The sequence below is a fragment of the Aliifodinibius sp. S!AR15-10 genome, from assembly GCF_031569985.1.
Taxonomy (GTDB): Bacteria; Bacteroidota; Rhodothermia; order Balneolales; family Balneolaceae; genus JAMQKA01.
In genome coordinates, this window is the sequence record NZ_JAMQKA010000004.1 from 1 (window position 1) to 57,671 (window position 57,671).

Here is a 57,671-nt window from a genome sequence, read left to right on the forward strand (position 1 = left end):
CACTCCCGGCAGCAGCTGGTCGATCAACTCATGAGCTACATCAAAGACTATAACCAGAAGAACGCAAAACCATTCAACTGGACCTATGGAAAAGAGTACCTCACGAATTAAGTGGTAATGACACTAGTGATAATCTTAGGTCCTGGAAAGGTAGTCTCCCATATTTACTGGCAACTTTTCACACCTTCTTCAACATATTGGCGGAGCTTATCTTGTTTTCTCAGATCAGTCATCCTTTCCATAAAGTCATCTCTTACAGGCTCACCCTCTATTTCTTTAAAAATATTATATGTATTTAAAGCCCCGATTATTCCATTCTCTGCAATTGCCGTTTTATTGTCCCTCTGTTTGGGATTCTCTATTGCGTAGGCAGCACCGGAGAGCAAAAATTGCATTAAAAGTTCCCCTTGATATTTACTTTCTGATTCAAGCAGTGGACCTATTATACCAGAACAGATTTGCACATGGATATCCGGAGAACCTGAAATCCATTTAAATAAATGTGCTCTTGCTTGCTTTGCGTCATGAGCCAAGGGATGCGATTCCAAGCGTCGTATATCGTTCGCTATCACTGTTAATTGCCCCTCCGAAAGCTCTCCCGTCGGTGGTTTTGAAATATCTAAAGATGAGGTGCTCGATTGAGCATTGATGTCAGTAAAAAGAACGAGGAACAAAATTGGGATAATAAATATGGATTTGCCTTTCATAGCACTCATGATGGTTAATTGTTGGGTTTAAGTTTTTTGAAATAATATTTCGTCGTTTCTCCTGAAAACTCAATCAAGACACTTTTTTTGATTTTATCAACCCAACATTTATTTTATGTACAAAATTACATAAAATATGGCACTCACTAAAAAGCGTCAGCAATTTTACGACAATCTCCTCTCCTTTTTCCGGCGGCACCTGCGGATGCCTACTCACCGCGAGGCGGCCAAGCTTAACGGACTCAAATCCGCCAACAGCTCGGTACAGTATCACCAGGCACTGGTTGCAGAGGGTTTTTTAAAAAAAGATGAAAGCGGCAATTACATCTTTTCTTCTCCTGTGGACGTTTGGCCCGGGGGCAATGACAACAATGCTGTAATCCCGGTATTGGGAGAAATTACGGCTGGAGCTATGCAGGAGGCGGTGGAATCGGACCTCGGCGAGCTCACCTTTGACCACCTATTTCCCAACGTGGACAATGTGTTTGCCCTACGCGTTAAGGGAATGAGCATGAAAGAACTCGATATCACCGACGGTGACTACGTGCTGCTTTCCAAAACGGAACTGCGCAGTGGCGAGGTAGGTGCGGTGCTCTACAATGGCGAGACTACACTAAAGAAAGTGTATAAGGAACAGAACAGGTTACGCCTGAAGCCTGCCAACCCGGAATACGACGATATCATTCTGGAACCAGGTGAATCCGAGGAGGTCCGGATTTTGGGAAAATATGTGGGTCATTTGAATGAACACGGATTGTTTAAGTCGCCATTTTAAATCTATGGCTGGTTCTGACACTCAATAATGTTATGACTTCTATTTGTCAACCAAGTGCAGGGCTTTTCTTGGTTCCCGGGTAAATTTCGTGCATTTGGAGTAATTTTTTGGTGATCTGGTAGCCTGGAACACAGGCTAAAGCTTTTCTCCCAAGTCAGTATGTTCATTTTTTTAGTGAAGAAAAAACGAACCAAAAAATCCCAGATATTCTCACTGGTTGCCACTAATCAGAGCTTTGCTTTTCCTCTTTATTCGCTTATGTGAGATCTGAGTGCAGGGATTTTCTGGACTTGGAAGGCCGAGCTAATACTTTGAATCCTTTCTTTTATAAAGATAGGATTCAGCTGTTTGAGGTAGGCTTAATTATAACGGGTGTAAAATGCTGCGAAATTTCCTTACTGAGAGAAAAATTTCTTGGTGAGAAATCCGAGCTAATGATAAAGAAATATATCTTAATTTTCTATTGAGCAATATACAATTCCCCTCTTGGGAGGGGACCAATCTGATTCGTCCAGAAGCAGAATGCGGGGTGGGTTCCCCGGGCAATTAAATTTGGAGCTGAACACCCTTTATCCCTTTGAATTCTCCACTATGTTAAAAATCTTAATCCAAAACCATCCCCGATTCTTCGTAAACCAGAAACCAGCCGATCTTTCGAGTGTCAAATACGATATCCAGGTAGCGGTCATCTTCAGTGACGAGCGTGACATGCACATGCTTGTGACCGTGCCCTACAGGCTCATCGTGCCATTTACGAACCTCCCGCACACGGTGACGCTGCCCGTTTTTCCGCAAAATCCGGATCGGCTGCAGCCGATGATTGATGCCGCGCTTCTTATCTGCAAACGAAGCTACCGTTGTGATGACAATCAGCGGTTCCGGTTCCTTTTTCTGCTCATTCGATTGCCCCTGTCCATTCTCACTCATTTTTACCCTCCTTTACCTTTAAAACCGATTATTCAATAAATCCACAAAATTTTTGGGAACCAGTTTGATTATTCCCGTTGGCTTCATACATTTATGTACAAATGTACATGTGTTAAATTATAGCAAACCCAGATGACTGTCAAGATGAATTCTACTCCACTATCCCCACTTCCCGAACTGCCAGCACCGGGTCGTTACCAGCTCCGCAAAAACGTGCATAATATCACGCGCTACCAGACCATTGCGGCCGATATGCAGCATGCCAGTTCCAAACCCAGGCTATACGTGCATGTAGATATGAATGCCTTCTATGCGCAGGTGGAACAGTTGTGTTACAATCTTCACTGTATGCCGGTGGTGGTGGGCGGATGGCGCAAAACAGATGGGACGGTAAAAGGGATTGTAGCCACCAGTTCTTATGAAGCCCGGAAGTGGGGAGTAAAAACTGGTATGAGTGCCCTTGAGGCGTATAAGCTGTGCCCTTACGTGGTGTTTAAGCAGGTAGATTATGAAAAATATCGCGCCTACAGCAAGCGTATAAAGGTAGTGCTGGACAACTTTTCATCAGATGTGGAAGCCTATAGCCTGGACGAATTTTTTATGGATATCACCTGGAAGAAAGATGCCAGCTATGAGGAGCTTGTCGAGCTGGGCTGGGATATTAAAGAAGCGGTCCGCGAGGAAACGCAACTTATAGGTAGTCTGGGTATATCAATATCCAAAACGTACGCCAAAATAGCCTCAGAAATGCATAAACCGGATGGTCTTACAGTTCTAACTGAAGAGGCTGATATCCAAGAAAAAATATGGCCTCTTAATCTCGACAATGTTTGGGGGATCGGTCGACGACGCTATACCAAACTAAAGCTTCAGGGACTGCGGACAATCAAAGATGCTATTGAGGGAGGATATCCCAAATTCCAGAAAATTTTTGGGGATTATTTTGGTAAAATGTTGTGGATGACGGCCGCCGGAAAGGATAAGGCCATTGTGATGGATGAAACGGAATATGTACCTGAACGCGTGGGCTATGGGCATACTTTTTCTACATGGACCGACGATCCCTGGAAAGTGGCGGGAGAATTTGCCAAGGCAGCCAAACAGGTATGCTATCGACTGCGAGGCTACGGAAAAAAATCAGATAAATTCGTGGGAACGGTTGGCTTCCAGGGGGCTAAAAAAGAAGGCTTCTCATTTACATTCCGTGCGCCGGGCCAAACGAACCTGGACAGCTACGTGATCCACCACTGCCTGGAAAAAGCCGTACCGATGCTTTTCCACTATAAAAAGTTCGGGCGTACATTCCGGTCCATTATGCTTAGCACTTCGGATCTGAATATGACCACCCAAACAGAACTTTTCTTCCAGGAAGATTCCAAAATGAAGCGGATGTACCAGGCGATAGACTACCTCAACAACCGCTTCGGACTGGATACGGTTAATCACGGCATCGCCAAGTTTGATGTAAAAGGGCATACCCATTTCAAGGAGCGGTCGATGTGATTTTCAGTAGGAGCAGTCAGAGATCCACCGGAAGCTATTGCACAAAGTGTCACAAAAGATACACAAAGCTACCCAAAGGGAATAACTCTGTGACTCCATTGTGTTCTCCAGTGTTTAACGCTTGATTAATTCGAGCGGATCGAGACCACTACGTTAAACCGGATGTCGTGATCGGTGCGGGCGTAGACGCCGGTGGATTTGGGAATCAGGCGGCTGTAGGTGTATTCGAAATTGGCTTTGATGGTTTGAGAGAACTGGTATCCCACAATAGCTGATCCGTTTACGCGCGACTGTCCTGTGATAGGTCCGGGTTGAAAATCGTAGCTGTCGACGTCTTTCACGATCGTATTGTGATCGGCTTGCAGGGCATTGGCCAGATCGGAGTTCAGAACCAGTTTTTGCTCGGTATCTTCCAGGTAGCTGGTATTCAGGGTAAAATCAACGGCATTTTCAATACGCGGGAAAAAGGGAATTTTAAAGTCCCGCACCGTATAGCTGAATGAAAATTTAAACCCTCGTGAAAATCGCTCGGTCACGGTGGTGTTGGAGAGGGCAAGGCTCGTGATCTTGCTCCAATCATATTGCAGGTTGGTTCTCAGGTTGGAATCCCACGTTATGTTGAGCCCCACCAACGGGCTGAATTTTTTCTCTATAGTAATCGAAGTCGGCTCGTATTCCGGCAGATAATCCCGGATGGTATAGGCGCCCAGGGATAATGGCTGCAGCTCTCCACTCCCGGAGTTCAAAACCCAACCCAGGCGATACTGGCCACTATAGCTGTGATTTATGGACGCTCTCGACATCCATTCCCCCACAAACGGGAAAATATTCTCAAATCCGGACCAGACGACCCGCCAGCCCGGCTGTGGGAACGGCGTAAATTCGCGCTTGCCAATGGCCCCGGTCCCCATCCCCAGGTATGCTTTCCGGAAGTCCTCCTGCAGTGACAGTTTGCCCAATACGGTACTGCCATCTCCATTACCGGTACTGTCAGCAATAATGTCATTTTGATCGTTGATATCGTCAAACGCTCTCCCCAGCTGAGCGTGGAAAAGATCTGCATAACCACCGCCGAAAGCCCACACACTGGAATTGATATTCCCGTTTCGCGTTCGCACAGAGGTTCTCATCTGGTCGGGCTGCAAGGTGAGCGTCCGTGTACTGGTAACATCCCACTTGCTACTCCAGGTCAAATCAATAGAAAAGTTTTCAAATGGCGTCAGCCGAGTCCCGACGGTGATATCGTCTGTGTAATTTTTATTCGATGGTATCTGGATCGATTGGTCTCCACTGGGATTACCTACAAGTTGTCCGGCCCCGATGCGGTCGCTCCACCCTGTACGATATGAGAACGGCGGTGAAAAGTCATCTCCCCCGGTGTTAAACATGTAAAATATCTGGGAATCGCCGCTGTACCCAGCCTGTTGTGATCGTTTGGTGTTGTTGAAGGAGATATCAATGGATTGAAAACTCAGCAATGCCTGGGCGCCCTCTTTCAGGATAACTCCTATCCCATCACCAGATCCATTTTCGGCCTCTCCGTCTTCAGCTCCCACCTGCTGAGGTGGACCGGTGTTGCTGTTCTCTTCATGTAGCCGCTGGTACCATCCCATCCGGTTTAGCAGGTCGCGGATATCCAGTTCCAGGTTCTGGGTAACATTGAGATTGTTGGTTAGCGTGGCTCCCAGGTTCGATCCCTGTGGGCTGTTTCGCCACTGGTACCCCCCGTTGTAGTTTGCCGAATAACTGGTCCAGCTCAATGCTTCGACAGAGCTGAGCCGGGGCTGCCATGCCGCAGAATACGCCTCCTCATAATTGCTTCGGCGGGATCTGAGCGTATCAAAAATCAGGTCCTCAAAAACATCAAACGTGGGGCGAACATCAAACGCGCTGCTGTCGGCCGGGTTGTCGCTTATTGCGGGCCTCGTCCCTGCAGAAGAGAGGTCAAACACCGTACGAGACTGGAAGGAGGTGCGAATGGAAGGCGTCAGATTATAACCCAGGCCAAAGTTGGTGTTGTAGGAAAAATTATGACTCTGCTGGAGCGGTACATTCTGTTGGCCGTCAAGCACGCGACGCCTCCGCTCATCATAGTTCCGGTCTACGCCTGCTGAAGCATTGAGGGATGAGGGCGTGTAGCCGAGTTGCAACCCGGACAGTGAACTGAGCAACGGTACACTTCCCAGGAAACCAAATGGCCTAAACAGCTTCGTCTGCCTGAAGTTAATGTTATACCGGATCGAGCCGTTGTAATTCCAGTTATTTTGAAATCGGTATTCCGGGTTTCGCTGGTCGGTGGTATTGTAAACAAAGTTCAGGTTGGTATTATCGAGCGTATATTGGGCGATCCTGGATTGTGATTCCCGCTTGGTCACATTCGATAGGTTGATGGAGTAGCTCTCAGAAACGGTCTGGCTCTCCCTGATTTTTTGGTTGATAATCGACTCCTGCTCCTGCTCATTTATATCATCCCGGTTGCGAACAGCCTGCTCAAATTCAGAAAGACGCACGTCACCCTGGTTGGGCAGGAAACGCGGGGTGCTGGTAGAACGACGGGTGGACACTGTAACTGGGATATTCCATCCAAAACGATCGGGAATAAACTTGTGCAGATTAAAGGTGGAATTGAGATCATACGCCAACACATCCGATACGCGCCGCTGTCCCAACCGGGAGTTCAACGACCCAAAGCCATCCGTTTCCCGGTTCACATTCGCGTTGACAGTCGCCAGGTCAGCCAGTTGAAGCTCTGCTTTGGCATTGGCCGCCCATCCCTTGCGGTTATCAAAGCCCGAAACACGAAGTTCATTCAACCAAAACTCCGCATCCAGCGATGAGGTCCCCACATCCGGGTTCTCGGGATCAAATGGATTGCGTATCCCCATCCCGATCTCCCCGATCCGGTCGAGCGACGGATTTCCCTTGATCGCCACTTCCGCGCCGGGTGGTGCATTTTGCAGCAGGTCGGGACGCGAAAATACCTCTGAGGGATCCATACCCTGCTGGTCCCGGATCTGTTTCAGCTCATTGAACGCCCGCAATACAATATTCACGCTATTCTGATTACTCAGCCAGACCTCCTCCGACTCCTGCTCGCGCTCGGCGTCGGTGAGCTCCGAAAGTGGTTTGGATGAAAAAGGAAATGTATCATCGGTGGGGGTTATCGGCTGGCGGTACTCGTAGTAGTTGTTCACCAAATCAGTCCCAAAACGCATCACAAGCTGGGCATCTTCCCGGTTTTCGTATCCCTCTCCATGCACAAACATACGCAGGTTGGAATAATTAACCATGTTGAGTCCGCCGGGGTAGACCCGCTTCACCATCTTCACCTCCTGGGGACCCAGGTTCTGTGTTTCCAGCACAATGGACTGCTCATTGGCTACCGTCTGGCGCTGTTGACTACGATTTTTTGAACGAATTGCTCCTTCGGGAATACGATACGGAACCGGGCGGCGACGGCTGTTCTCCTCGATGTTGACGGATGAAATCCGAAGATCGGCCTGTGAAGTCTGGTTTTGATCCACATTTTCCGCTGGCCGCCATTGACTACCCACCAGCTCGAAAGTGGCAAAACGCATAGTAAACGGCTTTTCATACCCCGAAAACCAAACCCTGATGTAGGAGATATTCTGGAAATTATTGATCCCTCCTACTTTGCGAATATAGTCCTTAAGCGGGATACGCACCTGGTACCAGCGGTTCTCCTGGCTGGAGCCCGGCACTTTGTCCACAATGTAATTGTCGGGATTTCCCACCTCCAACTCATCAAAGTCCGCCGGGTTCCAATGCACCTCATATTGAAAATAGGCGTTGTTCTGCTCTACGATGGAGGGCGTAATTAATCCCTCTGCATCCGGGCGGTTGGTGACGGCCCGTTTGTCATCCTGGCTGTTGAGGGGCGTATTACCTTCATGATATCCATACATCCGGTGGAAACGCACGTGCAGCGGCTCATCTGAGACCTCGTCCTGCCCGTAGTACACATAATCATCATTTGAGGGGTCATTTCTTATTTGCTGAAATTCCTGGGAATCGGCACCATAGATGGCACGCATCTCATTCAGGTAGCTGTTGAATAGCTGCAGCTCATTTTTCCGATCAATTCCCTCCGTGTTGGGAGCACCATCAAGCCCTACGTCCTCCAGGCTTCGGTTTTCATTCGAAAACTGGCCCTCCGGCGCCGGTGGTGGTATCGGGATATAGGAACGAGCATTGCCGCCCAGGATATCTTCCTGCAGGTCATCCGGGCGTTTGGCAAGTCCATCCTCGCTGTTCGACTTAAAGTTCGGAACCACATCCTCTGAAACGATACCAACATCAATGTAAATGGTCCCTTCATAATCCTCCAGGTCCGGGGCATTGGGGTCGCGCCCGCCAGGCAGCACCGATTGCACCCAAAACTCCAGGAATTCGATGTTATTCTGTGTCAAATCCTCCTGTCCAGAAGGCAGCGTGGTCGTCATCCCGCCCCACATACGGTTGGGCTCATTCTCTGTGATATTCTGGATATCGGTGTTATAATTATATGGACCCCGTGTTGTGGGATCATAAAAGACATCCAGGGTGCTGATGTAGTTTTCCTCGGAAAGCACATCCCGGTTCGGAAACACGTCGGTAACCTGTACCTGCCGCGATTCCGGCGTCCGCTCTACCGAACCCAGAATATCTTCAATATTTTGGGGGATGGTGTACCAGGCAAATTGCCCCCGCAGGTCGGAACGCGCAATCTTGTCATTCAACGTGACGTTGGGGGTTTGTGGAGGTGTTTCCCCAAAGTAAGGCTCATCGGGAGCATAGCCGGGTATAGCTGCCGGTGCCGCAGCAAGGCTCCATCGCGAGGGTCTCAGGAAGCTTAAGCTGATGTCGGTGCCCTCGAAATCATCTACAAATACCAACCCGTTCTCCTCATCCTGGAACAGCTCGTTATCCTCGATCGCGTCACTTACGGCATTGGTTTGCACGACGTCGGGCCGGAGCTGTGCAAACTCGCCACTCAGGGAAAAGCTGGACTCTGTCTTGGTCTGCAACAGGGGTACCCGATCGATGGCACGTGTCATCCAGGGCATATCAAACCGAGCGTTGGCGTCAAAACCGATCACAGAGTTGTTGATGGGGGCATCCCCGATCCGGATTTTATCCTGCAGTGGGCGTTCCTTGAGCTTGAAATAGGTACTTCCCAGCGTGATGTCGCTGTTTATATGATATTCCGCGCGAACGCCGGTGAATGTTTTGCGCTCAATCTGGGTAAACTGATTGTTCTCGTATTCAATTTTGATCTCCTGTCCCTTGGCCAGGTAGCGCTCATTCAGAATGGTGATATTCCCGATCGAATAATCGACCGTGTAGTCGGTACCCTCCTGCAGCTCTTGGCCGTTGGCATACACTTTCACTGACCCTTCCACAAGTGAAAATCCGAGGGAGTAGCTGTCGGACACGCTTCCCTTCGAGGTCCCGTCGATCAGGTAGAAATTGTTCTTCGAGCTCTGGCTGGCGTTCACCTTCTTCTCGGAATAGAGCTCATTAAATGCCAGACGATCAATCTCTGGCTGAGAAATAGAGGACTGGGAAAGCACTGACGCTATTCGTCCTCCAAAAGGTTCCAGGTAGGGAAAAATAATCGTCCCGGAAACAGGATTCAGCGTACCGGAGCTGAAGTCGATCTGGTTATCCGGATTGGTGGCGCCCTGGGCATCCACGCGATCGAGGCCGAGATCCCGCAACATAATGGTATTGCGCCCCGGCAAGGTGTTTTGCGGGAGGTTCTGCTCGGTATAACTGATGTCTACTTCCAGTCCATCCTGGCTGACATTACTGACGCCCAGCGAATAGATATTCTTCATCATCAGGTCCCATGCGCTGTTGGTGGTGGTGACATTTTGCGGGCGGATTAATTTCAGAAAAATGCGGTTTCCACCACCCTGGCTTACATCCCCCACCGTTACGGTCTCTCCTGTTTGGGGATTAAGATATTTAAAAGAGATAGCCAGTGCCTGCCTGGAACCCAGGTTCCGTTTCAATGAGAGGTAACCCAATGGACGGTTGAGCTCATAATCGGCTCCCTCCTGCAGCGGGATAAAATAACCCTCGACAAACTCTGAAGGCTCAACACCAAAATCGGCTGCTGAAACACCCACGGCCGGATCGCGGTACTGGTCCAGGGTGTCTTCGGGAAAACTGTCGAGATCATCGTTGGGTGGAGCATAGCTGCTGTCCGGGTTTTGCACCACGCCCAGGTCTACCATCGCAATAGCCTGCCGTTCACCATCAAACGACTGCGTCGACTCACGCAAAATCCAGACTTTCACCTCCGAAAGCTGCAGTGCCTGCCCCAGCTGTTGCGGATTCGACATATTCTGTTCAAACTGCTGGCGAGTGAAAAAATCGAGGAAAAAGTGCGTATCATTTTCGTAGTCGGCGGGTCGTATGGAAATATCCTGCTCCTGCGCTCCGCCGGTAATGGTTTGGGTGTTACCTTCTCCCTCCTGCTGCGAAAGAACAGAGGTGACTTCAAGCGCCCCCAACTGTGCCACCGATTTGACGCCAAAAAGAGAGCTTCCACCCCGGATCAGCGTGTTGCCTGTCTCCATGGAAACGTTCCCCATCTCGAGTCGTTGTATAATCTCATCCTCATATCCCTGGTAGACGATATTAAGCCGGTTCATAAAGTCGAATTCTCGCTCGGTATCCCAGTCGGTCTGGATCGACAGCTTGTCGCCGATAGTACCCTGGATATTCAGCTTAAGACTCTGCTCAAATGTGGGGTCAATCTGTGTTTGCTGATCCTCGGGGATGTGCGGATTCTCTGTTTTCTGGATCGTCGCTCCCAGGTTCATATTCGCCGTACCGTTGACCTTCAGATTTACCTCAGGCTTCCCGAAAATCGTTGTAAATGTGGACTCTTGGCCACCGGGAATATCTACTTTAAAATCCAGGAGTCCCCGTTGCGAGGTCTGCTGCGACTCGAACTCCTGGACCAGGGTCTTCCAATTCTCTCGTTTGCTGTTCTCTATGGTACGGGCAGCATATTCTTCCTGGTCCATCACATACGGCAGGGCGATTTCAATGTCGCCAATCCTGCGCTGGCTGACGTAATTGCCCAAGGAATCACGCGCTACCCTGGTTTGCTCTTCTGACAATCTTATATAATAAATGTTGGGAATCTCATCGGGATAGGGATACGAAACGACTGGTGGCGTACGTAATATACCCAGGGAGTCCTGTTGAAGTGTATCAGCCGACGCTGACGAGGTGCTATCAGTCTGAACTTGCGAAAAAGCTGTAACAAAAGAGGAGCCCCACAAAATCAGTAAAACTATAGCTGATACTAAATTTTTAATAAAAACATTGTGCTGCACGTAACCGCCTCAATTTTTTCTGCCTTAAACAATGCAAAACCTATTATTTTCAATGCAGTAAAAATGAGATATAAACGGCTCCTTTCTGGTAATTGGGTTACTGATCTAGCCAACGGGTTTAGAGATAATAATATTTAAATGTCTTTCTTTAAAATACTCACGTACGATGATGTATACCTATTCGCATTTGGCAAAACGGTATTATAGGCCTAATTTTAGATCATTCAAAAATGTAAGGTATGAAGCTCATATTTAACAAATTACAACGAGATGTTCTGCGGCGTCATATAGGACCTTTCGTGTTCTGTTTTCTCACCGTGATGTTCCTTCTGCTCATGCAGTTCCTGATGCTGCATATCGACAAGCTTGTGGGAAAGGGACTGCCATTGGGAATTATCATTGAGCTTATTATCACTAACCTGGCCTACATGGTTGTGCTGGCCGCTCCAATGGCTACGTTGGTAGCCTGCCTGATGGCATTCGGCAAGTTTTCAGAACTTAACGAACTGACGGCAATGCGCGCCGCGGGAGTTAACCCGTTTCATGTGATCAAACCGGTGCTGATTTCCGCCTTCTTCCTTTGCATTTTCCTGGGGTGGTTTTCCAATTACGTGCTGCCAGATGCCAACCAGCGCGCCCGCTCTCTTTTTATTGATATTCGTACAAAAAAGCCTGGTTTTGACCTAAAACCAAATGAATTCTATGATGGAATTGAGGGCTACATTTTTTTGGTCAAGAATATTAATAATGAAACCGACTCCCTTTACAACGTAACGCTGATACAAAAGCCCGACTCCGACAAAAACCGGAAAGAAGCTGTGATTAAGGCAGATCGCGGATACCTTGAAAGTAGTGCGGACGGTCAGCTTCTTACGCTCTACTTGTTTGATGGCTCCACCCTGCGCAACCTCACCCGCACCAGCTCATATGATCCGGTGACGGAGGAGACTCATTTTGACCGGTACAGAATCAGTTTTGACCTGTCGGATCTTTCATTTTCGCGTTCCAACCCCGACCAGCGGACCCGGAACGATCGTACGATGAGCGCCGAGGCCATGCTTGCCGTGGTCGATTCCCTGCGTATAGAGCGAGAATCGCATATTGAAGAGTCCTTTAACCAGGACAACAGTTTCACCCCCCCGGCCGATACCACAGAGATAACCCGGCAAACCTACCAGTTGCAAGTAAGCTCCAACAGAACGGGAGTTGCTGATACCGTGGACAAAGTAAAAAGTGAATACCTGGCGGTAAACCTGATGAAAAACAGGAAAAACCAGCTTGGACTGGCGGAAATGGCGATCTCTGACCTGCGGAAATACAAATCAAATGTCGAGAACCTTAAAACAAACGTCAGCTGGAGAGATTCTCGCATTTCCCGGTACCTGGTGGAAGTGCACAAGAAGTTCTCCATTCCGTTTGCGTGCCTCATTTTTGTATTGATTGGTGCTCCTATCGGTATGTTTACCAAGAAGGGAAATATCGGGTATGCCGCGCTGTTTGGCACTGGGTTTTTGACGTTTTACTGGATTAGCCTAATCCAGGGAGAAAAAATGGCCGACCGGCTCTTCATTACTCCTTTTTGGGCAATGTGGTTTTCAAACATCATTCTTGGCATAATAGGCACCTATCTTGTCGTACGACTCTGCACATCTTTCAAAATCTCAAACCTGTGGAAAAAGAGTGACTCATAAACTAGACCGATATCTTTTTCTGAGACTACTCACAATCACTGTTTTCGTACTTGCAGTGTTGATCTTCATATTCATTGTGATCGACTTCTCCGAAAACAGTGACGATTTTACTGACAAAGGGGCTACTTTTGCGGAAATTTTCGGACAATATTATCTTAACTATATTCCGGAAATGACGCGCCTTGTCATACCGGTAGCCATTTTTGTGGCCTGCCTCTACCTCACCGGACAGATGGCCGACCGCCTGGAAATTGTGGCACTGAAAGCCGCGGGCATAAGTTTGTACCGACTACTCATACCCTACCTCGCATTTGGCCTTTTAATGGCGGGCATTATCAGCTATCTTGATGGTTTTGTTATTCCCAATTCCAATGCCCAGCGTATAGAGTTCGAAAAAAAATATCTGCAGTCGAAGAATCAGAATGTCGATAGTGATCAGATATACCGGCAGGACAGTGAAAATAATATCTATAAGTTCCAGTACTATAGCCCCAAAGACTCGCTGGCGCGCCGTATCCAAACCACGAAATTCGAGGGTGACAGCGTTGTAGAAACAGCGGATATTGCGCGCATGAAATGGATGCCTGAGACGAAGCAGTGGAGAATGCTGAATGTAAGGAGGCGCCAATACGTGCCTAATGGCTATGTGGATGAACACGTAGATACTATGATCGTTTCACTGAGCATCTATCCCCAAGACCTGGCCCGCACATCATCAGATATTTACCAGCTCACCTATCCCGAGGCTCAAGATTATATAGAATCGCTCCAGCGTAGTGGGGCTACCGGCATCAGTCTCCCAAAAATCCAGTTCTATGGGCGTTTGGCGTACCCGATATCTATAATTGTCGTATCTATTATTGGGTTTTCGATTGCATCCGTTCGCAGGAAAGGGGGCAAAGGATTTTATATCGCTGCCGGTTTGACGATCAGCTTTCTATATCTCGCTTTTATGAAAGTAATTGAACCTTTTGGTGCGGAAGGGGCTATAGAACCGATTATAGCAGCCCTGCTGCCCCATACCTTTTTCTTTATCGTGGGATTGGGCCTGCTTTTCTCGGCGCGTAAATAGTGTGATTAGTGGAATACAGGATCCCAAAAGTTACACTCCGAACAAGTTTTATTCCTGCTGTAAATTCCGCATAGGTGGAATCTCTTTTGAGAACCACACCCCGGTCATCCGATCGGTATGATCGGCTCGGGTGCGAACATATGGGGGAAAGTCGCCCGTATTCTTGATCCATTCATCAAGCTGCTGGGCCAACTCACGCGCTTTCTGCCAATAGTCTGAATCCGCAGCTACGTTGCGTATCTCCCAGGGATCTTCCTGCAGATCATAGAGCTCAATACGCGGTCTGGGCACCTCGAACAATCGCGACTGGGCGTGAGTCAAGGTCCCCTCTTTTTTGAGTCGGATCAAACTGCGAAATGAGGCACTGCCACCGATATCGGCAGGCGTGCCATGAGGCAGATCGATATACGCATTTTTAATCAGCTTATAACGGTCAGTGCGCAAACTCCGGATATGCTCATCACAGTCATGCCAGTTTCGTTCACTGAACACATATTTTCTCCCCGGCAAGGTTTGATCAAAAAGGACCGGCAAGATGCTCTCTCCCTGCATGTGATCGGGCACTGCATGTCCTGAAAGCTCTAACAGCGTTGGGGCCAGATCAATAACACTTGTCAGCTCTTTGTAGCGGCTGCCCGGTTCAATCCGTTTCGGCCAGTTGAATATCAGTGGCGTTCGAATTCCTGCATCGTATACGGTCCCCTTCGCTCTCGGAAATGGAGCCCCGTTATCGCTCAGGAAAATGATCAGGGTGTTCTGCCGTTCACCGCGCTGCTCCAGTTCCTCGATAAAATGACCGATCTGATCGTCCATCCGGCTTATCTCGTCATAATATCGGGCAATATCTTCCCTCGTTTCTAAATCATCGACCAAATATGGTGGTACAAGGACATCTTCTGGGTCATGACGAGACGGGGCATCGTCATAGGGACGATGGGGATCACTAAATCCCACCCACAGGAAAAAGGGGCTTTGATCCGCATTATCCAAAAACGAGGGAAACGCTTTCGAGAGCTCCTCGCTGTACCAGTCGAACTGGGCATCAGCGTGGGGGCCGTAATGTGTTTTTTTCATATGACCGGTGAAATATCCCTGATCAGCCAGGTAGCCAGGTACAATCCGCGTACCCTCGGGCAGGGGCATGTGTAAATCTTCCGCTCCCGTAGCGTGGGGATACAATCCCGAAAGCATCGAAATACGCGATGGACTGCACTGTGCCGTGGTTAGAAATGCTTTCTCAAATAGTAGACCGTTACTGGCCAGCCGGTCAATATTGGGCGTTTTTATCGTTTGGTTTCCATAGGCCCCGGAGTCTCTCCAGCCTGCGTCATCAGCCACAAATACTATGATATTTGAGGGCTCCTCAACATGTAGAGACTGGCCTTGTCCCATGACCGATGCGGTATACATCAATAAGAAAATTGCAGAGAGGATACTGGCCTTCATAAAATTGGAAGGAACTGTACTCTTTAGGCCGTAACACAATTTCATATCTCGTTGTTTTTGATTAGCGAAGAGTGAAGGTCATTCTATGCGATCTGACCAACTATTTAATCTTCTTAAAATTTACAAACAATCGGCCCTTCATCAGCTGGACTTACTGAATCAAACTCTTGCCACTCGTCTGTATCCGGTTCTCCAATTCGCAGGCGGTGACTTTCCACCTCAAATACTTTTGGCCGGAACGTGCGTCCCTTGATACGCAGTGCATACTCCAGCTCACCGGTAGCTTGATTATAAACTTCCACAACCGGGTTCTCGATGCCTTCCACAATAATTTCCGGCAGGTAAGCCACCGCCTCCCTACCGTAATTGTCTTCCTGGCGAATGACCACCGGCCATCCATCAAACTGTCCCCCCGGATTTGCCTCCGGATCGACATACCGCGGCCAGCATTCCACGGTGATGGTCCGCTCCGATTTGTCAAACGTAACGATGCCATAACCCGTGGCACGATCATAAATGATAGCCGGCTCACGGTTGGTCTGCACGGGGTTCCCGACTGCATACACTGTCATTTTGTTGCCAAAACCATCTTCGAAATTGCCGGTATTTTTGGGACGCCCGGGCAGAGGTCTGTGCCCTTTTCCAACCGGGGGCCACCAGCGCCGCGGCCATACATTGTTAAGTGCCGGTCCCGCAAAGCCAAACCCGGCATCGCCAAACTCCTCAATCCCGTAATGTACCGTGCTTGCCAAGTGCTGGTCCCCGGCGATGTGGAAAGCGAATCCTTTGCGGATAGTTTTGAGAGCTTCATCCCGACCTTTCTGTGGCCAGCCGTTGGAGTCCATGTCGGTCGTAGGGGCATCACCCTTCACATATTTTCCGCGCTCGGGGATCTCCAGCTTGGGTACAACCTGATCGAGCACGCTTCCCTCCGGCAGGGTTGCCAGCGTGCAGAAATTGGTTTGCGATAGTACCGCCTTCATCTCGGTGCCATTACTCCAGTCGGCTGCCCAATCCCGCAGAAATGAAATCTGACGCTCCCCGAGCAGGTCCGCATCAATATCGTAGTAATCCCTGATTTCAAACTCCCGGTTCTGGATGAAGCCGTTGACAACCTTGGCTTCTTCCGGTAACACATTTTTGGGTGCTGTTTTAAACTTCCGATCCTCAATGATAGCAAAACTTATTCCGCCATATTTCCAGCCGGTGTAATAGACGCTGATGTCTTGCTTAACCGGGGTTGGATCGTAAGGTTCGGGGAGATTGCTGGTCAGGCAGCGCTGCACCATGTTTACCCACTCCGGCGGCATTTTATAGCCGCCCTCGTCCTGTGAGTCGTATCCCCAGCCTTTTTCTACCGGGGCATCCCCACCGCCTTCTCCCCAAATGTTGCCATGGTAGACGTCATGATCGTCCGGGATAAATGCGGATGGAATATGACGGAAGATATCGCGGTATGACCAGCCAAACATATACCACTTTCGAAGGAAATCGAGGCTTGCTTTCTCTACCGGCGAACGCTGAACGCCAAATCCACCGTGGCTTTCATAGATCTGATCGCCCAAAAATACGGCCATGTCGGGCTGGTACTTCCCCACATGTTCCACCACTTCATTATTCGGGAATCCATAATGACTATTACAGCTGAATACCGCCGTTTTCAACTTGTCGGAATCCGTCGGGTTAGCTGCGATCGTACCTTCGTAATGAAATTCCTCCTCTCCGGTATTTAGAGGAAGCAGAATAGTAATTCGATAAGGGATCTTTTCCCCATATTCCCAGTTTTCAACACGAAAATGAGCAGTCCGGGACATCGAATCTACTGTTGTTTCCTGGACTAAACTCCACCTGTTATTTTCCCTGATCTGCAATGCTACCCTATGCCCTTCAATCTTTTCGATGGGTGCAAGCTGGGCGGTCATCTTCAAAATTCCGCTATCAAGGGTGTACTGGGCAAAACAGATCGGCCCGTACGTTTGCTGTGGATGAACACGAACTTTATCACCTGTTATTTTCCACGCACTGAACGCGACAGAGGGGGACTCCCCATCCCGGTCCTCTGACTGAAAGTGAGATACAAGTGCTACATTTCCGGCCAGCTGGGACTGTTTCGGGCCGTCGCTTTTAAATGCACTCAGTGTTTTCCCCGATGCCGGATCAACCGCCGATATTGAAATCAACGTCCCCCCGCCTTTAGCCCGTATGCCTTCGACCACCAGCCGAATGGGATTATCGAGTGGTATCGATTTCGCGCTCAACTGATCTCCAACAAAAAGGTTGCCCTCCACGGTTATGCCTGCCTCAAGTCCTTCACCGAAAACCGCAGCCGACCGGTAGTCTTCAAAATTTCCTTTCGCCCCGATCCGGAAGCCCACATAATCTTCCGGGGATTCAGTGAGATTCAGAACCTCAATCTCCACCTGGGTAGAAAAAGTCCCATTAAGTGGCGCCAACTGGTGGGTCAGGCAGTGCAGCGTCCGGTTATTGTCGCTGACGGCGCACTCGGCCTTCCCATCCCTTATATGCCAGTCCTGCAGCCGGTTGCCCCAGAACATTGGGCCGGTCCACTCCATGTCAGGCCAGCGATCCCACTCGCTGTTCATCGGCTCAGCGGCAGTGGCGCCTTGACCTGGTTTTGAAACAGAGAGCGACTCACTCTTTTTTAGCAGGGGTAATGAAACTGTACCCAGTAACATTGTTTTTATGCTTTCTTTGCGATCCATAAATCCCTTTTACTTTGAACTTTCCTTTTACTATTCATCCCAGATACCCTATTTATCAATTCTCGTAAACATCAGCAAACGGACATCCATCACCTGGTCCCCGGGAATCTCTTTGGCTTTAAGGGTCAACGGTCCGCGGCCCTTTTCCAGCTCAATCGTCCCCAGTTGCATCGGCCTAAAATCTTTTACATAAGATTCTATCCGTTTCACCCTGTCCTGCTGCATGCCCTCCAGCGGAGGATTGTGAGCCTCAGTAATTTTGCCTTCGACTGAACGTGACCCAAAACGCAGCGACACCGTAGACCCCACATCCTCCGGCGGACACGTGTAGTAAATTGTGACATCGTATTTCCCTTCTGCCAAGACCTCCACATCCCATGTAATGCTGTCTTTCCGGGTTGTCCAGTTGGTGAAAAATGAGGCATTCGGGTAGGGATTGGAACGCTTGACCTTTCCATGTGGCACACCATCACGCGCCGGGAGTTGGGTGTATTTGAAATCGGAATGACCCAGGGGAAATGGCCGGTCTTTGGCAATGTTATGTAATCCCACTTCTCTCTCCCAGCTTTTCACCGAATCCTTCAACGCCTTGGTTAGCCTGGAATATTTTCCAGATACATCATGATATTGCCCGCGGTCATCCTCCAGGTTGTAAAGCCGGCCTTTGTGATCAAGCCGGTAAGTACCGTTACGCACGCTGGTCCGGCCGTTCCAGTGAGAATAGATCAAGCGCTCAGGCCAAGGAGAGGCTTGTTGTAACAGCAGCGGTTTCAAACTGACACCGTCCAGCGGATGATTGGTTTTGATATCTACTCCCGCCAAGTCTGCCAGGGTAGGCAAAAGGTCTATGGCAGATGCGGTCTCTGTTACCTCCAAACCAGATTTGATTATCCCGGGCCAACGAATAAAAAGCGGCGAGCGAATGCCGCCCTCGTCCGTGGAGCCTTTTCTCCCTTTCAAGCCGTCATTCCAACGCCAGCTGTTTGGTCCATTATCACTAGCATAGACCACAATTGTATTTTCAGCAATTTCTAATTCCTCGAGCTGTTCGAAAATGCGCCCCACATTCCAATCGATGTTTTCACACATCGCAAGGGCAGCACGAGTAAATTGCAGGTTCTCCTTCTTCGGGTCTCGGTGGTGCATGGCTAGTTCTTTATTTTTAAACTTGTTCCACCACCTGTCGGGTACCTGCATTGGGGAGTGAGGAATATTGAACGGAATATACAAGAAAAAAGGGTTCTCACTGTTCTGCTTCATAAAGGACAGTGCATGGTCAGTCAGATCATTGCTCAAATAGCCTTCGCCTTGCACCAGCTTGCCGTTGCGATCCAGGAATTGCGGACTGAAATAGTCGCCCCAGTGCCCCGATGCAAAGCCGTAGAACTCATCGAATCCACGCCCATTTGGGTGATAGGGATACTGCATACCGTTGTGCCATTTCCCAAATATGGCGGTTTTATAACCCGCTCTCTTAAACAGCTCAGCGATGGTAGTTTCATCAAGTGCCAATCGCTCACCTCCTGCCGAAGTACTGTATACTCCACTACGTGGAAAATAACGGCCGGTCAGCAGCTCGGCACGGGTGGGAGAACAGACCGGGCTCACGTAAAAATTACTGAACGAAGCCCCTGATTTTGCCAAGGCATCAATCGCGGGCGTGTCAAGATTTTTATTGCCATTGATGCTCAAATCGCCCCATCCCTGGTCATCGGTAAGGATCACAATTACATTTGGAGACCTGGCCTCAGGTCCGGTTTGTTGCATTGCCACGGCTTCTGATTCCGCTATACACAAAAGTGCCGTAATAATGCCGACCAGAATGCCCCATTTTCGCAACCCGTTGTTGATCCCCATCTCTTATATCGTAACAGTAATTTACATTTTGATTGCCTACAACTTATAAAAAATCGGGCCAACAGAAATACATTTGCTAATTTTTATGGATCTAAAGATTCCCACAAACATAATGCCAAAATAATCAGTGAACTCCACACCATCTGTGGGGATAATTTATTCGGACAGGCACGTAGTGCAGGCCCTAATTAAGTGATTCAATTTTTTTCGTTAGCAAGTTTTGCTATAATCCCTCCATATTAATTTTGGATGATTGGATGCCTGATTTGGGAGTAAAAAATCTACAACTGGAAATCCTATTTAGACTGCTTTCAAAGGCTGCAGGTACTACCTATGGAAAGCAACACAACTTTACAGAGATTCAGGACTATTCTCATTTTTGTGACCAATTGCCGATCTGCTTTTATGAGGATATTGAAAGCCAAATTAGCCGGATGAAAAAGGGGGAAACCGATCTGCTATGGCCAGGAGAAATTGAACAATATGCTGTGTCAGCCGGTACTACAGGTGTAGGGAAACATCTCCCGCTTTCTGCTGAACGCCTCCGGAGCGATTACCGCTTCATGAGAAGTGTGGCATTCAGTTATCTAAAAAAATGGAGGCGAATACCCAATGTTTTTGGCAAACACCTGAGCCTGCCGGGTACTGTTGAAACGAAAAATGGAATCTCGATCGGTGAAATAAGCGGCTATACAGCACTCCATTCCCCCTGGTGGCTTCGTCCCTTTCACCTTAGAAATCCCCGGGAACTAACCCATCTTTCATTCAAGGATAAATTTGAATTAGTTCTTGATTCGGCGCTTCAGTCCGATATCAGCGTCATTGTAGCTGTTCCGAGCTGGATTTTAACACTGTTTCAACAGGCGATGCAGCGAACCGGGAAAAGCAGGGTTTCTGACATCTGGCCGTCATTGAAGCTGATGATCTGTGGTGGAGTGAAGCTTGCAAATTATCGTCCCCATCTCGAAAAACTATACGGAGAACCCGGACTCGATTTCATCGAAACTTACGGTTCTTCTGAGGGCTATTTTGCCTTTACCGATCACCTGGAGAAAGAAGATCTGAAGCTGGTACACAACAACGATATTTTTTATGAATTTATCCCGGATCCACTGCCCGAGATGGAATCGCTCAGTATTCAGCCCACCGTGCCGCTTTGGGAAGTTGAGCCCCACCGACCCTATGCTATGCTGGTTACCACCAATACCGGACTCTGGCGCTATGCCGTCAAAGATATCGTGACCTTTACTTCGGTGGATCCTCCCCGCATAAAGGTAATGGGACGATTGAATGAGATGCTGGATGATTACGGCGAGGCTCTACAACTTTACGAAGCTGAAGAGGCGATGGATAAATGCTGCGATGATTTAGGGCTTGCACACTGTGCTTTTACTGTAGGCAGCTTTTTAAAATCTGAACAGGAAATACCTTGCCATTACTGGTTCATCCAGTTCACTGCCCCCGTTCATACCCAAACCCTGGAGCGACTCTCAACGGCTATTGATGAAGAATTACGACTCAACAACCGGCACTATGCCATTCGCCGGGAAAGTGGAGCATTGGGACCACCTACGATCCGTTCCTTAACACAACAGGATGTGAATAGCTGGCTGGATTTCAGGAACAAGGGTCATGCCCAAAGCAAACTCCCCAAAATGCTTACAGATAAAGAAGACCTGTATTTTTTCCTTGATATTTAAGCTGCATAGAATATGAAATCACGGAATAGTATGATCAAAAAACATTTAGGCTCGCTCACTATTTATTAATAATGGTTAAGCAGTTCTAATAATTTACCACTATTAAATAAGCATTTATTATTTATACTGTTTATAGGTAAGCTTATAAATTAATCTTGAGGGAGTAACTATGAGTCTGGAGAAAAGGAACGTGCTATCATTCGTCTTTTTTATAACTACACTTTTTGTTTCAACGACCGCTTTTGGACAAACGCCACACCAAGGCACTGAATTTCAGCCTACTATTATAAATGAAGCTCTTTATCCAGAGATATACCAATATACCTTTGCAGATAATTCCGGAATTAATCATTCTGAGTACATCCTGTCGACCTCTGCTGTTGTAAATAATGCCGAACGAAGCCGGAAGACCACTTCACTGGCGGTCGGTTATATTGATGATACGTATAATCTGCAAAGTGACGATGGTAGCTACCGGTTTAGATTCAACGGAGAAAGTCAAGGCCTGATGCTAAGTTCAAAATCCTCTTCCCTGATGTTGAGTTATGGAGTTGCTGACGCGCAAGAAAACGAAGGTGATATCCGCAGTATCACAGCCGATCTAAATGTTGGTGGGAATATTACGCTATTTCGGAATTTTTTTGGGTTACCTATCGGCAGTTACATTCCCATTCGGTTTAACCTGGGGTATCGAAATCTGGAGCTGATGGATATTGAAGATGACGCTACCGCAAATATCGGCACGGGAAGTCTTGGTGGCGGCCTGGGGGCAGAGATCAGGATTCCCACCGGTTTGCCGGTCCTAGAAGATAATATTACGGCTTTTGCTTCTCTTGTGGGCAGTGTAGGAGCAATGGGAGATTTCACCGGGATAAGTGATGGGTTTCAATCTCAAAATAATACCTTTGGAGGAGTGCGGCTGACCAGAAATACAGACTTGAATATTGATGCCAAATTTGAGCGCCTGCTTGGAGGAAAAATTGGTGTTACAGCAGGCTTTACCCTGAGAAGGCTACACTGGACCGATGGTGAAGCCGAGGATTTTAAACAAATCTTTGATGTTATCTCCGGAGAGCAAGAGGATCTAAAATTGCGGGGAACGCAGTCGTTTTTCAGAGTCGGGATTAATTGGTAGAATCACCATTAATTTGTAATGAAATAAACAACGAATAGCCCCACTGTGTACTTATTCTGACAAAAGTAACAATGAAGAGGATATATTTATTTGGGTATTGGTGCGGGCTAACCGCCTTTTTGGCAACATTAGCTTTCTACATCGTTCAGATGCTACAGATTTGGGGTATGCTCACTTATCCACTGGATGAAATTCTTATCTATGGATTTTCGCTTTGCATAACCCTGCCTTTCCTGCTTGAAATGTTGGCTCTTCATTATGTGGTGCCGGTCGATAAAAAATTTTGGAGCCATGCAGCATTAATATTTACCGCTATATATGTAGTGTTTGTAACGGCAAATTATGTCGTCCAGCTGGCAACAGTTATTCCGTTGACACTTCAGGGCGTGGGGGATAAAATCGAAGTTCTCAAGCAAACGCCACACTCTCTTTTCTGGGACTTCGATGCAATAGGATACATATTCATGGGATTGGCCACTTTAATCGCTTTGCCAGTATTTGAACGACATGGCATTCAAAAGTGGGTCAGATATTCCTTTTTAGCCCACGCTCTTACTACGCCGTTGATATCATTTGTTTATTTCTATCCTGACTTTTCTGAGCGTTTATTACTCCTTGCAACTCCCTGGGCAATTACAGCACCGTTATTCATGCTGCTACTTGCCCTAATGTTTAAAAAGGAAATAAAACGCACCAATCAGATTTAATTTAAAGACCAAAAAAGTAGTAGTTCACCTCACTGTAGTATTTGGTCGTTCGACTACTTCACCACCAGATTCACAATTTTACCGGGTACGAAAATCTCTTTCACGAGCTTTCCCTCCTCCAGGTAGCGCTTGACGTTTTTCTCTTCCTTGGCCTTGCCCAGAACCAAATCTTTATCCTTGGCTTTGTCGGTAGGGACCTCGATTTCCCCACGCACTTTGCCATTGACCTGTATCGCATAGGTTTTGGTCTCGTCGACCAGGAATTCTTCATTATGCTCCGGCCATTCGGCATGAGCTATCGATCCCTCGTGCCCCAGCCGTCTCCAGAGTTCTTCGGTAATATGGGGTGCAAATGGAGACAAAAGAACCAGAAATTGGTCCAGGCTTTCACGCGGAATTTGATCCCATTTGTTGGCTTCATTGATAAAAATCATCATTGCCGAAATCGCCGTGTTGAACGAAAGATCTTCAACATCCTCGGTAACTTTCTTGATACACTCATGGAGCACTTTGAGCTGCGCTTTTGATGGCTCTTCGTTTAGCACTGCGTCGTTCAGCTCACCGCTTTCCTCATCAATGATCAATCGCCACACACGTCCCAAGAAGCGGTATACGCCATCAACATCCTTGGTGCTCCAGGGCTTCACCTGCTCCAGCGGACCCATAAACATTTCGTACAGGCGCATCGAGTCGGCTCCATATTGCTCGACGATATCATCAGGATTTACAACGTTTCCGCGCGACTTTGACATCTTGTGAGCTTTCGCATCCACAAAAGTGTCGGTACCTTTAATCACAAAGTTGTCGCCCCGCTTTTCTACCTCCGTCTCATCGAGTTTTACACGTTCTACGTCATCAGTCTCTTCAGCCTGGTCCAGGGAAACCCATTCGCCCTCTTTCTTGAATCCGGTGTATTCCACTTCGCCGAGGATCATCCCCTGGTGCACCAGCCGCTGAAACGGCTCTTTGGTCGTTACGACGCCACAGTCATACAACACCTTGTGCCAGAAACGAGCATACAGCAGGTGAAGCACGCTGTGCTCCGCGCCTCCAACATACATATCTACTGGCATCCAGTACTTCTCTTCCTCGGGATCGACCGGGGCGCCATCAAAGTGGGGACTGCAATACCGCAGGTAATACCAACAGGATCCGGCCCACTGCGGCATCGTATTGGTCTCGCGAACAGCTGGCTTCCCCGTCTCAGGATCAGTCGTTTTCACCCAACCTTCGGCTCGGGCCAATGGCGGATTTCCATCCGGTGTAGGCTCAAAATCTTCTACCTCTGGCAACGTCACAGGCAGGTTATCTTTATCCAGTGGTTTGGGCTCTCCATCCACATGAATGATTGGGAACGGCTCGCCCCAGTACCGCTGCCGGGAAAACAACCAGTCGCGCAGTTTGTAATTAACGGCCTTCTTCCCCTGCCCCATTTCTTCAAGCCAGTCAGTAATTTTCTTCTTGGCGTCTTCCACCGACAATCCGTTCAGGGAAATCTCGTCGTTTTCAGAGTTTACGACTACGCCCTCTTCAGTATCGGTGTAAGCCTCTTTGGTGATATCGCCGCCTTCGACGACTTCAACGATATCCAGGTCAAATTTTTGGGCAAATTCCCAGTCCCGGTCGTCATGCCCCGGCACCGCCATAATCGCCCCGGAACCGTAGGTCGCCAGCACATAGTCTGCCACAAGGATCGGTATCTCTTCGCCCGTTGCCGGGTTAATGGCATTGGCACCGGTAAAAACACCGGTCTTTTCTTTGCTAAGCTCGGTACGCTCCAAGTCGGATTTCCTGGCCGCTTCCTCCTGGTAGGCTTTTACAGCTTCTTTCCGTTCATCGGTGGTAATTTTATCGACCAGCTCATGCTCTGGTGCCAACACCATATACGTGGCACCAAAAACCGTATCCGGCCGCGTCGTAAATACTCTAATCTTGTGATCATCCGTAGAATCGGTGTCATAAGCGTTACCTGCAACCGGGAAATCGATATCGGCCCCAATCGACTTTCCGATCCAGTTGCGCTGCATCTGTTTGGTGGATTCGGGCCAGTCGAGGTCGTCGAGTCCCTCGAGCAGGCGGTCGGCATATTCGGTGATCTTAAGCACCCACTGGCGCATCGGCTTTTTGATAACCGGGAAACCGCCCACTTCACTCTTGCCGTCGATCACTTCTTCATTGGCCAGCACGGTTCCCAACTCCGGGCACCAGTTCACGGGCACGTCATCCTCGTAGGCCAGTCCTTTTTCATAGAGCTTCAGGAAGATCCACTGCGTCCACTTGTAGTAATCAGGATCGGTGGTGTTCACCTCGCGGTCCCAGTCGTAACTAAAACCGAGCGACTGCAGCTGCTCGCGAAACCGGTTGATATTCTTTTCGGTTGTCTCCCGGGGGTGCGTGCCGGTCTTTACAGCATACTGCTCGGCAGGCAAGCCAAAAGCATCCCACCCAATGGGATGGAGCACATTGAATCCCTTCATGCGCTTGTATCGCGCCAGGATATCGGTAGCGGTGTAGCCTTCCGGGTGCCCTACATGCAGGCCCGACCCACTGGGATAGGGAAACATATCCAACACATAATATTTGGGCTTGTCATGGTCTTCCGGCGTTTTGAAGGTCTTGTTCTCCCGCCAATATTCCTGCCATTTGGATTCAATCTCTTCTGGCTTGTACGAACTCATTCAGTAAAATCTTTACAAAAGTTTAAAATGGATTAGTCGCCAAAGATAAGGAAAAAAAGGGGGGGATTGAAGAAGGGATTGCTTAATGATAAAAGTTGGCTGATTCCCTGCAGTATAGAATTTATGAAACGAAACCTTAATGTTTGGGCACGATGCATCGTGCCCTTTCTGTTTCTCTAAAATGCAAAGGTTTTTTTGAAATTAGCAAATACCCTTTGTTTGATAATTCCTTCTGCTAACAAAGCCTCAAGCTTCTTTCTCGAACCAGTATGTTCATTTTTCAATTTTGTAAAACTATTGGTCTTATAATCCTTATTTCCGTTGTCATCCTCCAAGAAGTGGTCAATATCATCACCCTTGCTGGTGTGGAGTCCTGTCAAACGTCCGAACATTAAGTAGTCGATTTCAGCGTCCTTACCAGTCATTGGCGGTCATAAATTTACCGAGTGGTAGAGGAGTGAGAGGAGAGTATGACTTTGGTTAGGCACCAACTCTCTTTTAGGATTGCAACAAAATAAATATTTCTATATTGCGTTTATTAGCAAAAATAATCCATTCCCTCAATTACCCATGAAAGAAAAAATAAAAACTTATGTTTGTAAATCCTGTGGAGGTGAGGGACCGGTGCAAGACGGTGTGCCTTGTTCAGTGTGTGGTCTACGCCATTATATCCTAAAGGCAGATACGGGTAAATTTGAAACCACCGGTAATCCGATCGGAACCACCGTTGAAGGTGATCCAAATAACCCACTTGGTCGACGAGTTGAAAACCGCCCTGCATCGGGTGGAGCTTCAAATGGATATAGGGATAAGTATGGCAGATTTCAATTAGAAAACTCTGGTCCACTTAAAAACGGGCGTGAGAACGAACCTCATGTCAGTAAGATTCTAGTCAAAAAGCTGCGCGAACTCGGATACAATGTTAAACTTCTTGTTGATGATGCTCATGATAATCGCGGTGAGGACGGTATATTAGTCATTGATGACGATAAATTTACTTTACAAATAGTTACTATCCCATTCAAAAATTTATGGGAAGATCTAAGCGTAAAAAACGAAGCTACGTTGTCTGGAGACAAGAAGAAAGCGGTTTCTCTTCTTCACGAGGCCATTAATATTAAAAAGGAAAGGTATTCGCCATCGGATAGAGAGAAAATGGTTTTAGCCCTCGATCTAACACATTGTGGTGCGTTAGTATACCCAAACTACGTTAAAGCGTATATCAATCACTTTGGAGACCCTGTAAAGGAATATTTATTTAAGTCAGTATGGTTGGTGGGGCCGACCACGCGCTCAACTATTCCATTAAGCCCCTTTCATGAATAATTCTGATCAATATTTCAATCAAATCTTCTTCAGGATTTGCCTTTTCTTAAACAGATTGAGCTTTTTGAGTAGCCTTAAAATCAAGCTTACCATCAGTTCAAAATCGTACTTTTCTTTTGATGAAACCATGTGCATGATTTGAGCAACTTATCGGCATCCATTACCAATCCTATGCGCATTGCCTGATCAACTTATGCGCAAAGAAAAAAAATCTATGCGGACAAAAAATATTTTAATAAGCATAAGTTTTGTGACTTATGCCTATTGTATGTCAGAGTTATGAGTAAAAGATGATTATCCTGTAATCATAAATTAGTCGCCAATCAAGTTTCTTCGTTTACTAATTGAATTCATCTCCCTGTAGGGGTACCTTTCATATAAACGGTATATAAGAACGGGATTATGCTTCAAGATCAGATTTTACCAAAAGAAGGTTATCGGAAATCTCGTATGTCAGAATCTTACAGTGAACTGCGCTACCTAAAGCTGCTGGCCAAGCAGTACCCCTCCATCCAGGCGGCATCAACCGAAATCATCAACCTGAGTGCCATCCTGGAGCTGCCCAAAGGCACTGAACACTTTATCTCGGATATTCATGGGGAGTATGAATCCTTCCTCCACGTGCTGCGCAACGGGTCCGGCTCCATCAAACGTCGCATTGGGGAGATCTTTGAAGACCGATTGACGGCTCATGAAAAGCAGAACCTGGCGACGCTCATCTATTACCCGGAAGAGAAGATGGCGATGATACTGAAAGAGATCGACGACCCGGAGGAGTGGTACCGCCAAACTCTTTTTCATCTCATCAAGCTGTGCCGGGTGTACTCTTCGAAATATACCCGGAATAAAGTACGCAAGGCGCTTCCACAAGACTTTAGCTACATTATTGAAGAGCTGCTGCACGAACAGGAAAGTATTAAAAACCGGCAGGAATACTATAGCAGTATTATCGATTCTATTATTGAGACGGACCGTGCCGGGGCATTTATTGTGGCGCTATCGCGACTGATCCAGCGTCTCACAATCGCGCGGCTGCATGTCATTGGCGATGTATATGACCGGGGGCCTGGTGCACACATCATTATGGACAAACTGATGGAATACCACGCAGTCGACTTCCAGTGGGGAAACCACGACATTGTTTGGATGGGCGCGGCCGCCGGTAGTGAGGCCTGCATCGCCAACGTGATTCGTGTTTCGCTGCGCTATGCCAATATGGAGACGCTTGAAAACGGGTACGGCATCAGCATGCTCCCACTTATCTCGCTGGCCGTGGACGTGTATGGTGATGATCCCTGCAGCCAGTTCCAACCCAAGAATGCGCAAGAAGAGTTTACCGAGAATGAGCAGATGCTAATGGCACAGATGCAGAAGGCGATCAGTATTATCCAGCTCAAACTAGAAGGACAGATCATTCAGCGCCGCCCGCAATACCAGATGGATGACCGTCTGTTGCTGGACAAGATCAATTACGAGGATGGAACCGTACAGGTTGGAGACAAGACCTATCCCATGCTTGATACCCATTTCCCCACTATTGATCCGGAAAATCCCTATGAGCTTTCGGACCAGGAAAAAGCGGTTATGGAAAAACTACGTCTCTCCTTCAAAAATAGTGAGCGGCTCCAGGAGCATGTGCGTTTCCTGTTCTCAAAAGGCAGCATGTACCTGACCTATAATGGGAACCTATTGTATCACGGATGTATCCCCATGACTCGCAATGGGCACTTACGTCACTTTACATTTGATGGAGTTGCGCACAGCCCAAAAAGTTTTATGGACCGGCTGGACCGGCTGGCTCGACAGGGTTATTTTGCCAAGGACGATCCAGAGAAAAAGCAATACGGCAAAGATACCATGTGGTACCTTTGGAGCGGGTCCCAGTCCCCCCTATTCGGCAAAGATAAAATGGCAACGTTTGAACGCTATTTTATTGAGGATCCCGCCACACACCAAGAGCAGATGAATCCTTACTATGACTTCCGAACGGATGAAGAGGTCATGGAAAAAATACTGGAAGAATTTGGTATTGATCCTGACACCGGACATGTCATCAACGGGCATGTGCCGGTGAAAGTAAAAAAGGGCGAAAGTCCTGTTAAGGGAGGCGGCAAGTTACTGGTTATTGACGGTGGATTCGCCAAAGCTTACCAGGCCAAGACGGGTATTGCTGGCTACACCCTCATTTTCAATTCCTATGGGTTGATCCTGGCAGCGCATGAGCCGTTTGAGTCGCGGCAAAAAGCGATTGAGCAGGAGGTCGATATTCATTCGGAAACAAAGATTCTCGAACAGAATACGGAGCGCATCCGCGTGGCCGACACCGATAACGGAAAGGAAATTCAGCACAAAATTGATGATCTCAAGCGGCTGCTGGAGGCCTACCGCTCCGGTTTGATCAAAGAATCATAACGTGTTTACCGGTTAAATCCTGTCCTCGGAAAATTCAGGAAATGAGTACCTCCGTCCTGTCTGTCATTTCGAGTGGAATGTTTTTTCGGTGGAGTCGAGAAATCTCCCAAATCCACGGTTGGAGATATATCCGTTACGAGTGGAAATCCGCCGCTCTCCATTATAAATGGCAGTAGTTTTTGCCAATATGCACATTTACCTTGCATTTGATCCGGCTTAACCAACAATTTTCTTCTCCTGGAGTCTTTCCTTTTGGTAGGCTGTTCATTTTTTCAATGAGGAAAATCCCGACAGTGGGACTGAAGAATTTCCACCAGAAAGCTCACCAGATAATCCCAGATGTAGTTCTAGCTTGCTCCCAAACTGTAGTCTGCTTTGGAACTTTCCTCGCTTTTCTGCACGCCGATCGCAAGGATTATCAGGACTCCGGGGCAGCATAAGGGGTTCCCCTTTCTGGCCTTTCATTTATGAGCCGTCCTGGGGAAACAAAGCGGAGGCGTAAAGAAAGAAATCTTGCTCAGTATTCATTGAGAGTTTTATATTCCGCCCTTTGAAATTTTGTTGAGTAAAGTGCCCGAAGCCGGAGCGTAAAGAAACCATTTAAACTCGATCCGCGTAGTTAAGCGGATCGAGTTTAAATGGTTTTAGCGTAGGTGGAGGAAACGCAACAAAAATTTCATCTGGCGGCGATTTTTTTCGTTCATTTTTTTATCGATAAAAAAATGAACACTACGACGGGAATAAGACACCAAAATGATAATTAGAACTCTCCTTTATCGTGAACCGTTCTTTAGCGGCCTACTGGTGGATTGTTCACACAAAAACGAATACATCGGCCACAGAAAAAGACTACCATTATTTTTTGAGCATAGCCTAACTACTACCCTATCCTTAAATTTTCAATTGGTATTTACGCTTGATGCCTGTTACTTTTGAAGCGATAAAATGGAATGATCCATGTCTTTGCTTTTTTAGATAAAGGCATAGCTCATTTCACTGAACGAAAATGAAATATCGATTAAAAAAACTTCCCGATTCCATGGCTGAGATTCGAAATGACTGGACCAAAGAGCAAATAACCGATATTTATAACACACCATTGATGGAGCTGGTGTATCGCGCGGCAACCGTGCATCGGGAACACCACGCTACCGGTGAAGTGCAGGTGTGTACCCTGCTCTCCATCAAAACCGGGGGCTGCCCGGAAGACTGCGCCTACTGCCCGCAGAGTGCCCACCACAACACCGATGTAGAGGCAGAGGATATGCTGGACCGTGATGTAATATTAGGTGCGGCTCAGAAAGCCAAGAACGCTGGGAGTACCCGGTTCTGTATGGGCGCTGCGTGGCGATGTGCTCGTGATAACAAAGATTTCGAGAAGGTGATCGATATGGTCAAGGAGATCACCGACATGGATATGGAAGTCTGCTGTACGCTGGGCATGCTGACCGAGGAACAGGCCGAAAAACTAAAAGAGGCCGGGCTCTATGCCTATAATCACAACCTGGACAGCAGCGAGGATTTCTACAATCGCATTATCTCTACCCGGTCATACCAGGACCGCCTTGACACCCTTCAAAGGGTTCGAGATAATGATATAAGTGTCTGTTGTGGGGGCATTGTAGGAATGGGAGAAACCCACGAAGACCGCATCGAACTGATCCTCAACCTTGCCACCATGCCCAAGCACCCGGAATCAGTACCCATTAATGCACTGCTTCCGGTGGAAGGTACCCCATTGGAAACCCAGGAACAGGTGCCCTGGCACGAGATGGCACGCATGATCGCTACTGCCCGCATTACCATGCCGGGCTCCATGGTTCGTCTTTCGGCGGGACGCGTTAACATGAGCATGCAGGAGCAGGCGTTCTGCTTTATGGCGGGAGCCAACTCCATCTTTACCGGTGAAAAGCTGCTCACCACGGACAACAATGATTTAGACGAAGACAAGCGGATGTTCGATATCCTGGGCCTTACGCCACGGGAAGCGTTTAAAGATGCCAGGGAAGAGCACCTGCCGGAGAGTGTCGAGGCAGCGGAATAATACCTGTGGGCAAAGTTTTTCTATAAGTGCATTCCATGTCGACCGAGAGTGTCTAAAAAGTCAGCAACTTTCTTTTTCTGGACTCGAGGTACTGCCAGAGGGATCTAATCTTATCCTCCACTCCCCGGCCTTGAATTTATGAGCCGTCCCGGGCAAGCGTAACGGAGGCGTGAAGAAAGAAATCTTGCTAAGATCTTTGTTTAAGAGCTGTAATGTGGAAAACTACTTTAAACCCAAAAGGGCAGAAGCCGTAAAAATCTAGATTTCTTTTAGCCACAGTGGAGTACAGCCAGGCGATTAAATTTCCAGCCGGTGATTTTTTGGATTCGTTTTTGTTCATACAAAAAGGAATACCTCCAACCACAAAAAAAAGATACTGTAATTTTTTGATATGGTCTATTTACGCTGATAAATGAACCATCGAGAGTTCGAAATATCACGTTTATCTTTGGGAGGGAGACTATGGTATGGCATTTCAGTCTTAATCGCCGTGTTGTTCATTTTCTTTTACCGGGCGTCTCTCACTTCTTCTTATGCTGTACCCCAGGTTGAACTGCCGGTGTGGGTTATCACCCTTGTTACCATTAACAGCATCATACTTTCCTTTTATTTAAACAGAAATCAAGAAGATTAATTTATGGATATTCCGGCTTTAGCCCGGATTTCTCACCAAGAAATTTTTCCTACAGCAAGGCGCAGGGGAAATGGCCGCGCAGACATACTCTGGTACGTTGAGCAGGCGATTTCCCCTTCAACGCAGCTAAGGGGAAAAATTCGCAGCGTTTTACACCCTGTTACATTAATTTGTCCGCTAAATATGACATAAGTTACTGCCGGCCATTAAATTATAGAAATTTAGTCCAAATACTTGTGAGAAATACGGGCTAGTCATGTTGGGTCTTTTCTTTATGCTGATTTTGATTGAATATTTTTCAGGCCAAATTTTTCTTTTTGAAAAATCTTCTTTTCCCAACCGGGATGAGGCGCCCGATAAATTCTGGACTCACCTCTCGTGGCATGTTATCGGGATAATAAGCCTGGCTTCCGGTATCTTTTTCCAAGCAGTTGAAAAAAGTCGGGATCATAAAAATGGGAAGAAATGTTTTCGTGACATGACTAAAAAATTACTGCAAGAATGTTTCTCAAGTAACTACGAACTAATTCTATTAACGGCGTTTAGGGGTTGAGTTATGAAGCCATAATTCACAATAGAACTGCTCAACGCGTTCAATTAATCATATTCATCCTTTTCTCCCTCCTACTCAATGGGGCTGTGCTCTTGTTATTTGGACTAGCAATAATGCGTTCTTTCAGGAAATGGAATCAGGCTATAAGAACCTTAACCACTCTTATACTTCCATTTTCCGATATTCGGATGGAGTCATCCCGGTCATCTTTTTGAATACGGAATTGAACGTAGATTTGGAATTGAAACCGGCATCCAGGGCGATAGCCAACAGCGTTTTGTCTTGGGATTCCCCGTTTTCCAGCTGCTTTTTTACCTCTTCCACGCGATATTCATTCACAAAATCATAAAAGTTCTTGCCCAGGTACCTGTTAATAATTTCTGTCACGTTATGGGTCTGCAGATCAAGGATACCAGCTAAATCTGCGAGATTCAGGTCACCCTTTTGATAGAGCTTCTGTTGTTCCATGGTTTCAACAAGGCGTTCAAGCTGCTGTTGCGCCTCGCGTTCATTCAACCCAGATTTCTGGTAGCTTCTCTTGGTATTCTCTTCATCAACCTGCTCTTTCCCATCTTCCAGATCGTACTCTTCAGCAGCATCAAACTCATTAAAATTCACAAAAACCTCCGGCTGATTGAGTCCCATGTATCCTATTCCGTAGACAAAACCGGTAACAGCCAATAGCGTCATTTCTGAATAGATATTTTCTCCAAAGCCTAAAATTACGGTGGTTTCAAACGAGTTCAGCAGGTGAAGTACGACCGCGGTGATGCCTAAAGCTGCTGCACCGGTAATAAAATTCTGCAGCCAGCTCAAATTCACTTTTTCAATGGATGAGTAGTTGTGCTTCAGTGTTTTGCGGTACTCAAAAAGATAGTAGACGACCAGCGCAATATAGCCCACTCCATGAAGGACTTTGCCGTGATTAATCACCGAAAACCACCAAGCACGACTGTTTTGAGGAGTATTGCCCAGGAATTCCAGTTTATCCACAGCAGTTCCAAAAAAGAACGGGATCATGTATAGCAACAGGAACAGAAATGGCAGAAAGTGCAGCCAGTCTCTCGCTGATAGTTTCTTCAGGTTTTTGCTCAGCGTTTTGACATATAGAAATAGCAGCGGACCATAAAGCAGGGTTAACGGGTAATCGATGCCAATAAAATGGGGATAGGCTTCTGGCAGTCCCGCACTGTGGAAGGCAGCCATTGCCAAGTCGGTTGAAAATACCAGCATTAAGAGCGACAGGAGCCGGTTCGGGAAGCGATTGAGTTTCTTAAAGGCAAGAACGGCCGCCAGGATAAACCCATGAAGAGCACCCAGCGCAAAAATAATGCTGATAACCATTGACCTATTGTAATTTTATCTCTCGGATAACTGTGGTTTCAATGTCCAGAATCGATCGAATAACTTACAACTTTTTTGGGGCTTTTTTCACAAAAATTTACAGGGAACGTTCTACTTACTGCAAGCTGTTTGCATTGCTCAAATATAAATTCAGACAATTGCTAATGTACCAGCTATATCAACGGCAAACGTTACACGCTCCACTTGAAAAGATTTGGGATTTTATCTCTCATCCCGCCAATCTCAATGACATCACGCCCCCAGAACTTGACTTCGAAATCACATCGCCGGTGCCGGACAAAATGCATAATGGGCTGCTGATACAGTACAAAGTTACCCTTCCGTTGTTGGGCGTCTCCGACTGGGTGACGGAAATCAAGCACATCATTCCCAACAAACAGTTTATCGATGAGCAACGCATTGGCCCCTACCGGTTTTGGTACCATTTCCACGGGCTTGAGGAAACGGAAAATGGCGTTGTAATGACCGACCAAGTTTCGTATCAACCACCGTATGGGATCCTGGGCAAACTGGTCAATACTGTCCTGATCCGCCGGCAGCTAGATACCATTTTTGATTATCGATACAACATTCTTGAAGAGCGATTTAACGGGAACAGATGATTATTATCACTCATCAGAAACCGACGTTTTTTTGATGAAACGACGGGCCGCCCACAGACTTCCAAGATATCCCATAAAAATAGAGAGAAACAGCATGGCTCCGCAGAGGTAGTACCAGCGTCCAAATGGCCATTCCAGCACCCCGAATTGCGGGATATATTCCGGCAGCAGAAACAGGAAAAACAGGTACATTACAAGTATAGCAGCCAACCCGGCAACAAATCCCTGGATAATGCCCTCTACAACAAACGGTCGTCGAATAAAGCCATTGGTGGCTCCCACCAGTTTCATCGCTTTAATCAGACCACGCTTGGCATAGATCGTCAGCCGTATGGTGTTAAACACCAGGATTACAGCAGCCAGCAGAATCAAAAGCCCGATACCCCCGCCGGCCATGGCAACGGTCTCGAAGCGGGACTGAAGCATCTCCAGGAGCTGCTGGTTGAATCGCACCTCTTCCACTCCCCGATAATCCTCCAGTCGGGTCACGAGTGAATCTATCTGTGAAACCGAAGCTTCTGAATTGATCTTGAGGCGAAATGATGCGGGCAGAAATTTGAGATCGGCCAATGATTCCCCGCCTGCTCCAAACTCTTCTCGAAAGATGGCGGCTGCACTGTCTTTTGATATATATGAGAGGGACTGTACCAGTTTTTCCTCTTCCAGCTTGCCACGGATCTCCCGCGTGGTGCGTTCATCCAGATCTACAAGGAAAACCTCTACATCAATAGACTGCTTCAGCGCATTGGCCACCTGGTAGACATTGAATGAAACCCGGGCAAGCACCCCCAGTAAAAGCACAGCAATAAACAGGGAAAAAATGGAGGTAAAAGATGCCAGACGTGCGCGCTTGAAACCCGCTACACCTTCTTTAATAACGTAACCTAAACTCATGGACTACTTTTTTATAATCTTGAATAATAATATCTCAACGAGCAAACAAACTCGAGATTTTTGACCTACAGTGAATTTCTAATTGTTAAATCGTGCCCGTACTCCAAACAGAAATCGACGAGGAGGCATCGGGTAATTTGCTGTCTCAAAGTAGCCGAGTTGGCTAACTTCGTCAAGCACATTTTCATACCTCAGCACAACCATGATAGAGCGTATTCGGGCGGAGACATCCAGATCCAACCGGCTGTACCATGGCAGCTCCTGGTCAGTGCTGGCCGGCTGCCAGTAATCGAGTGCTGTATCGTAATGCTCGGCCTGGTATTGAAACGGAGAAAACATGCCTGCCAGCCCCGCTTTTACATAGGTGGCACGGTTAAAAAGATACCCTTTCCAATAGGCCGAACCTTTGAGCCAAACCCGGGTCGTATTGAAAGCCGGAACGCTCGTAGCCGGATCCGGCAGTGCATTTTGGTATTGCTGAACCGTTCCGGATGCAGAAAGTTCCCAGTGGGTCTTCTCGAAATCCATATATCCTGTAGCCGAGACCGCCTGGTATTGATTAATATTTATAAACTGATTTTGGGAATTGAGGAAAACGCCATCGTTTACCTGCTTTAGCTGTGCTCTTGTTCCAAAATTCAATCCAAAAAGCATCTCGTATTCCAGGTTACCATGGGCTTCCATGATTTTTTCAGAATCCAAGCCCGGATTTCCCATATACTCAGCAGAATTCCAATAAAGCTGCTGCAAAGTCGGGATTTTAGTGCCGCGGGAAGCTCCACCGGATAGTTTCAGGCGATTGGCCAGCATGAGTTCCAGATCCGCTCCAAAAGAATAGCTGCTCTGTTCGCCCCGTTTTTTAAACCGGGCATTGCCCTCCAGTTTTGCCCACGATAGCGGCTGAAAAGAAGCCGTTCCAGAAGTGCTCAATTGCCCCCAGTTGTCTCCCTCCAGGCTCGATCGCGCCGGCTCCTTACTAGAAAGCAGTTCATACCTTAACTCTCCCTCAACCTTGAAAGGGTCCAACTCAATCCATTTATGTGCAAAAACTCCAACGCTGTTGAGCTTGTAATAGGTCGTATCTGCGCTGTAGGCAACTTCCCGCTTCTGGTTATTCATAAATAAACCGCCGCGGAACCGTTCCGGCTTGGCCGTTGAATCGGCCGGACGACGGTGATATGAAAGTGCCACCGTGGTAAATCCCGATTCAGACGTGGCACTCGATTGGATAGCTGGCGTATTAAAACGGTTAAACGCAAAATTTGACAGATCGGGGATGGTATATCCAAAAGGCTCGCCCAGGCTTCGGCTGCCATTCAGGAATCGAACCTTAAAGAACTGCTGGTTGTCATATTGATGGTATACCTTGGCAAAAATCTGGTTGCCGGTGAACGAGGAGTTGTTGTAGCCCCCGCCGCCACGTCGATCCCAGTAGCTGAGCTCGGCATTCGTTTTCTGGGTAAAATTTTGGGTAATCCAGAATTCGAGCGCCCTTCGGTTGTATTTGCTTTCGTCAAAGATTAACCGGGTTAGCGGCTGATTCACATAGTGGTTTTTCAAGAAAAAGTTGGTTTCATGCGTGAGTCCCTCCCCCTCCTCGTAGATGGATTCCAGCTTGTGGATGGGGATTACGTTCCAATTAACCGTGCCACTTACACGGTTATGAAGCGGGATGTCCTCCCAAAAAAGCTCTTGGTAGCGGGGATCATGGGCATCAATCATCAGTGAACTGCTACGCCCCACGGTACCCAGCCGAAAGCTGATCACGCCGGGATCCCTGTTCTTCTTGGATGTCCAAACCGGCCAGTTTTGCCATCGCATTAAGCTGTCATTCGTAGCCATCTGGGCACTAATCCCCTGGTTGTAGATCCACGGGATGATATCAATTATGGGTTTCGCGGCTGTATCCGCAGCGGTAGTGTCAATAAAGACCGTATCTGCCCTTGCTTCCTGGAGATTGATGCGAGTGGTATCGACGCTGATTTGTACGGTGTCAACCGGCACTGGGTCAACCTGGGCATAGCCATTGGTTATTCCAAAGGCAAAGAGGATGAGCAGAAGAGTGAGATATGTGCTCGATCGTCGACTCAAGCCCACTCAGGTTCTAAGCCGTACGGCATCGTTTCCATATCGAGTAGTACCCGGCGAACTGTTTCCATGGCCACGGCAACAGTTCTCTCTTTGTTTTGAAGGCGATCCTTGGTGAATATGGTTTTGAGCGCAAAATGCTTTTCTTCTGACCAAAACCCGATCCAAACTGTTCCCACCGGCTTGTCCTCTGTTCCCCCGCCCGGCCCGGCAATTCCGGTTGCAGACACCCCGATGTCGGTCCCAAACTTTTCAGCCACATTACGCGCCATCTGCAGGGCCACCGGTTTGCTCACCGCTCCATGTTTCTCAAGTGTGGATGCCGAAATATTGAGCTCCTGTTCTTTAATGTTATTGGAATAGGCGATTATGCCCCCCATCGTATAGTCACTACTTCCGGGGACGTCAGTTAATGTGCTTGACAGCAATCCACCGGTGCAACTCTCGGCCGTGGCTATCGTCATTTCTTTTTTCCGCAGTTCTTTTCCAAGCGCTTCACTGAGGCTCAGCTCTTTCCCCTCCCCAATCAATAATGAACCAGCCTTTTCATAAATATGATCGGCCACAGGACTTATTTTTTGCTCGATCTCCTCCACCGAACGTCCGGCGCTGGTAATCCTGATACGCACGCCGTAGGGACTGGGCAGATAGGCCACCGTCGTACCATTTTGGAGAAAGGGGGCCAGGTCACCAATAATACTGTCGCTGAGTGTGCTTTCGCCGATGCCGGCCGTCACCAGGTAGCGCGATCGCCGGTACTCCTGGTTTTGTAACTTTTCGCGGAATTTGGGGAGCACTTTTTCCCGCATCAGGTGCTTCATTTCAAACGGGACGCCCGGAAGTACGGCAAGGCTGGAGTTGAGCTCCTCGAACCAGAGTCCGGGAGCCGTACCCTGGGTGTTAAACAGAACTTCCGCGTTGTTGAGCACTTCGGCCTGGTGATAGTTGGATTTGGTGAATGGAATGTTGCGTTTCTCAAACATCTTCTTCACAAAGTTGAGCACAGATTCATCAACAACCATCTCGGCATCAAAAAGCTCCTGCAGCGCTTTTTTGGTGACATCATCATGGGTCGGGCCCAATCCGCCGGTCGAAATCACCAGGTCGCTCCGCTCCATGCTCCGCCGGATCGTCTCTTTCACAACCTCAAGATCATCGCCAATGGTGTGGACCGCGGTGACATCAAGGCCTTCTTCAGTCAACAACTGCCCGATCCAACTGGCGTTGGTATTGACCGTATCGCCGATCAGAAGCTCATTTCCAATACTTACAATTTCTGCTTTCATAAATCAGTTTAGCCGTTCATTGAATGAGGGGAAAATATCAATCTTTGCACGCTTTTCGAAGTTGATTATCACATCGCATAAAAGATTTAATTCTGTAAAACTATTGCTATCTTTACCTGCGTGCAACGGATACCAAACATATTAAGTACGCTCCGCATAATCCTGGCTCCTATCTTTCTCATTATGTATATCCAGGATGAGGTAGTTTGGAGATCGTTAAGTATTGCTGTATTTGCTGTAGCGGTTGTGACCGATTTTTTTGACGGCTACATTGCACGGCTGTATGGCGCACAAACTTCCTATGGCGTATTTCTGGACCCACTGGCCGACAAAATACTCACATTTGCAGGTTTTATCTGCTTGCCTTTTATTGATGCCGGTCAGTTCCCTTGGTGGGCAGTCGGGCTTATCGTTTTCCGTGATATCCTGGTAACTGGAATGCGAATGCTGGCGGATTGGCGTAACCTGGAAATGGAGACCCGTCTTACTGCCAAGTTCAAAACAATGAGCCAGATGTTTTTCCTCTATCTTGTCCTGATGGTGGGTGTTTTCATCGAAACGGATGTCTGGCTAAGCCAGTATTGTATCGAACTGATGGCTACCGGGTTTCTCGGCTGGTTTATGATCGCCATTGTCGTATTAACTATCTACTCGGGACTCGAATACGTTTATGTTAATCGTGATATCTTCAACTTAAACAATAATGCAACGACTAAAACCGATTATCGGTAGTTTTTTTAATGCCGGCTTTCTTCCCAATGCTCCAGGAACCTGGGGCAGTTTTTTTGCCCTGTTCCCGATCTATTTCGTTGGGATCTATGCTCCGTGGTACGGGATAGCCCTTTTTACTGCACTTTGCTCATTCCTCACGGTTTGGGTCGCAGATGAATGCGAGCGCGTTTGGGGAGGTGATCCCTCTCCCCTGGTGATGGACGAGCTGGCCGGTCAGGGAATGGCGTTTATCGCGATCTCTTTTACACCCGACCTGACGACAAATATCTTGATTCTCCTGGGCGGATTCATTGCGTTCCGCTTCTTTGATATCGCTAAACCACTTGGGGTTGACAAGCTTCAAAAACTGCCGGGCGGATGGGGAATACTGGTAGACGATCTGCTGGCAGGATTTTATGCGTTTATTGTTCTGAAGCTTGTATTGTTGTTAATACTATAGAAAACGCAATTTCATACATAATTAATAAGTTTTTCTTACTTTAAGCCGGTTGGTAATCCAAGGTGTGGGGAAAAAGAATAAATTTTATAAAAACTGATATAAGGAATTATGATAATTGACGCATCATTTGCGGAAGAATTAGCACTTCACCTTCTGGAGATTAATGCTGTAATTTTGCGACCAGACGATCCTTTTACGTGGTCGTCGGGGTGGAATTCACCTATCTATTGCGATAATCGGCTCACCCTGCGCTATCCTAAAATTCGGTCCAAGATTGCCGACCAAATTGTCTCGTTTATCGAAGAAAAATATCCCGACTTGGGGGTTATCACGGGCACAGCTACTGCAGGAATACCACATGCAGCCTGGGTAGCCGACCGAATGGAAAAGCCGATGGCCTACGTCCGATCAAAAGCAAAAGCGTATGGCATGGGCAATCAAATTGAAGGCGGTGTTGAAAAAGGTGAAAAAACGGTCGTTATCGAGGACCTTATTTCTACCGGTGGTTCGGTACTCTCCGTTGTTGAAGCGCTGAAATTCATTGGGGCAGATATACAGGCCGTGATCTCCATTTTTACCTATGGCTTTGATAAGTCAATGAAAAAGTTTGAGAATGCGGATATTACCGTTTACACCCTTACCGACTACACTACCCTGGTGGACGTGGCTATAGAAGAGGGTTATATTGATGAAGAAGATCTAGACCTTTTGAGTGAATGGAGAGCCAAACCCGAAACCTGGCCGAGCGGTGTTTAAGGATTGAAGGTTTTGAAGGAAGGTAGGATTGAAGGATTATGGGATTGAAGGATTGAGTTATAGGTGAAGTGAAGACTTATATATTCCCCAGCCGTTTAATAAGCCTCTCTTAACATATCCGCAAAGGCATTGGTGTGGACTTTCTTCCATAGCCATCGCAGTCTTTTCTTCCATATACCTGCGGCGTCTGAATTCAACTTCCACATATTTGCCCTCTGATCTGCCTGTTCTGTAATCGGAGGGCCTACGGTTGGATAAGATTATATATCGGACTCAATAATACCGCTTAATTTCTTAGCCAAACATTTTTATATTTACCAGACTAATTGAAAGCAGCTATAAACTCAAAAACGACCACTCTTACTTTGGATCAACGAAAATTTTACATCGAAACCTACGGTTGCCAGATGAACGTCTCGGACACCGAAATTGTCAACTCCATCCTGATGGAGGAGGGCATGGAACCCGTCCAGCAGCCGGAGAGTGCGGATATCATTTTTATCAACACTTGTTCTATCCGCGAAAATGCCGAAGATAAAGTTTGGAAGCGACTTACCGAATTCCGATCCCTGAAGAAGGAAAAAGACAATCTCACCGTCGGTGTACTGGGGTGTATGGCAGAACGAATTCGCGATAAAATCATAGAAAAAGAGCATTTGGTGGATCTCGTGGTCGGTCCCGATGCTTACCGTGATCTGCCGGAGCTGCTCACCGATGTTGACGACGGGCGAAAAGCAGTAAATACGCTACTCTCGCTTGAAGAAACGTATGCCGACATATCCCCGGTTCGAACCAACGACAACGGCGTCAGTGCCTTTGTAACCATTATGCGGGGCTGTGACAACATGTGCTCTTTCTGCGTAGTGCCTTTTACCCGTGGTCGCGAGCGAAGTCGCCCCGTAGAAAGCATTTTGAATGAGCTGCAGGATCTCAGCGACCAGGGGTATAAAGAAGTGACACTACTGGGCCAAAATGTGAATTCCTATAATTTTGAAGGCAGTGATTTCACTGAGCTGATGGACAAAGCCAGCAAAGTGGATCCCGAAATGCGTATCCGCTTCTCTTCACCTCATCCCAAGGATTTTCCCGAGGAGCTGCTACACCTGATTGCAGAGCGCCCGAACTTATGCAACTACATTCACATACCTGCTCAATCCGGCAGCACTTCTGTACTTGAACGGATGCGGCGCCCCTATACCCGCGAGCAGTACCTGGAGCTGGTGGAAAAAATGCGTAATATCATTCCGGGTGTTTCTCTCTCTACCGATATCATTGCGGGCTTCTGTGACGAGACGGAGAAAGAGCATAAGGATACCGTCTCCCTCATGGCCGAAGTTGAATACGACCTGGCGTACATGTTTGCTTACTCAGAACGTGGGCGGACGCTGGCGCACCGCAAGTTTGAGGATAATGTGCCGGAGAATGTTAAAAAGCGTCGCCTGACTGAAATTATTGAGCAGCAGATGGAAATCCAGGAGAAGCGGAATAAACAAGAGATCGGCAAGCGTCATCTTGTACTGGTTGAAGGCACGAGTAAACGCTCCGACGAGCAGCTCAAAGGTCGTACGGACACCAACAAGATGGTCGTATTTGACCGCGGTGACCTAAAGAAAGGGGATTACGTGGAAGTTGAAATTACTGACTGCACTTCCGCTACCCTGATGGCAGATGTGATCGGCCGGAGCAGCATCCAGGAGTTTAATCGAGAAATGGTTGCAGCGTAATGTTTCTTTCCAAAAAAATAGGTGCGATGAACTTTGAAGTGCATCGCACCTTTTTTTATTCACACAATGTTAGAGGTGGTTATTTGCAGTACAGGATCTGTTCGTGCCTGCCGGTACCTCTTCGGCTGTGATAATGCCGGGTATTCCAGCTTAATATCACTGCGTATGCACAAGAGGGATCACTGGACACATCCACCAGGTGTCCTGCTGAACCGCTGCTTCCTCCACGGAAAAAAAGGTCGCCGCCAAAAGAGTCGGTAGGCAATGGCGGGGCGTTATGAACGACTCCCGAATTGCTCTCGATTTTAATACTGTAGGAGTTCATATGTGGATGGTCAAGAGTGTACAAAATATGCACATCGTCAGTGATGGGATTGCACAAGTCAGATTCCAGCTCCTCCAAATTAAGAGCAAATTTTAAGGGGGAATTATCTATGACCAGCGCTGGCAGAGTTTTGTTATTTCTGGTTTTGTTCACCGGCTCATCATCATCAAAAACCTGGAACCGCATTGTGTATTTTCGGATCGGTTCTTGATCAACTTCTGCTACGGCTTGTCCGGCATTTCCCCGTCCCAGGTTATCTAAAACTGCATGTGGCGGACTGGATAAATATTCAGAATTAAACCGCAACAATCGAAATGCACCAAGGAAATTGTCTTCTGCAACCGAAAAAGTTTGGGTGGTGCCATCGGCCATTACAACTGACACATTCTTACCCAGCAGGGTGATACAACCATCGGAGTCCAGATCGGATGAGTTTACAATCACCGGTTCGGATTTAACGATACCATCTGTATCGGTATAATAGAGATACCCAACCTTGGTACCAGTTACTGCACTTGCTGGGATAGGCTCCAATTCACTGTTTGTGGGCGCTTCCGATGGAATAACATCCGGATCTTCCGTTCCACCGGGCCAGTCCCATGCCCCAATAAGGAACCTGTATTTGAGCGGTTTATCATTTATTGCGTTCCGTAAAGGCATATTACCATGCAAGTCAATCACATCGCTCATCACCAGTTTTCCTGATCCGGCATATCCGTGTGTGGAAAAATCGGTGTCTATCTCAAAGACTTCTACCCGTTCCCAATGGGGTATTTCTGGAGGAGTGAGTCCCGGTGCCTCGGCACAGAGTTCTCCTACACAAAAGCAGTGCCCCCTGTTTTCGCGTCCTGGTTTCCTACCGTCGGACTGATCTTCGTCAATAATTTTGTCGCCCCCCAATTCAACCTCAAAATAGACATCCGGTCCACCAACCAACTCAACATCTATGGGTGGAAATGGGGTTTGTTCGAAGTCGGCCCTGGAGTAATAGATTTTGAAGTGACCGTTCAGATCGGTCTGTGCCTGTCCGAGCTCATCATCTTGCCACCAGTCAGCGTCAAAAGCTTTTACCGTAGCACCGGGTACTGCCCGATTTTTCTTCTCGTCACACCTGACAATTCTACCGCATATGACCCAAGCATCAAGTTGTTCTCTGACTTTACACCAGAACCGGCTTGGGATACAGTATTCCCAAACAGCCAGGTACCCCTCGTCTCGTTGACGCCACCGGGGCTGCAGTGTAGTGATGGTGAATTGAACAGGCTCCGCATCGTCTGGCTGCTGCTCCTGGCCCGGTGCCTTTTCAACCAGCACGTCAATCTCAAAGGCTTCCCCATCATAGTCCTGATCGTCGCCCAGCTCAATAGTTAAACTACCTTCTGAGTCGGTTTCTGTTTCAGCAAGTAATGATTTCTCTTTGGCCTTCACCTGCTTCTCGGATAAAATGGCAAAAGTATTTTTGGGGTTCGCTGCAGCCAAGGAAGTTTCCGGCCGCTCCTTCCGAACCCGGTATAGCCTCACCTTTACATTAGAAAGATCTTCTTCGCATTCATCGCAGATTCGTGCACATAGATTTGCTTTAAAAATGAAACTCATAACGTCGGTCTCCTTTTTATCTCTTTTTGAATTAATGATAAATATAGTCCCAATTGGTAATAGCGTTTCTTACCTTGTATTGAACTATATCTCTTGTATTATCATGATCTTAGCGAGGTAAACATGTTACAAGAAATTTACCAAGGGCTGTATGCCTAGGTAATCACCTGCAACCACAAGAAAGGTGCCCTGCAAACGAGGAGTAATAGATAGAAATATTTTCAATAGAAAAGGCCTGCTTGTTCCCAAGCAGGCCTTTTTACGTTGTCTGTATGCGATCTAACCTATTGAGCTTGTTCTAACTCAATAGTTCCTAGCTCATTGGTTTCGCCTACCGTCACTCCAACGTCCGTAGTATCTTTGATACTGTAATCCTCGTTCGTTGGATTTATGGAAACCGTGTAGCTACCTTCTTCAAGGCCTATCAGCTTGAAGTAACCATCAGTAGTATCTGCATAGGTTGAAGCCAGCGTGTCGGAATCAGCAATGGCATACACCACAGGTTCCGCATCCACCGGGCTCACCGTGCCGTCAATATTACCCGTCACTGCCTGATTTGAGGCATGAATCACCGGTTTCAACAGGTAACCGGGATTAGCTTGTCCATTTCCTCTTTTAACGACAGAGCGACTGGCATCAAAGTCCAGCAGGAGCGTATACGTGATATCCTCCTGGATCTCGGCATTTACATTCAACTTAATTCCTGTTTGAGCTCCACTGGGAACGAACATACTTTTCTCTTCACCGTCTACAACAACACTGTGTCCCTCTCTACTCAGAATCAACCGGATTTGATTATATGTTCCGGCCTCCAGCGTGGTATCTCCCAGAACAGTATATGCCCCGTTGGTGAGTTCGAGAAGGTTATAACTTTGCTGGGGTTCACTGATTGTCATCCAACCAGCGGTATCCTGTTCAGCGTTTATCTCCACACGCTCTACAAATACATTTACTGCATCATAGTTGGCCGGAGCATCGTGCATGCGAACTTCCAGCGTACCCATGCCGACGTCACTTCCAGAATTGTTGCACCCTGCAGCGAGGAGTCCTACACCAAGTAATAGTACAATCAAATAATGTTGTAACTTTCTCGTGACCATAAATAAGCCTTGTTCTTTTGGGATTTATTTCCGTCTGTGCCAATATGACGACCGAGGCAGGCAATGGTTACTAACTTTTTTGAAAAATTTTTATGCGTTCGGTAAGACCGGCAAGCGGTTATTGGAATGTAAGTGTAAAGACATCAAGGAAACGCATTCACTAGAAATAAAATAACAAGGAAAGTTGTGAGAATACGTCGAGAAGTAGAGTGGTATTACTCTTATTAGTCGCTCCTTAAAAACTATAAAAATCGGCGGAAATAATCGTTATCCACAGCATTTTGTGGATAAGGTTATGGTAAAATCCCTTAGATTCTGGAGAAATACACTTAAAACCTTACGGATTTTGCCATGCTTTCAGCTCCTCGAGACCAATCGCAATGGGATATGTTCAGTCCCATCTTAAAAAGTTTTATCGACCCGAAGCATCCGTTGGTCCAGCTGGCTGATCGCTTGGACTGGAGCCAGTTGGAGACCGAATTTGCCGAACTGTATTCCGAGACCGGCCGTCCGGCCCATCCGATCCGGCTGATGGTGAGTCTGCTGTTGCTCAAACAGATGTATGGGCACGGCGATGAGAGCCTGCCGGACGTGTGGATACAAAATCCGTACTACCAGTATTTTTCGGGCATGGATCGGTTCCAGTGGCGGTTTCCGGTGGCCCCGAGCGACCTGTCGCACTTCCGGGGCCGGCTGGGCCCGGCCGGGATGGAAAAAATCTTCGGCTGGTCGGTGGCCCTGCATGGGAAAAAAGCCCGCGAGAAGACCCTATGCGTGGATACCACGGTTCAAGAAACCAATATCACCTTTCCGACCGACGCCAAGCTCTACGGGAAGGTGATGGGGCGACTGCGAGGGATTGCCAAAGACGCCGGCATCAAACTCAAACAATCCTACCGGTTTGTGGGCAAAAAGCTGCTTCGGGCGAGCTATAACGGATCGCATCCAAAGCGGGCCACCGCGGCCCGCAAGGCCACCCGGAAGCTGCGCACCTGCGCCGGGCGGCTGCTGCGGGAGGTCCAGCGGAGGTTGCCTGAGGAGGTTACGGGCCGGCATCAGCCGGTCTTGGAGCTCTGCCAGCAGGTGCTCGATCAACAACGTTACGATAAAAACAAAGTCTACAGCCTTCACGAGCCGCATACGGCCTGCATTGCCAAGGGCAAGGCCCACAAGAAATATGAATTTGGCAGGAAGGTGAGTCTGGCGATCACAGCGAACTCCCAGGTCCTGGTGGGGGCCACCATGGCCGAAGGCAACGCCCATGATTCGAAAACCCTGGAGGACACCCTCCGCCAATATCACACCCTGACTGACCGCCTGCCGGAAAAGACCATTACCGACCGCGGCTACCGGGGCTTGACCGAAGTGCTGGGCGTGCAGGTGTGGTATCCGGATCGGTTCAAAGCGGGCAAAGATCGCAACAAGAAGCGCCGGTTGCGGCGCTGGTTTCGCAAGCGAACGGCCATCGAACCGCCCGTTGGCCACCTGAAAAGCGACTACGGGCTGGACCGTAGCTACCTGAAAGGGGCTGACGGGGCCCAGATGAACTTGCTGTTGGCCGCGACCGCCTGGAACCTGCAGCTGTGGATGCGCCAGTTGCTTTGTTGGCTTAAAATTTTACTGCGATTTGTCAACCCACTGAGTAGCTGGACAATCTTGAAACCAAGTTTTTAAGGATCGACTTATTAGTCCTTGTCAATGGCCGTTAAATACGGTATGCCCAACCGAAATATTATCTAATTGCTAAATGGCTTGAACATAGCCCTCTCAAAATTAAATTCAGAGCTAATTATTCCCTCTACCCTGTCCCCTACCTCCTTGACCTTGTCCCTGACCTTTTCCCTGCCCGGGATTATCCTGAAGACCCTTGGGGACATTACCCGGCGGTCCACCACCGACATTACCATTGAAGAGGTTTTGCAACACCTGGGAAGCGGGGGTTCCATTTTGCAGTTGTTGTGAGGCTCCTTCCAAAACACCCGCTGCAGGCAGTTGATTTCGCTTTTGTGCCATATTCACGGCCATGGGCAGTTTAAGTAACTCCTCGCTATTAAATCCCCCTTTCAATGCGCGCACAACAAATGCCTGTGCAACGCCTGGTTGGCCCCCGGCCGCGATATCAGGTAATATGTTAATTGCCGCGATAATATCTGACGATGCTTTCTCTGATAAAATTGACTCATCTCCAATCTCGGTCAAAATCTGGTTAACCGACTCTGATGGAATATTCTGTGATATTGCCTTTGAGGAGGCCTCAATCATACGGTTCCGAACTCGCTGGCTGTTTTCCGGCCCGTCCGATCGTTCGACCATCTTTTGTACAGCGGGATTCTGCATCCATGGATCTACAACCTGTGCGGCCTGCTGTGTAGAGCTTTTCATCCGGTTTATTACTGACGCAATTTGATTGTCCGGCACTCCTTTGGAAAGCCCTTCGAGTGCCTTCTGGATGATATGGTCAGCGGGAAGGTTTTCCTGTGACAAACTCACAGCAGGCTCAATAATATTGAACAGCTGTTCCTCCCCCATGCCACGGTTTTGTGCCCTCGTACGCAGCTCAGCGAGTGCTGTTTGATCGATACCATTTTCGTTTGCCCTTTGAATAAGCTCATCAACCGATGTCTGCTGGGCCTGAACTACATTCGACCCAACAAAACAGAGCAACAATATAGGCAACAACTGTAGCAGTTTATTTTTATTCAAGTATTTCATAGTGTTCCATTCCTGTTTCATTCTTCAATCAATAACATTGCATTTTCTCCACCGTATCCGTCATCCACGGTGTATATATTCTCCGAAAAAGAGATCCATCCTTCCTCTCCCCCGGTTATTTCTAAAACCTTGTATTCGTAGGACCCCATCTCCAAGTCAAGGTGGGCTACGTACCTGTTTTCACCCTGTTCAACAAGTGGTATACCGGGACGTTGCCAGTTGTTGAAGTCTCCTACCAGGTAAAGCTGCCCTTCGCCGGCATACCGTATTTGTACCTCCTGCCGGCTATCGTTTTTTTGCCAGTCCGGCTCAATTCCACCCCGGTTGTTAAAACGCGTGGCATTAAATGTAAGCCGCACACCTCCTGAAACCTGGATATCCTGCAAATTATCAGAAACAGCATCGGAGTGATATTGCAGCCCTTCAACATTCAGAAAAAGTGACAGCTGTTGGTTCAACGGATAGTTTGCTTCTACTCCAAGCCGAAAGATCCTGTTAGTATTTTCAACTATTTCTGTATCCCCCGAGGGGCCGCCAACCGGGGGAAAACCGCCCCCTCCGTCGGGAACTGTCGTTGTAAATTCATTGCGATATTGTTCAATGCCAACGGTGAAGCGCAGGCTTTCACCATCCTCAAAAATGTGGGTGGCACTTCCTGTTGAGCGAAATCCCCGGCCCACCGAGGGCAGTGTTGCCAGGCTTCCGTACAATCCCGCCGAGAGCCGCCATTGGAAGCTTGGCCAGGTTTCTAATTCCAGGGCATAAAGTCCTGTCTGATCTTTCGAATTTACCGCAACGCTGTCTACCACGTAATCATTATAATGCCGGTAATTTGTCCCGGCTTTCACTTTTATATTCGTAAACGGTGTGGGAAACCAGCTGAGCGTAGGTTGAGCCCAGAGCAAGGTCCGCTGATAGGATGAACTGAAATAGCTGGCTCCCGTTTCAATTCCGCCGGTCAAATTATCAGTAAACTTTCGGCGATAGTTTATCAAACCCAGTCCTCCTTTCCATGTGTCTGTTTGACCAAAAACAGGTTCGAAAACTGCCCCTGCAGTAAACTCTGCTACATTTTTATCATCAAACCAAGCCGTTTGTCCCATCACTGTGACAGTGCCATAGCCAGATGCCACTGACCGATCCCACTCCGATAAATAGGGATTCAGATAGGTATTCGAGGAATACCCCACCCGCGAGTCGACATAAAATACCGTTTGCCATTGCTGGCCATAGGCTAAATTTGCAATAGAACACAAAGCAGCAATAACTGCCAACACAATTCTGGTCATAGATAGATCACTGCATTTTTATTTCCGAACCCATCTTCCCGGTACATTGGGGCTAGGGGATCGGTAACCCACTGCTTCCCATCCTTGACAAACATATAGCGGTGTTCGCCCCGACTCATGGAGACAAGGCCGGTCCATACCTGCCTGCCATCAACAACCTCCCGGGTAAGGGGCTCTGGCTCCCAGTTATTGAAATCTCCGGCTACTGCAACAGAGCTGGCCTGGTCATCCATAAAAACGAACCTGAGCATCACCTCGTCATTCGCTTCCGAAACGGTCTGCACCGATTGGTCAAGTGTAGCCTGTTGAGAATCCTGTTCTGCTGGGTTGCCGGGCAGTGCCAGGATTACGCTCACAATCAACAGTAAGATTATCATCCCGTAAGCGGGCCTCCATTGTATGGCTTGCGGACGCCAGAGCCAGTCAAACCAATCTAAGATCTCTTGCCTGTTTTTATTTTTGGATTCCGCATCCGCCGTAGCATTCTCAGTGATCTGATTCATGACACGATCACTAAAGCCCGCCGGTACCTCAAAAGAGGACAGCTCCTGTTCGCCCCTGAACGACTGCTGTAGCTTCATCTCAAATCGAAGCATAGACCGCAGTTCTTCATCATCAGCAAACAAGTGCAGTGCTTTTTGCTCCTCTTCTGCTGAAAGCTCCCCGTCGAGATACTTCCTGAGGAGGGTCTCTTTCTCGTTATTCATGATTGCCACCTCTACTTTCAAAATATTCTTTCAGTTCTTTTCGTGCCCGGTGAACACGAACTTTCAAAGCACTCACAGAAACGTTCATTCGTTTTGCCATCGCCTGGTATGTCATCTCATCTCGATACTTATACAAAAAAGCTTGAGCATATTCCGGCGAAAGGGAGTCTAAAGCCTCGTCCAGCAAATTGTTCCACTCTTCCTGTTCCAGAGACTGGTCAGGAGTTTCATTAGTCGTCATCATAGCCTCGAGGTTGTGCTGCTCCATTTCACTAAACCGTTTGTTTTTACGCCGGACGTTTTTGGCATAATCACGGCAATGGTTCTTGGCGATCATATATAACCAAGAAGAAAACTTTGATTTCATGTCAAATGAATCGAGCCGTTCGTAACACTTCACAAAAATTTGTTGCGCCAACTCTTCAACTTCATCCTCGTCGTTCACAAAACGTCTTACAATATGGAAAACCATGGGCGAATATTGATCGATCAGTCTACGATATAGCCCCTGCTGGCCATCCAGGATGTTTTTGATCAGTTGAAATTCTTCTTTTCGTGAATGCTCCATTCATGCTCTTTTATTCCAGGTCAACATCCTGAATTATAAAAAAAAGCATACACTTATTGAGACTCATTCACTAGATATGACGATTAATTTGTTAAAACGTTACTTGGTAATTTCAGATATCTTTTCAGAGATTTGAATATACCATTCGAATTCACCATACTTGAGTGCAGCATTCATTTCTTTTTTAAACTTTTTGTATTCACAGTCAATTTATTATAAGCTGTTGATAAATAACTACCTCACATTAATTAACACGTTTTGGCTGATTCATTTAATGAAATACTAGATTCACTTGCATCCATTGAAGAGCAATCACGAGAGATGAAAGAAATTCTGCTTGCCAACCTCGTGATGCTTGGCGAAATCCCCGCTCCTACTTTTAAGGAGGAGGAACGTATCGAATTCCTGATGAACCGATTTAAAGAGGCAGAACTTGACCAAACCTCGGTTGATGAAGTCGGCAACGGCATCGGGATGATTGAGGGAGAAGTGGGCGAAGAAAATATTTTGGTAGTAGCCCACGCCGATACTGTCTACTCCGAAAAGACCGATCATACCCTCACAGTACAACCGGATACGGTTACCGGTGCGGGTGTAGCTGATAACAGCCTCGGACTCGCTGCCCTTGCCACGCTCCCGTTCTTCCTGGATAAATTTGATATTAAACTGAATCACAACCTGTTCTTGATGGGGGCGACGCGCAGCCTCGGTCGCGGCAATCTCGAAGGGCTCCGCTTTTTTCTCTCAAATGCCAAAAAGCCCGTCAAGGTTGGCGTGGGACTGGAGGGGGTGGAGCTGGGACGACTCAGTCACACATCCATCGGAATGCAGAGGGGTGAAGTTACCTGTAAGGTGCCCGAAGAGTATGATTGGTCTCGTTTTGGCGATGCCAGTGCTATTCTCACCATCAACGAAGTTATTAACAAAATCAATCAAATCAAGTTGCCACAGCGCCCCCGCACCAGCATTGTGATGGGCTCAATTTCGGGCGGCACCTCGTTCAACACTACAGCCCTGCAATCGACACTGGGCTTTGAGATTCGATCCGAATCGGCGGAACAGGTCAGTGATATTAATCGGGCGATCCATGAAATTGTGACGGAAGTCTCCTCAAAAAGCGGCGACACCATCAACCTGGATATCTTTGCAGAGCGTGAACCGGGCGGCATCCCGTTTTCGCATCCATTGATACGGCACACGCGCCAGATCATGGAGAAACTCGAGATCGAATCACGTCCGGGCCCAAGTACCTCGGAACTTTCGGCATTTATTGATCACGATATCCCCGCCATCACACTGGGATTGACGCACGGCGATCACATTCACGAGACTAACGAGAACATCGAAATTGACCCTACTTTTAAAGGTATTGCACAAGTAATTGGTACATTGCTTGCAATCGACGGAGGCTATTGTGAAGAAGATTAAAGACTGGATTACGAACAACACCTACCATCATTCTCAATTTTGGGATCTCAAACAGCTTGTTGAAAAGAAGGAGGAGCAGAATCTGACAATCTCGCTCTGCCTGCCCACCTTGAATGAGGAAAAAACGATCGGTAAGGAGGTCGTAATTTTCCGTTCAGAGCTGATGGACCGCTATCCCCTGCTTGATGAAATTGCAGTGATCGATTCCGGTTCTGAAGACCAGACGCTTGAGATTGCCGAAGGATTTGGCGCCGACACTTATCTGGCCGACGACATTCTACCCAGTATCGAAAAAAAGAAAGGCAAGGGCGAAAATCTCTGGAAAGCGATCTACCAGCTCAAGGGCGATATTATTGTCTACGTAGACGCCGATATCAGTAATATCCACCCGCGCTTTGTATATGGCCTGGTGGCACCGCTTATTCACCGGCAAGAGATTCAGTATGTGAAAGCGTTTTACGATCGCCCGCTCGCAGTATCCGGTGGCATTCGCCCCTCGGGTGGTGGGCGTGTGACAGAGATTCTTATTCGGCCCCTGTTTTCGCTCTATTTTCCGGAACTGACCGGCATCATCCAGCCGCTATCGGGTGAATATGCCGTACGTCGCGAAGTGCTCGAGCAGATCCACTTCCCGATCGGTTACGGGGTTGAGACCTCCCACCTGATCGATGTGTATACCAAATACGGCCTTGATGCTTTTGCACAGACCGATCTCGACCAGCGGGTGCACGAAAATAAACCGACCCGAGCGTTGGGGAAAATGTCATTCGGCATTTTACAGACTTTCATCAAACGAGCCAAGGCGTTGGACATCATTGGTGATATTTCCGATCACGAGACGATTCTCCGGCAAACACAGGCGATTGAGGATTCCTATGGACAGGAAGAAATAGAAATCACAGAAGAAGAGCGTCCCCCGATGATTGAAATCGAAGAGTACCGTAAAAAGTTTAATCGTAAGCTTGATTGAGAATAATCATTTCTTGAGTGCAGAGCTCATTTTTGTGTCAATTCATATATACCCATTGAAAGTTTGAAATCCACAACCTTCAGTCTGTAACGTTAAACATTGAACAAAAAACCAGCCTCTAATAAATGGATAAGGCGTTATTAGTCAATCGAATCCAGGAGCTCTCCTCCCCTTTGAATCCAATCCCCACAGATCAGGAGCCGCAACTTCAGCAATTGGGTGGCATACACTGTGTAGCCTTCGATTTTTACGGGACAATGTTTCTTTCAGGGGTCGGTGACATCGGAATTGATGAAGAACAGAGTGAAGAAAGCCGGACTAAGTTTGAAGAGGCACTGGTAGATACCGGCTTTGAGGTAACTGAGGATGCTGCCGAGAAAGGTCTCAACAATTTTGACCGGGCTATTCGTGATTACAAAAAACTCAAGCGATCCGAAGGCATTGACCACCCTGAGCCGGATATTGTGCTTATTTGGTACGAGGTCCTGAATTACCTGATCAAGCAGAACTATATTGAAGGAGATCTCGATCGCGGAATTGCCGAACGCTTTTCCGTTGAATACGAGTTTAGATTTAATGCTGTTTGGCCCGTTCCAGATTTGATGGATACGCTTGCTGCACTTCGTGAAAAGCGGTATATCCTGGGGATTGTCTCCAATTCACAATTCTATACACCTGTTGCATTTGAAGCATTGACCAACAGAGACGTCCATTCCGCGGGATTTGACAAGGATTTGCTCGTGTGGTCCTATCAGGCCAGCGTGAAGAAACCTTCTATTCACTTTTATGAACGATTTGTCGAGGCCCTTCGCAATAAACACAAAATGAAGCCCAAAAATGTGCTCTACGTTGGGAATGACATGCTCAAAGATATTATGCCAGCTAGTACACTGGGAATGAAAACTGCTCTTTTTGCCGGGGATACCCGCTCCCTAAAACTCCGTCAGGATGATCCCCGTTGTGAGAATATCGATCCGGATTTGATCATTACCGAGTTGCGTCAGCTTACCGAGTGCGTGGGTCTAGCCGTTTAGAGCAAACTGAGAATTACGCGGTGGTATTTAGTATCTCTTTCGATCTGGCAAGATTATCATTCCACTCCTCTTGATCGTCACCAACATTGGGGAGCGTCTTATAAGCTTTATAAATCGACTTGTAATAACCTTTCTGTTTTTCACTCTCCTCACTCATCCGGTTGTCTGAGGGCGTCCCGTCAAAGATCATCCGCTTTTTAATCTCTTGCAGAATCTCCTTGCTGCTTTTGGTTTCGGATGCGTCCAGCGATCTGATCAAGCGATCTATTTCACTGGTATACCATTCTAATCGTTCTTCAACTGATCTATTTAGCCACTCCGTTTGATCCATTCAGTCAAAAGTTAATTTTTGTGCTTATAGTTATGATTCAGTTTCAGCGTGTAACTTAGGAAACTGATAATTGTTATGTAAGGAAGCGATGAAACAGATTGAAAATTCTATCCTGGCGGCCACGTTCATCTTTGCTCTGGGAATCCTTTTTACAAGCTGTTCAGAGGGACTTTTGAGTACCGCTTCAGGAGGGGTTCAAGTAGATCTAGCGGAGGAAACCTTTACTGTGCATAATAAGTTCTCCGAACCGATTCACTACTTCGCAGTTGAAGCAGGGACAGCTGCGTATATTTCATGGGCCCCGATCTCCTCAGATGACAACAGGATACATCCCAGGAGCAAGAAAGAAATTGCATTTTCAGATGTCTATGGGTATGAAAAAGGGGACCGAATTTTATTTTACTACTGGACCGGGGATGAGCCTGAAAGTGACGAAATAGCACATAAATCAATTGAAACTGATTAAATTCCCTGTCAAGTATTTACCTGTCAGTAGCAGAGCCAAACTGTTTCAAAGGGTTCCAGGCTAATGGAGCCAGATCTTCCTTTCGTATCTCCACTCAAAAGATCGGTTACAGATTCAGGAGAAGCGGGTAATGGCAATTCATCCCGATCCACCGAAAGCTGCTTACCGGTGGCATTGCTTATCGAAAAAATCGTTTCACTTTCATCCAGGGCGGTGCGTTTTATGACAAAGAGATCATTTCCGCAATTAAATATTTCCTGCGGAGCATCGGGATGAAACGCAGGGTGTTCCCCACGAATATCCAGCATCTGCTCAAACTTGTTCATGACATAGTGAGTGGTGGTAGTCTCATCCTCTAATTTCTCTACCAGCTCCTCAAACTCCCACTGCATTCGGTTGATCGTGCGTTTCTGATCTGTGGCTATGGCTTCATCAGTGTTGTTTTTCGTGGCTGTCAGATTGTGGAAATAGATCCCCGGTACTCCTTTCAGCGAAAGCATAATGGCCTGAGAGCAGAGGTAGCGCTTGATCTGCATCCTGTCATCACCACTACCGGGATCAGAGAAAGCATCGAAGTACGTAATATTCAGCTCATAGGGACTTTCACTTCCATCCTTATTCTTTTTGTATGAAACAAAGCCCTCTCGTTCATATACGGCATCAATCATGTGCTCAAACTCTTCCTCGGGTACCAGTCCTTCCAGGGGACGCACACCGATTCCATCATGAGAGGCCGTGAAGTTCATGAAATAACAGCCTTTGGGAACGCCCTCCAGCCTCGAAGCCCAATCGGTCAGGTATTGTGTATTTTCTGTTAGGATGGCATGCAACAGCAGCGGCGGCAGGCTAAATTGATATACCATGTGTGCCTCATCATCCCCGTCGCCGAAATAGCTGATATTTTCCTCATGTGGCACGTTGGTTTCGGTAACCAGGGTAACATGGGGAGCCACCTCGTCCACCAGCGTGCGGAACAGTTTGACGACCTCGTGGGTCTCCGGGAGGTGAATACAGTTTGTGCCGATCTTTTTCCAGAGATATGCGATCGCATCCAGCCGTACTATTTGAATTCCCTGAGAAAGATAGAACAGGAAAATGTCAAGGTATTCAAACAGAACATCGGGGTTTGAAAAGTCAACGTCCACCTGGTCGGCACTGAATGTGGTCCATACGCACCGGTTGCCATTGTCTGTCTGAACAGGAGTAAGCAGTGGTGAGTTACGTGGGCGTGTAACTTGTGAGATATCCAGGTTCGGATCCACATCAATAAAATAATTTTTGCCCGGTTCCTTTTTCTCCTTAAAATTCTGAAACCAGTTGCTATACCTGGATGTATGGTTGATTACCATATCTGCCATGATCCGGTAATCTTGTGAAAGCGCTTTAATATTATCCCAACTACCGAGATCTTCACGCACTTTCTTGTAATCAATTACTGAAAAACCTGCATCAGAAGAACTTGGGAAAAACGGCAGGATATGAATGGCGCTCACCGACTCTTTAACATAATGCTCCAGGAACTCCTCCAGGATATCCAGCCGGCATTCCGCAGGTCGATTCAGATCCCGCAAAACATCCCCATAGGTTATAAGGATGGAATCCTTTTCCGTCCATTTTTCCTCCTCTCCACCCGGTATTGGTATATCAGGAGCGTACTTGCCAATTAGTTTTTCCAGGCGGGCAATACAAATATCAACCTTTCCGGGCCCGTAAATCTTCTGGAAATGTTCGGTGAATTCGGTATGTAATTCGAGCTGGTTCGTAACTTTTGGTGCTATATCAGCCAATGTTAGGATTCAGTTTCTATTGAATTTCGTTTTCAAAAGTAAGGAATTGATCTTTAAATGTAAGGTAGTTAAAAGCCTTTAAGCCCGGGCCTGATCCTTACGCTTAAGATACATTCAGAAGATTAGTGAAAACATTTTTAACTTGAAAGAGTTATGCATCCCCATAAGGAATGCTTAAATTTATACTTTACATATATTCGCTAAATAGTTCAAATTTAAGTGTAATC

The 57,671-nt window shown here is 47.5% G+C and carries 40 protein-coding genes; 20 read left to right on the top strand and 20 right to left on the bottom strand.

Going from position 1 to position 57,671, the window contains the following annotated elements:
- Positions 1-164: 164 nt before the first annotated feature.
- Positions 165-716, bottom strand: a complete 552-nt coding sequence (locus NC796_RS03950) for a hypothetical protein (RefSeq protein ID WP_310682315.1) — start codon at positions 714-716, stop codon at positions 165-167.
- Between the two features lie 127 nt (positions 717-843).
- Between NC796_RS03950 and NC796_RS03955 the strand changes: the two genes are divergently transcribed.
- Positions 844-1,482, top strand: a complete 639-nt coding sequence (locus NC796_RS03955; RefSeq protein WP_310682317.1) for a S24 family peptidase — start codon at positions 844-846, stop codon at positions 1,480-1,482.
- 603 nt (positions 1,483-2,085) lie between these two features.
- Here the strand turns inward: NC796_RS03955 and NC796_RS03960 are convergent.
- Positions 2,086-2,409, bottom strand: coding sequence for a hypothetical protein (locus NC796_RS03960; protein ID WP_310682319.1), 324 nt, complete (start codon positions 2,407-2,409; stop codon positions 2,086-2,088).
- A gap of 144 nt (positions 2,410-2,553) precedes the next feature.
- On the opposite strand from NC796_RS03960, the gene NC796_RS03965 reads away from it, so the two are divergent.
- A complete protein-coding gene (locus NC796_RS03965; RefSeq protein ID WP_310682321.1) occupies positions 2,554-3,912 on the top strand; it encodes a DNA polymerase IV in 1,359 nt (452 codons plus the stop codon).
- 125 nt (positions 3,913-4,037) lie between these two features.
- Here NC796_RS03965 and sprA read toward each other — a convergent pair whose 3' ends face one another.
- Positions 4,038-11,213 (bottom strand): cell surface protein SprA, encoded by a 7,176-nt coding sequence (gene sprA / locus NC796_RS03970; protein WP_310682322.1) that lies wholly within the window; start codon positions 11,211-11,213, stop codon positions 4,038-4,040.
- 293 nt (positions 11,214-11,506) lie between these two features.
- Between sprA and NC796_RS03975 the strand changes: the two genes are divergently transcribed.
- Together NC796_RS03975 and NC796_RS03980 are read left to right on the top strand one after the other, a co-directional pair.
- Positions 11,507-12,958 carry an LptF/LptG family permease gene (locus tag NC796_RS03975; RefSeq protein ID WP_310682324.1) on the top strand — a complete coding sequence of 484 codons (1,452 nt, stop codon included), beginning with the start codon at positions 11,507-11,509 and terminating at the stop codon, positions 12,956-12,958.
- On the top strand, positions 12,948-14,030 hold the full coding sequence (locus NC796_RS03980) for an LptF/LptG family permease (RefSeq protein WP_310682326.1): 1,083 nt from the start codon (positions 12,948-12,950) through the stop codon (positions 14,028-14,030). Before NC796_RS03975 ends, NC796_RS03980 begins: the two co-directional genes overlap by 11 nt.
- Positions 14,031-14,078: 48 nt before the next feature.
- Here the strand turns inward: NC796_RS03980 and NC796_RS03985 are convergent, their stop codons facing one another.
- The 3 genes from NC796_RS03985 to NC796_RS03995 all read right to left on the bottom strand — a co-directional run bounded on the left by NC796_RS03985 (position 14,079) and on the right by NC796_RS03995 (position 20,056).
- Positions 14,079-15,521: a sulfatase gene (locus NC796_RS03985; RefSeq protein WP_310682328.1), complete on the bottom strand. Its 1,443-nt coding sequence runs from the start codon at positions 15,519-15,521 to the stop codon at positions 14,079-14,081.
- 68 nt (positions 15,522-15,589) lie between these two features.
- The gene (locus tag NC796_RS03990; RefSeq protein ID WP_310682330.1) at positions 15,590-18,199 is read right to left on the bottom strand and encodes an alkaline phosphatase D family protein; all 2,610 of its coding nucleotides are present in this window, start codon (positions 18,197-18,199) and stop codon (positions 15,590-15,592) included.
- 48 nt (positions 18,200-18,247) lie between these two features.
- Positions 18,248-20,056 (bottom strand): arylsulfatase, encoded by a 1,809-nt coding sequence (locus NC796_RS03995; protein ID WP_310682332.1) that lies wholly within the window; start codon positions 20,054-20,056, stop codon positions 18,248-18,250.
- Between the two features lie 257 nt (positions 20,057-20,313).
- On the opposite strand from NC796_RS03995, the gene NC796_RS04000 reads away from it, so the two are divergent.
- The 3 genes from NC796_RS04000 to NC796_RS04010 all read left to right on the top strand — a co-directional run bounded on the left by NC796_RS04000 (position 20,314) and on the right by NC796_RS04010 (position 23,598).
- Positions 20,314-21,756, top strand: coding sequence for a GH3 auxin-responsive promoter family protein (locus NC796_RS04000; RefSeq protein ID WP_310682334.1), 1,443 nt, complete (start codon positions 20,314-20,316; stop codon positions 21,754-21,756).
- Between the two features lie 169 nt (positions 21,757-21,925).
- Complete coding sequence (locus NC796_RS04005) at positions 21,926-22,891, top strand: hypothetical protein (protein ID WP_310682335.1); 966 nt, start codon at positions 21,926-21,928, stop codon at positions 22,889-22,891.
- 71 nt (positions 22,892-22,962) lie between these two features.
- Entirely contained in the window at positions 22,963-23,598 is a 636-nt protein-coding gene (locus NC796_RS04010) for a hypothetical protein (RefSeq protein ID WP_310682337.1), read from the top strand.
- A 53-nt stretch (positions 23,599-23,651) separates the two neighbouring features.
- On the opposite strand, the gene leuS is transcribed toward NC796_RS04010, so the two are convergent.
- Both leuS and NC796_RS04020 read right to left on the bottom strand, forming a co-directional pair.
- Positions 23,652-26,276: a leucine--tRNA ligase gene (gene leuS / locus NC796_RS04015; protein WP_310682339.1), complete on the bottom strand. Its 2,625-nt coding sequence runs from the start codon at positions 26,274-26,276 to the stop codon at positions 23,652-23,654.
- Positions 26,277-26,452: 176 nt separating this feature from the next.
- Entirely contained in the window at positions 26,453-26,701 is a 249-nt protein-coding gene (locus NC796_RS04020) for a hypothetical protein (RefSeq protein WP_310682341.1), read from the bottom strand.
- Between the two features lie 145 nt (positions 26,702-26,846).
- On the opposite strand from NC796_RS04020, the gene NC796_RS04025 reads away from it, so the two are divergent.
- From NC796_RS04025 to bioB, 3 genes are all read left to right on the top strand, one after another.
- A complete protein-coding gene (locus NC796_RS04025) occupies positions 26,847-27,602 on the top strand; it encodes a hypothetical protein (protein ID WP_310682342.1) in 756 nt (251 codons plus the stop codon).
- Positions 27,603-28,052: 450 nt separating this feature from the next.
- Positions 28,053-30,014, top strand: a complete 1,962-nt coding sequence (locus tag NC796_RS04030; protein WP_310682343.1) for a fructose-1,6-bisphosphatase — start codon at positions 28,053-28,055, stop codon at positions 30,012-30,014.
- A gap of 1,039 nt (positions 30,015-31,053) precedes the next feature.
- Positions 31,054-32,058, top strand: a complete 1,005-nt coding sequence (bioB, locus tag NC796_RS04035) for a biotin synthase BioB (protein WP_409070350.1) — start codon at positions 31,054-31,056, stop codon at positions 32,056-32,058.
- Between the two features lie 1,349 nt (positions 32,059-33,407).
- Here the strand turns inward: bioB and NC796_RS04040 are convergent.
- Complete coding sequence (locus tag NC796_RS04040; RefSeq protein ID WP_310682345.1) at positions 33,408-34,589, bottom strand: helix-turn-helix domain-containing protein; 1,182 nt, start codon at positions 34,587-34,589, stop codon at positions 33,408-33,410.
- A 164-nt stretch (positions 34,590-34,753) separates the two neighbouring features.
- On the opposite strand from NC796_RS04040, the gene NC796_RS04045 reads away from it, so the two are divergent.
- Positions 34,754-35,212: an SRPBCC family protein gene (locus NC796_RS04045; protein WP_310682346.1), complete on the top strand. Its 459-nt coding sequence runs from the start codon at positions 34,754-34,756 to the stop codon at positions 35,210-35,212.
- 6 nt (positions 35,213-35,218) lie between these two features.
- Here NC796_RS04045 and NC796_RS04050 read toward each other — a convergent pair whose 3' ends face one another.
- The 3 genes from NC796_RS04050 to NC796_RS04060 form a co-directional block, all read right to left on the bottom strand.
- Positions 35,219-36,106 (bottom strand): permease-like cell division protein FtsX, encoded by an 888-nt coding sequence (locus tag NC796_RS04050; RefSeq protein ID WP_310682347.1) that lies wholly within the window; start codon positions 36,104-36,106, stop codon positions 35,219-35,221.
- A gap of 78 nt (positions 36,107-36,184) precedes the next feature.
- A complete protein-coding gene (locus NC796_RS04055) occupies positions 36,185-38,197 on the bottom strand; it encodes a putative porin (protein ID WP_310682348.1) in 2,013 nt (670 codons plus the stop codon).
- Complete coding sequence (locus NC796_RS04060; protein ID WP_310682349.1) at positions 38,194-39,480, bottom strand: competence/damage-inducible protein A; 1,287 nt, start codon at positions 39,478-39,480, stop codon at positions 38,194-38,196. The genes NC796_RS04055 and NC796_RS04060 overlap by 4 nt, the downstream gene beginning before the upstream one ends.
- A 120-nt stretch (positions 39,481-39,600) precedes the next feature.
- On the opposite strand from NC796_RS04060, the gene NC796_RS04065 reads away from it, so the two are divergent.
- From NC796_RS04065 to miaB, 4 genes are all read left to right on the top strand, one after another.
- Positions 39,601-40,212, top strand: a complete 612-nt coding sequence (locus NC796_RS04065; protein ID WP_310682350.1) for a CDP-alcohol phosphatidyltransferase family protein — start codon at positions 39,601-39,603, stop codon at positions 40,210-40,212.
- Positions 40,184-40,651, top strand: a complete 468-nt coding sequence (locus NC796_RS04070) for a phosphatidylglycerophosphatase A (RefSeq protein WP_310682351.1) — start codon at positions 40,184-40,186, stop codon at positions 40,649-40,651. Before NC796_RS04065 ends, NC796_RS04070 begins: the two co-directional genes overlap by 29 nt.
- Before the next feature lie 108 nt (positions 40,652-40,759).
- Positions 40,760-41,407: an orotate phosphoribosyltransferase gene (pyrE, locus tag NC796_RS04075; RefSeq protein WP_310682352.1), complete on the top strand. Its 648-nt coding sequence runs from the start codon at positions 40,760-40,762 to the stop codon at positions 41,405-41,407.
- Positions 41,408-41,772: 365 nt separating this feature from the next.
- A complete protein-coding gene (gene miaB, locus NC796_RS04080) occupies positions 41,773-43,131 on the top strand; it encodes a tRNA (N6-isopentenyl adenosine(37)-C2)-methylthiotransferase MiaB (protein ID WP_310682353.1) in 1,359 nt (452 codons plus the stop codon).
- 79 nt (positions 43,132-43,210) lie between these two features.
- Here the strand turns inward: miaB and NC796_RS04085 are convergent, their stop codons facing one another.
- Positions 43,211-45,052, bottom strand: coding sequence for a hypothetical protein (locus NC796_RS04085; protein WP_310682355.1), 1,842 nt, complete (start codon positions 45,050-45,052; stop codon positions 43,211-43,213).
- Between the two features lie 284 nt (positions 45,053-45,336).
- Positions 45,337-46,152 carry a DUF4382 domain-containing protein gene (locus tag NC796_RS04090; protein WP_310682357.1) on the bottom strand — a complete coding sequence of 272 codons (816 nt, stop codon included), beginning with the start codon at positions 46,150-46,152 and terminating at the stop codon, positions 45,337-45,339.
- Positions 46,153-46,503: 351 nt separating this feature from the next.
- Here NC796_RS04090 and NC796_RS04095 point away from each other — a divergent pair, with 351 nt between their 5' ends.
- Positions 46,504-47,826 (top strand): IS5 family transposase, encoded by a 1,323-nt coding sequence (locus NC796_RS04095; protein ID WP_310682359.1) that lies wholly within the window; start codon positions 46,504-46,506, stop codon positions 47,824-47,826.
- Positions 47,827-47,937: 111 nt separating this feature from the next.
- On the opposite strand, the gene NC796_RS04100 is transcribed toward NC796_RS04095, so the two are convergent.
- From NC796_RS04100 to NC796_RS04115, 4 genes are read right to left on the bottom strand one after another with little or no spacing between them, the layout of a single operon-like run.
- Complete coding sequence (locus NC796_RS04100) at positions 47,938-48,864, bottom strand: hypothetical protein (RefSeq protein WP_310682360.1); 927 nt, start codon at positions 48,862-48,864, stop codon at positions 47,938-47,940.
- A gap of 17 nt (positions 48,865-48,881) precedes the next feature.
- Positions 48,882-50,153: a glycogen-binding domain-containing protein gene (locus NC796_RS04105; protein ID WP_310682362.1), complete on the bottom strand. Its 1,272-nt coding sequence runs from the start codon at positions 50,151-50,153 to the stop codon at positions 48,882-48,884.
- Entirely contained in the window at positions 50,150-50,860 is a 711-nt protein-coding gene (locus tag NC796_RS04110) for an isoamylase early set domain-containing protein (RefSeq protein WP_310682364.1), read from the bottom strand. The genes NC796_RS04105 and NC796_RS04110 overlap by 4 nt, the downstream gene beginning before the upstream one ends.
- Positions 50,853-51,428 (bottom strand): RNA polymerase sigma factor, encoded by a 576-nt coding sequence (locus NC796_RS04115; RefSeq protein ID WP_310682366.1) that lies wholly within the window; start codon positions 51,426-51,428, stop codon positions 50,853-50,855. Before NC796_RS04115 ends, NC796_RS04110 begins: the two co-directional genes overlap by 8 nt.
- Before the next feature lie 258 nt (positions 51,429-51,686).
- Here NC796_RS04115 and NC796_RS04120 point away from each other — a divergent pair, with 258 nt between their 5' ends.
- The 3 genes from NC796_RS04120 to NC796_RS04130 all read left to right on the top strand — a co-directional run bounded on the left by NC796_RS04120 (position 51,687) and on the right by NC796_RS04130 (position 54,860).
- Positions 51,687-52,856 (top strand): M20/M25/M40 family metallo-hydrolase, encoded by a 1,170-nt coding sequence (locus NC796_RS04120; protein ID WP_310682368.1) that lies wholly within the window; start codon positions 51,687-51,689, stop codon positions 52,854-52,856.
- A complete protein-coding gene (locus tag NC796_RS04125) occupies positions 52,840-53,826 on the top strand; it encodes a glucosyl-3-phosphoglycerate synthase (protein WP_409070351.1) in 987 nt (328 codons plus the stop codon). Before NC796_RS04120 ends, NC796_RS04125 begins: the two co-directional genes overlap by 17 nt.
- 125 nt (positions 53,827-53,951) lie before the next feature.
- Positions 53,952-54,860, top strand: coding sequence for an HAD family hydrolase (locus NC796_RS04130; protein ID WP_310682372.1), 909 nt, complete (start codon positions 53,952-53,954; stop codon positions 54,858-54,860).
- Between the two features lie 13 nt (positions 54,861-54,873).
- Here NC796_RS04130 and NC796_RS04135 read toward each other — a convergent pair whose 3' ends face one another.
- Entirely contained in the window at positions 54,874-55,191 is a 318-nt protein-coding gene (locus NC796_RS04135; protein WP_310682373.1) for a hypothetical protein, read from the bottom strand.
- Between the two features lie 88 nt (positions 55,192-55,279).
- Here NC796_RS04135 and NC796_RS04140 point away from each other — a divergent pair, with 88 nt between their 5' ends.
- Positions 55,280-55,657 (top strand): hypothetical protein, encoded by a 378-nt coding sequence (locus NC796_RS04140; RefSeq protein ID WP_310682374.1) that lies wholly within the window; start codon positions 55,280-55,282, stop codon positions 55,655-55,657.
- 23 nt (positions 55,658-55,680) lie between these two features.
- Here NC796_RS04140 and NC796_RS04145 read toward each other — a convergent pair whose 3' ends face one another.
- The gene (locus tag NC796_RS04145; protein ID WP_310682375.1) at positions 55,681-57,444 is read right to left on the bottom strand and encodes a sugar phosphorylase; all 1,764 of its coding nucleotides are present in this window, start codon (positions 57,442-57,444) and stop codon (positions 55,681-55,683) included.
- Positions 57,445-57,671 lie beyond the last annotated feature (227 nt).

Excerpts from the sequence above, each read along its gene's own strand:
- NC796_RS03965 (WP_310682321.1), top strand. The coding sequence starts at position 2,554 with ATGAATTCTACTCCACTATCCCCACTTCCCGAACTGCCAGCACCGGGT.
- NC796_RS04070 (WP_310682351.1), top strand. The coding sequence starts at position 40,184 with ATGCAACGACTAAAACCGATTATCGGTAGTTTTTTTAATGCCGGCTTT.
- NC796_RS04105 (WP_310682362.1), bottom strand. The coding sequence starts at position 50,153 with ATGACCAGAATTGTGTTGGCAGTTATTGCTGCTTTGTGTTCTATTGCA.
- NC796_RS04100 (WP_310682360.1), bottom strand. The coding sequence starts at position 48,864 with ATGAAATACTTGAATAAAAATAAACTGCTACAGTTGTTGCCTATATTG.
- NC796_RS03985 (WP_310682328.1), bottom strand. The coding sequence starts at position 15,521 with ATGAAATTGTGTTACGGCCTAAAGAGTACAGTTCCTTCCAATTTTATG.
- NC796_RS03975 (WP_310682324.1), top strand. The coding sequence starts at position 11,507 with ATGAAGCTCATATTTAACAAATTACAACGAGATGTTCTGCGGCGTCAT.
- NC796_RS03955 (WP_310682317.1), top strand. The coding sequence starts at position 844 with ATGGCACTCACTAAAAAGCGTCAGCAATTTTACGACAATCTCCTCTCC.
- leuS (WP_310682339.1), bottom strand. The coding sequence starts at position 26,276 with ATGAGTTCGTACAAGCCAGAAGAGATTGAATCCAAATGGCAGGAATAT.
- NC796_RS04130 (WP_310682372.1), top strand. The coding sequence starts at position 53,952 with ATGGATAAGGCGTTATTAGTCAATCGAATCCAGGAGCTCTCCTCCCCT.
- NC796_RS04025 (WP_310682342.1), top strand. The coding sequence starts at position 26,847 with ATGAAAGAAAAAATAAAAACTTATGTTTGTAAATCCTGTGGAGGTGAG.
- NC796_RS04000 (WP_310682334.1), top strand. The coding sequence starts at position 20,314 with ATGCCTGATTTGGGAGTAAAAAATCTACAACTGGAAATCCTATTTAGA.
- NC796_RS04110 (WP_310682364.1), bottom strand. The coding sequence starts at position 50,860 with ATGAATAACGAGAAAGAGACCCTCCTCAGGAAGTATCTCGACGGGGAG.
- bioB (WP_409070350.1), top strand. The coding sequence starts at position 31,054 with ATGGCTGAGATTCGAAATGACTGGACCAAAGAGCAAATAACCGATATT.
- NC796_RS03960 (WP_310682319.1), bottom strand. The coding sequence starts at position 2,409 with ATGAGTGAGAATGGACAGGGGCAATCGAATGAGCAGAAAAAGGAACCG.
- NC796_RS03995 (WP_310682332.1), bottom strand. The coding sequence starts at position 20,056 with ATGGGGATCAACAACGGGTTGCGAAAATGGGGCATTCTGGTCGGCATT.
- NC796_RS04140 (WP_310682374.1), top strand. The coding sequence starts at position 55,280 with ATGAAACAGATTGAAAATTCTATCCTGGCGGCCACGTTCATCTTTGCT.
- NC796_RS04060 (WP_310682349.1), bottom strand. The coding sequence starts at position 39,480 with ATGAAAGCAGAAATTGTAAGTATTGGAAATGAGCTTCTGATCGGCGAT.
- NC796_RS04090 (WP_310682357.1), bottom strand. The coding sequence starts at position 46,152 with ATGGTCACGAGAAAGTTACAACATTATTTGATTGTACTATTACTTGGT.
- NC796_RS04115 (WP_310682366.1), bottom strand. The coding sequence starts at position 51,428 with ATGGAGCATTCACGAAAAGAAGAATTTCAACTGATCAAAAACATCCTG.
- NC796_RS04040 (WP_310682345.1), bottom strand. The coding sequence starts at position 34,589 with ATGGTTATCAGCATTATTTTTGCGCTGGGTGCTCTTCATGGGTTTATC.
- NC796_RS04085 (WP_310682355.1), bottom strand. The coding sequence starts at position 45,052 with ATGAGTTTCATTTTTAAAGCAAATCTATGTGCACGAATCTGCGATGAA.
- NC796_RS04050 (WP_310682347.1), bottom strand. The coding sequence starts at position 36,106 with ATGAGTTTAGGTTACGTTATTAAAGAAGGTGTAGCGGGTTTCAAGCGC.
- NC796_RS04020 (WP_310682341.1), bottom strand. The coding sequence starts at position 26,701 with ATGACTGGTAAGGACGCTGAAATCGACTACTTAATGTTCGGACGTTTG.
- NC796_RS04010 (WP_310682337.1), top strand. The coding sequence starts at position 22,963 with ATGAAGAGGATATATTTATTTGGGTATTGGTGCGGGCTAACCGCCTTT.
- pyrE (WP_310682352.1), top strand. The coding sequence starts at position 40,760 with ATGATAATTGACGCATCATTTGCGGAAGAATTAGCACTTCACCTTCTG.
- NC796_RS04030 (WP_310682343.1), top strand. The coding sequence starts at position 28,053 with ATGTCAGAATCTTACAGTGAACTGCGCTACCTAAAGCTGCTGGCCAAG.
- NC796_RS03950 (WP_310682315.1), bottom strand. The coding sequence starts at position 716 with ATGAGTGCTATGAAAGGCAAATCCATATTTATTATCCCAATTTTGTTC.
- NC796_RS04005 (WP_310682335.1), top strand. The coding sequence starts at position 21,926 with ATGAGTCTGGAGAAAAGGAACGTGCTATCATTCGTCTTTTTTATAACT.
- NC796_RS03990 (WP_310682330.1), bottom strand. The coding sequence starts at position 18,199 with ATGGATCGCAAAGAAAGCATAAAAACAATGTTACTGGGTACAGTTTCA.
- NC796_RS04095 (WP_310682359.1), top strand. The coding sequence starts at position 46,504 with ATGCTTTCAGCTCCTCGAGACCAATCGCAATGGGATATGTTCAGTCCC.
- NC796_RS04045 (WP_310682346.1), top strand. The coding sequence starts at position 34,754 with ATGTACCAGCTATATCAACGGCAAACGTTACACGCTCCACTTGAAAAG.
- NC796_RS04135 (WP_310682373.1), bottom strand. The coding sequence starts at position 55,191 with ATGGATCAAACGGAGTGGCTAAATAGATCAGTTGAAGAACGATTAGAA.